At 64.1% G+C, this 57,248-nt stretch carries 48 protein-coding genes and 2 pseudogenes (2 of these 50 cut by a window edge); 23 read left to right on the forward strand and 27 right to left on the reverse strand.

The features are described 5' to 3' along the window. On the reverse strand, positions 1-3,525 hold the 5' portion of the coding sequence (locus AC1DPX_RS13820) for an autotransporter domain-containing protein (protein ID WP_477237326.1). Its footprint begins 1,872 nt before the window's first position; 3,525 of the gene's 5,397 nt are visible here — the first part of the coding sequence; it begins with the start codon at positions 3,523-3,525; its stop codon lies off the left edge, out of view. Positions 3,526-3,843: 318 nt separating this feature from the next. Between AC1DPX_RS13820 and AC1DPX_RS13825 the strand changes: the two genes are divergently transcribed. Together AC1DPX_RS13825 and AC1DPX_RS13830 are read left to right on the forward strand one after the other, a co-directional pair. Beyond that, positions 3,844-4,536, forward strand: a complete 693-nt coding sequence (locus tag AC1DPX_RS13825; protein WP_477237328.1) for a DUF2270 domain-containing protein — start codon at positions 3,844-3,846, stop codon at positions 4,534-4,536. A gap of 219 nt (positions 4,537-4,755) precedes the next feature. Next, positions 4,756-6,969, forward strand: coding sequence for a cation:proton antiporter domain-containing protein (locus AC1DPX_RS13830; RefSeq protein ID WP_477237519.1), 2,214 nt, complete (start codon positions 4,756-4,758; stop codon positions 6,967-6,969). A gap of 24 nt (positions 6,970-6,993) precedes the next feature. Here the strand turns inward: AC1DPX_RS13830 and AC1DPX_RS13835 are convergent, their stop codons facing one another. Continuing rightward, positions 6,994-7,137, reverse strand: coding sequence for a hypothetical protein (locus AC1DPX_RS13835; RefSeq protein WP_202358532.1), 144 nt, complete (start codon positions 7,135-7,137; stop codon positions 6,994-6,996). A 390-nt stretch (positions 7,138-7,527) separates the two neighbouring features. Between AC1DPX_RS13835 and AC1DPX_RS13840 the strand changes: the two genes are divergently transcribed. Continuing rightward, positions 7,528-9,795 carry a PAS domain S-box protein gene (locus AC1DPX_RS13840; RefSeq protein WP_477237330.1) on the forward strand — a complete coding sequence of 756 codons (2,268 nt, stop codon included), beginning with the start codon at positions 7,528-7,530 and terminating at the stop codon, positions 9,793-9,795. 15 nt (positions 9,796-9,810) lie between these two features. Beyond that, positions 9,811-10,179 (forward strand): response regulator, encoded by a 369-nt coding sequence (locus AC1DPX_RS13845; RefSeq protein WP_202358530.1) that lies wholly within the window; start codon positions 9,811-9,813, stop codon positions 10,177-10,179. 10 nt (positions 10,180-10,189) lie between these two features. Here AC1DPX_RS13845 and AC1DPX_RS13850 read toward each other — a convergent pair whose 3' ends face one another. Genes AC1DPX_RS13850 through AC1DPX_RS13870 form a run of 5 tightly spaced genes read right to left on the reverse strand, consistent with a single transcriptional unit; the run spans position 10,190 to position 15,872 of the window. Then, positions 10,190-11,071 (reverse strand): ABC transporter permease, encoded by an 882-nt coding sequence (locus AC1DPX_RS13850; RefSeq protein WP_202358529.1) that lies wholly within the window; start codon positions 11,069-11,071, stop codon positions 10,190-10,192. Further along, positions 11,068-12,027 carry an ABC transporter permease gene (locus AC1DPX_RS13855; protein WP_477237521.1) on the reverse strand — a complete coding sequence of 320 codons (960 nt, stop codon included), beginning with the start codon at positions 12,025-12,027 and terminating at the stop codon, positions 11,068-11,070. The genes AC1DPX_RS13850 and AC1DPX_RS13855 overlap by 4 nt, the downstream gene beginning before the upstream one ends. Before the next feature lie 8 nt (positions 12,028-12,035). After that, positions 12,036-13,688, reverse strand: a complete 1,653-nt coding sequence (locus tag AC1DPX_RS13860; RefSeq protein WP_477237332.1) for an ABC transporter substrate-binding protein — start codon at positions 13,686-13,688, stop codon at positions 12,036-12,038. Between the two features lie 45 nt (positions 13,689-13,733). Continuing rightward, a complete protein-coding gene (locus tag AC1DPX_RS13865; RefSeq protein WP_477237334.1) occupies positions 13,734-14,507 on the reverse strand; it encodes a DUF427 domain-containing protein in 774 nt (257 codons plus the stop codon). Between the two features lie 12 nt (positions 14,508-14,519). After that, a complete protein-coding gene (locus AC1DPX_RS13870; protein WP_477237336.1) occupies positions 14,520-15,872 on the reverse strand; it encodes an LLM class flavin-dependent oxidoreductase in 1,353 nt (450 codons plus the stop codon). A 194-nt stretch (positions 15,873-16,066) separates the two neighbouring features. Between AC1DPX_RS13870 and AC1DPX_RS13875 the strand changes: the two genes are divergently transcribed. Continuing rightward, positions 16,067-17,875 carry a dipeptide ABC transporter ATP-binding protein gene (locus AC1DPX_RS13875; protein ID WP_477237338.1) on the forward strand — a complete coding sequence of 603 codons (1,809 nt, stop codon included), beginning with the start codon at positions 16,067-16,069 and terminating at the stop codon, positions 17,873-17,875. Between the two features lie 5 nt (positions 17,876-17,880). Here AC1DPX_RS13875 and AC1DPX_RS13880 read toward each other — a convergent pair whose 3' ends face one another. The 6 genes and pseudogenes from AC1DPX_RS13880 to AC1DPX_RS13905 form a co-directional block, all read right to left on the reverse strand. Continuing rightward, on the reverse strand, positions 17,881-18,573 hold the full coding sequence (locus AC1DPX_RS13880) for an ABC transporter ATP-binding protein (protein ID WP_477237340.1): 693 nt from the start codon (positions 18,571-18,573) through the stop codon (positions 17,881-17,883). Next, a pseudogene (locus AC1DPX_RS13885) lies at positions 18,570-20,283 on the reverse strand (branched-chain amino acid ABC transporter ATP-binding protein/permease). Before AC1DPX_RS13885 ends, AC1DPX_RS13880 begins: the two are co-directional and overlap by 4 nt. After that, the gene (locus AC1DPX_RS13890) at positions 20,270-21,139 is read right to left on the reverse strand and encodes a branched-chain amino acid ABC transporter permease (protein WP_477237342.1); all 870 of its coding nucleotides are present in this window, start codon (positions 21,137-21,139) and stop codon (positions 20,270-20,272) included. Before AC1DPX_RS13890 ends, AC1DPX_RS13885 begins: the two are co-directional and overlap by 14 nt. Positions 21,140-21,301: 162 nt before the next feature. Next, complete coding sequence (locus tag AC1DPX_RS13895; protein WP_477237344.1) at positions 21,302-22,486, reverse strand: ABC transporter substrate-binding protein; 1,185 nt, start codon at positions 22,484-22,486, stop codon at positions 21,302-21,304. A 38-nt stretch (positions 22,487-22,524) separates the two neighbouring features. Further along, positions 22,525-23,607 carry a CobW family GTP-binding protein gene (locus AC1DPX_RS13900; RefSeq protein WP_477237346.1) on the reverse strand — a complete coding sequence of 361 codons (1,083 nt, stop codon included), beginning with the start codon at positions 23,605-23,607 and terminating at the stop codon, positions 22,525-22,527. Further along, positions 23,594-25,258 (reverse strand): amidohydrolase, encoded by a 1,665-nt coding sequence (locus tag AC1DPX_RS13905; protein ID WP_477237348.1) that lies wholly within the window; start codon positions 25,256-25,258, stop codon positions 23,594-23,596. The genes AC1DPX_RS13900 and AC1DPX_RS13905 overlap by 14 nt, the downstream gene beginning before the upstream one ends. A gap of 248 nt (positions 25,259-25,506) precedes the next feature. Here AC1DPX_RS13905 and AC1DPX_RS13910 point away from each other — a divergent pair, with 248 nt between their 5' ends. Beyond that, positions 25,507-26,283 carry an IclR family transcriptional regulator gene (locus AC1DPX_RS13910; RefSeq protein ID WP_477237350.1) on the forward strand — a complete coding sequence of 259 codons (777 nt, stop codon included), beginning with the start codon at positions 25,507-25,509 and terminating at the stop codon, positions 26,281-26,283. Between the two features lie 199 nt (positions 26,284-26,482). Here AC1DPX_RS13910 and AC1DPX_RS13915 read toward each other — a convergent pair whose 3' ends face one another. Continuing rightward, positions 26,483-26,896, reverse strand: coding sequence for a DOPA 4,5-dioxygenase family protein (locus AC1DPX_RS13915; RefSeq protein ID WP_202358517.1), 414 nt, complete (start codon positions 26,894-26,896; stop codon positions 26,483-26,485). A 250-nt stretch (positions 26,897-27,146) separates the two neighbouring features. On the opposite strand from AC1DPX_RS13915, the gene AC1DPX_RS13920 reads away from it, so the two are divergent. Further along, the gene (locus AC1DPX_RS13920; protein WP_477237352.1) at positions 27,147-28,103 is read left to right on the forward strand and encodes an ornithine cyclodeaminase family protein; all 957 of its coding nucleotides are present in this window, start codon (positions 27,147-27,149) and stop codon (positions 28,101-28,103) included. On the opposite strand, the gene greA is transcribed toward AC1DPX_RS13920, so the two are convergent. Further along, entirely contained in the window at positions 28,100-28,582 is a 483-nt protein-coding gene (greA, locus tag AC1DPX_RS13925) for a transcription elongation factor GreA (protein ID WP_477237354.1), read from the reverse strand. The two genes, AC1DPX_RS13920 and greA, sit on opposite strands and share 4 nt — an antisense overlap. A gap of 512 nt (positions 28,583-29,094) precedes the next feature. Between greA and AC1DPX_RS13930 the strand changes: the two genes are divergently transcribed. Genes AC1DPX_RS13930 through AC1DPX_RS13945 form a run of 4 tightly spaced genes read left to right on the forward strand, consistent with a single transcriptional unit; the run spans position 29,095 to position 32,836 of the window. Further along, positions 29,095-29,964 carry a hypothetical protein gene (locus tag AC1DPX_RS13930; protein ID WP_477237356.1) on the forward strand — a complete coding sequence of 290 codons (870 nt, stop codon included), beginning with the start codon at positions 29,095-29,097 and terminating at the stop codon, positions 29,962-29,964. Beyond that, a complete protein-coding gene (locus tag AC1DPX_RS13935; protein ID WP_477237358.1) occupies positions 29,912-31,123 on the forward strand; it encodes a hypothetical protein in 1,212 nt (403 codons plus the stop codon). Before AC1DPX_RS13930 ends, AC1DPX_RS13935 begins: the two co-directional genes overlap by 53 nt. Continuing rightward, on the forward strand, positions 31,120-31,761 hold the full coding sequence (locus tag AC1DPX_RS13940; RefSeq protein ID WP_477237360.1) for a hypothetical protein: 642 nt from the start codon (positions 31,120-31,122) through the stop codon (positions 31,759-31,761). Before AC1DPX_RS13935 ends, AC1DPX_RS13940 begins: the two co-directional genes overlap by 4 nt. Then, positions 31,751-32,836 (forward strand): hypothetical protein, encoded by a 1,086-nt coding sequence (locus tag AC1DPX_RS13945; protein WP_477237362.1) that lies wholly within the window; start codon positions 31,751-31,753, stop codon positions 32,834-32,836. Before AC1DPX_RS13940 ends, AC1DPX_RS13945 begins: the two co-directional genes overlap by 11 nt. On the opposite strand, the gene AC1DPX_RS13950 is transcribed toward AC1DPX_RS13945, so the two are convergent. The 5 genes from AC1DPX_RS13950 to AC1DPX_RS13970 all read right to left on the reverse strand — a co-directional run bounded on the left by AC1DPX_RS13950 (position 32,820) and on the right by AC1DPX_RS13970 (position 38,343). After that, positions 32,820-34,088 carry a hypothetical protein gene (locus tag AC1DPX_RS13950; protein ID WP_477237364.1) on the reverse strand — a complete coding sequence of 423 codons (1,269 nt, stop codon included), beginning with the start codon at positions 34,086-34,088 and terminating at the stop codon, positions 32,820-32,822. The two genes, AC1DPX_RS13945 and AC1DPX_RS13950, sit on opposite strands and share 17 nt — an antisense overlap. 382 nt (positions 34,089-34,470) lie before the next feature. Then, a complete protein-coding gene (locus tag AC1DPX_RS13955; protein ID WP_477237366.1) occupies positions 34,471-34,716 on the reverse strand; it encodes a MoaD/ThiS family protein in 246 nt (81 codons plus the stop codon). 23 nt (positions 34,717-34,739) lie between these two features. Beyond that, complete coding sequence (locus tag AC1DPX_RS13960) at positions 34,740-37,004, reverse strand: xanthine dehydrogenase family protein molybdopterin-binding subunit (RefSeq protein WP_477237368.1); 2,265 nt, start codon at positions 37,002-37,004, stop codon at positions 34,740-34,742. A 2-nt stretch (positions 37,005-37,006) separates the two neighbouring features. Next, the gene (locus AC1DPX_RS13965) at positions 37,007-37,483 is read right to left on the reverse strand and encodes a (2Fe-2S)-binding protein (protein ID WP_202358513.1); all 477 of its coding nucleotides are present in this window, start codon (positions 37,481-37,483) and stop codon (positions 37,007-37,009) included. After that, positions 37,483-38,343: an FAD binding domain-containing protein gene (locus AC1DPX_RS13970; protein WP_202358512.1), complete on the reverse strand. Its 861-nt coding sequence runs from the start codon at positions 38,341-38,343 to the stop codon at positions 37,483-37,485. Before AC1DPX_RS13970 ends, AC1DPX_RS13965 begins: the two co-directional genes overlap by 1 nt. A gap of 299 nt (positions 38,344-38,642) precedes the next feature. On the opposite strand from AC1DPX_RS13970, the gene AC1DPX_RS13975 reads away from it, so the two are divergent. The 3 genes from AC1DPX_RS13975 to AC1DPX_RS13985 all read left to right on the forward strand — a co-directional run bounded on the left by AC1DPX_RS13975 (position 38,643) and on the right by AC1DPX_RS13985 (position 40,864). After that, the gene (locus tag AC1DPX_RS13975) at positions 38,643-39,086 is read left to right on the forward strand and encodes an SRPBCC family protein (protein ID WP_202358511.1); all 444 of its coding nucleotides are present in this window, start codon (positions 38,643-38,645) and stop codon (positions 39,084-39,086) included. A 124-nt stretch (positions 39,087-39,210) separates the two neighbouring features. After that, complete coding sequence (locus tag AC1DPX_RS13980; RefSeq protein ID WP_477237370.1) at positions 39,211-39,666, forward strand: hypothetical protein; 456 nt, start codon at positions 39,211-39,213, stop codon at positions 39,664-39,666. 49 nt (positions 39,667-39,715) lie between these two features. Next, positions 39,716-40,864, forward strand: a complete 1,149-nt coding sequence (locus AC1DPX_RS13985; RefSeq protein ID WP_477237372.1) for an amidohydrolase — start codon at positions 39,716-39,718, stop codon at positions 40,862-40,864. A 15-nt stretch (positions 40,865-40,879) separates the two neighbouring features. On the opposite strand, the gene AC1DPX_RS13990 is transcribed toward AC1DPX_RS13985, so the two are convergent. Continuing rightward, on the reverse strand, positions 40,880-42,973 hold the full coding sequence (locus AC1DPX_RS13990) for a putative bifunctional diguanylate cyclase/phosphodiesterase (RefSeq protein WP_477237374.1): 2,094 nt from the start codon (positions 42,971-42,973) through the stop codon (positions 40,880-40,882). Between the two features lie 189 nt (positions 42,974-43,162). Between AC1DPX_RS13990 and AC1DPX_RS13995 the strand changes: the two genes are divergently transcribed. Further along, a complete protein-coding gene (locus AC1DPX_RS13995) occupies positions 43,163-44,197 on the forward strand; it encodes a class I SAM-dependent methyltransferase (RefSeq protein WP_477237375.1) in 1,035 nt (344 codons plus the stop codon). Between the two features lie 320 nt (positions 44,198-44,517). Here the strand turns inward: AC1DPX_RS13995 and AC1DPX_RS14000 are convergent, their stop codons facing one another. Then, positions 44,518-44,688 (reverse strand): hypothetical protein, encoded by a 171-nt coding sequence (locus AC1DPX_RS14000; RefSeq protein ID WP_477237377.1) that lies wholly within the window; start codon positions 44,686-44,688, stop codon positions 44,518-44,520. 88 nt (positions 44,689-44,776) lie between these two features. On the opposite strand from AC1DPX_RS14000, the pseudogene AC1DPX_RS14005 reads away from it, so the two are divergent. After that, a pseudogene (locus AC1DPX_RS14005) lies at positions 44,777-44,978 on the forward strand (hypothetical protein). A gap of 123 nt (positions 44,979-45,101) precedes the next feature. Here the strand turns inward: AC1DPX_RS14005 and AC1DPX_RS14010 are convergent. After that, positions 45,102-46,103, reverse strand: coding sequence for an NADP-dependent oxidoreductase (locus AC1DPX_RS14010; RefSeq protein ID WP_477237378.1), 1,002 nt, complete (start codon positions 46,101-46,103; stop codon positions 45,102-45,104). 57 nt (positions 46,104-46,160) lie between these two features. Beyond that, complete coding sequence (locus AC1DPX_RS14015) at positions 46,161-46,973, reverse strand: oxidoreductase (protein ID WP_202358505.1); 813 nt, start codon at positions 46,971-46,973, stop codon at positions 46,161-46,163. Positions 46,974-47,076: 103 nt separating this feature from the next. Between AC1DPX_RS14015 and AC1DPX_RS14020 the strand changes: the two genes are divergently transcribed. From AC1DPX_RS14020 to AC1DPX_RS14035, 4 genes are all read left to right on the forward strand, one after another. After that, positions 47,077-47,643, forward strand: a complete 567-nt coding sequence (locus tag AC1DPX_RS14020) for a TetR/AcrR family transcriptional regulator (protein ID WP_202358504.1) — start codon at positions 47,077-47,079, stop codon at positions 47,641-47,643. Positions 47,644-47,890: 247 nt separating this feature from the next. Further along, positions 47,891-48,703 (forward strand): PfkB family carbohydrate kinase, encoded by an 813-nt coding sequence (locus tag AC1DPX_RS14025; RefSeq protein WP_477237380.1) that lies wholly within the window; start codon positions 47,891-47,893, stop codon positions 48,701-48,703. Between the two features lie 98 nt (positions 48,704-48,801). Beyond that, positions 48,802-48,927, forward strand: coding sequence for a hypothetical protein (locus AC1DPX_RS14030; protein WP_274609327.1), 126 nt, complete (start codon positions 48,802-48,804; stop codon positions 48,925-48,927). Between the two features lies 1 nt (position 48,928). Beyond that, positions 48,929-50,155 (forward strand): alpha-D-ribose 1-methylphosphonate 5-triphosphate diphosphatase, encoded by a 1,227-nt coding sequence (locus AC1DPX_RS14035; RefSeq protein ID WP_477237382.1) that lies wholly within the window; start codon positions 48,929-48,931, stop codon positions 50,153-50,155. Positions 50,156-50,222: 67 nt separating this feature from the next. Here the strand turns inward: AC1DPX_RS14035 and AC1DPX_RS14040 are convergent, their stop codons facing one another. Next, positions 50,223-50,540, reverse strand: a complete 318-nt coding sequence (locus AC1DPX_RS14040; protein WP_477237384.1) for a hypothetical protein — start codon at positions 50,538-50,540, stop codon at positions 50,223-50,225. A 383-nt stretch (positions 50,541-50,923) separates the two neighbouring features. On the opposite strand from AC1DPX_RS14040, the gene AC1DPX_RS14045 reads away from it, so the two are divergent. Next, positions 50,924-52,948: an amidase gene (locus tag AC1DPX_RS14045; protein WP_477237386.1), complete on the forward strand. Its 2,025-nt coding sequence runs from the start codon at positions 50,924-50,926 to the stop codon at positions 52,946-52,948. 219 nt (positions 52,949-53,167) lie between these two features. On the opposite strand, the gene AC1DPX_RS14050 is transcribed toward AC1DPX_RS14045, so the two are convergent. Continuing rightward, entirely contained in the window at positions 53,168-53,815 is a 648-nt protein-coding gene (locus AC1DPX_RS14050; protein ID WP_477237388.1) for a ThuA domain-containing protein, read from the reverse strand. Positions 53,816-53,867: 52 nt separating this feature from the next. Then, positions 53,868-54,890, reverse strand: a complete 1,023-nt coding sequence (locus AC1DPX_RS14055) for an LLM class flavin-dependent oxidoreductase (protein ID WP_477237390.1) — start codon at positions 54,888-54,890, stop codon at positions 53,868-53,870. Positions 54,891-54,995: 105 nt separating this feature from the next. Between AC1DPX_RS14055 and AC1DPX_RS14060 the strand changes: the two genes are divergently transcribed. Continuing rightward, the gene (locus AC1DPX_RS14060; protein WP_477237392.1) at positions 54,996-56,090 is read left to right on the forward strand and encodes a CaiB/BaiF CoA transferase family protein; all 1,095 of its coding nucleotides are present in this window, start codon (positions 54,996-54,998) and stop codon (positions 56,088-56,090) included. 166 nt (positions 56,091-56,256) lie between these two features. Then, a protein-coding gene (locus AC1DPX_RS14065; protein WP_477237394.1) for an ROK family transcriptional regulator crosses the window boundary here: on the forward strand, positions 56,257-57,248 show its 5' portion. The gene runs 214 nt beyond the window's last position; the window shows 992 of its 1,206 coding nt (coding positions 1-992); the start codon lies at positions 56,257-56,259; its stop codon lies off the right edge, out of view.

Here is a 57,248-nt window from a genome sequence, read left to right on the forward strand (position 1 = left end):
GGCGCTGCTGCCGGCCAGGAACACCGTCATGCCGTTACCCTGGTTTGATATGGTCGAGGTGCCGGCGCTCGACTGGTTGTCGAAGACGACAGAACCGTTCTGCGTCGAGATCGACAGGCTGCCGGCGCTGACCGGACCGGCAAAGCGCAGCACCGGCTTCAGCGTTGCCGCCGGCGCGCCCGACACCGAAACCCCACCGGTGCCGAGCGCGCCATTGGCCGCCGCAACGAGTTCGCCCTCCTTGATGGTCGAACCGCCCTGGTATGAATTGGCCACGCCCAGCGTCAGTGAGCCGTCGCCGAGCTTGACGATGCTCCCCGTTCCGGAAATGCCGACAATCATGAAAGCTTTGTTGACCGCCGCACCTGGATCGGCGGCGACGATGATCTCGGTGGCGGCCGAATTGGTCACCAATGCGCCACCCGCACCAGCCGACAGCGTGTAGGTCCAGTCCGTCGGATGCGAGACGAAGCGAAGGCCGGTGAAGGTGTGCGAACCGACCACCGTCACCGTGCCCGGCGTGCCGGCGAACACCGCCTTCTGGCTCGCCCAGGCGGCGTTGATGTCGCCGGCGGCGTTGGTCCAGTTGCTGCTCGCGGCATCCCAGGTGCCGTTGCCGCCGCGCCCGTTGGCGATCACGCCGGGCGTCATGTTGGCGCCGTCCCAATATTGTTCGCCGCCACCGGTCGCGACCAGCAGATTGACCACGCCGCCGCCGCTCTGGATCGACCAGTCGCCCGGGTTGAAGCCCGGCGGCACGGTGCCGATGACGAGGCCGTTATTGGTGAACGTCCCGCCATAATTGGCAATGCGGTAGGTGCCGTTGCCAAAACCGCCGGCGTCACTCACCGACAGCTTGCCGTCCAGCGTCAGTGCGCCGGTGACGTCGAACAGCGGCATCGAGTTCGCCGCCCCCAGCGAGACGTTGAGATTAGAGGTGTCGTTAAGCGTCAATGACGCCATCGTCAGCGTCTGGCCGGCCAGCCCAAGTAGCGTGCCGCCATTGGCGATGGTCGTGGCGCCCAGCGAGCCGGTACCGCCGAGCGCGCCGCCGGAATTGACCTGAAAAGTGCTCGATGCCATCGAGCCGTCGCCCATCAGCGTGCCGGCGTTGACGTTGGTGGCGCCAGAGAAATTCTTGTTGCCGGCAATGATCAGCGTGCCGCTGCCTTGCTTGGTGAAGGCGCCAGTGCCGTTGATCTGGCCCTGGTAGAGCGTGTCGGCCGAACCGCCTGCGGTGAGAGTGCCTGTACGGATCTCGAGGCGGCCGTAACCGGAGAGATCGCCGACCGTCTGGTTGAAGCCGTTGAGGTCGAAGACGCCGCCGCTGCCGATCAGCGCGCCTGTCGTCACCAGCCTATCGCTGCCGCCGAGGATGAGGCTGCCGAAAGACAGCGTCGTACCGCCGGTATAGGTCTGAACGCCGGTCAGCGTCAGCGTGCCGTTGCCGCTCTTTTCGAAACTGCCTTCGCCCGAGATGACACCCGAATAGCTGGGCGTGCCGTTGAAGAACACCGAGAGTTTGCTGTGATTGACATAGTTGCCGGTCAGCGCGCCATCGGCCGAGAAGTTGCCGATGCGCAGCTCGCCGGTGTTGATCGTGGTGCCGCCGCTATAAGTGTTGGCGCCGATCAGCGTGATCAGCCCCGTGCCGTTCTTGACCAGCGAACCTGAGCCGGAAATGACGCCGGCGTAGCGGGGGAAGATATCGGCCGAACGGTCGATGATCAGCGTGCCGTCATTGTTGACGACGCCATCGCGGATGCTGCCGGTCGTGCCGCCATTGCCGAGCTGCAGGACAGCGCCGGGGCTGATATTGGTGACAGCTGAATAAGCGTTTTCGCTGGTGAAGATGGTGGTGCCGGCAAGAATGTTGACGGCGGCGGGGCCGGCCAGCGGGCCGAAGCCGCCAATGTTCGTCGCAAAGACATAGTTGCTGGAAGTGTGGTTGAAATTGATCGCCATCGGCCCGGTGGCGGAGCCTGAGAAGATCACCTGCGCCGCCTCGAGCGTGCCGGGCGCGGCCGCGGGGCTGGCGGCAGCGGCGCCGATGTTGAGCGTGCCCGAGGAGCCGGCCAGCGCGCCGATGCCGACCGTGCCGGCGCCGCCATTGACCCTGACGACGGCGCTGTCGGCGATGGTCAGCACGCCCTTGCCGGCGCCCCCGATGGTAAGCCCCTGCAGATCACTGGGGCCGGAACCAAGCGTGTCGCTGATCGTCCATAGCGAACCCGCGCCGATCACCGTGACGATGTCCGATGTCGCTGCCGTGGCGTCGCTGGCGCTTGATATGTTGGTGTAGCCGGTGTTGAGCTTGCCGCCGCCTGAAACCATCACGGAGGCGGTCGAATTGGTGGCGTTGCCAAGGTAGAGGCGATAGGGCGTGGTGAAACTCGATCCCGCGCCGTCGATCGCGATCGCCGCCTTCGAATTGGCGGTGTTGGCGATCCTGGCGTCGCCGTTGAGGAAGCCGCTGGCGGTGGAATCGATCAGCACCGTGCCGCCGGCGAGCACATTGAGTTCCGATGTCTGGCCGATTGACCCCATCGCCAGCGGCACATTGCTGTAGGCGCCCGTGATCTTCCATTGCGAACCGGCGCCGGTGACCGTCACCTTGCCGTTGACGATATTGGCCGCCGTGCTGGCCCCAACCGTATAGGTGGTGGTGAGCTTGCCGCCGCTGGAGAGGATCAGCGTCCCGGTCCCCGTCTGGCCGACGAACAGATTTCCGGTCGCCCATGACGCGCCGCCCGAAACCGTCGCGGTGCCGACGCCGCTGGTGCCGACATTGCCGCCGACATAGGTGCGTATGGTCGTCGCCGTAGCATTGTCGAGCAGTTGGAAATCGCCCTTGCCGGTCGCGCCGATGACGAACTGGGTGGCGATCGATCCGGTCATGGTGAAGTTGGAACCGCTGCCGGTGACGATCAGCTGGCCGTCGGCAAGCGCGGAACTTTCGCCGATCATGACATTGCCGCTGGACGACAGCCTGCCGCCGGTCTCGACCCTGACGCGGCCGACCGCGCCGGCATCAGCCGAGATCGACAGGAAGTTGTTCGTCCATTGCGATCCGGCACCGGTGATGGTCACCGTGCCGGAAGAGGACGGGTTGTTGGCGACGACACCGCCGGCGCTGGTGATCCTGCCGCCAGCCGATACGGTCAGCGCGCCGGTGCCGAAGTCACCGACGATGAGATAGTTGCTCGCCACCGACAGCGTGCCGGCGCCAGTGACCACGAGCGCCCCGTTCGAACCGGCCGAGCTGCCGATATTGATTGTCCTGGCCGAAGCACCTGCCAAGCTGACGGTCGCGGTATTGACGCCGGCGCTGTTGATGGTGAGGTCATCGCTGGCGGTCGGCGCCGAGGACGGCGTCCAGTTGCCCGATGTGAACCAGTTGCCCGAGCCAGACCCGTTCCAGGTCAGCGAGGCGCCCAGCGCCAATGTCGAGCTAGACAGCAGCAGCCCCGCCAGCCCCAGCGCGAGCGAGGCACGCCGGCTTGCCATCGGTCGCCGGCCTGCCATCGGTTGATTGTCCATTCCGTCCCTGCCCCAGCTTGCGGATCGGCGTTCGACCCGCGCAACATCCCCTCGGGCGCACCGGCCGGTGGCCCGAAGAAAAAGCTAGAGGCGTGCGCCGCTGGTCGATACCGGCAGTTAGGGACAGATGCGGACAATTCAGGACATCGCCGCGTCATCCGGCTCGCAATGGGGGTTCTGATGCTCCCATCGGGCAGGATTGCTCCCGCGTCGCGCCGACAGGCGAATCGCCGCGCATCGATACGGCGTCGACCAGGGAACAATGTTGCCGGCAAACTGTTTTAGTCCTTGCCGGAGGCTGCAATGAACGATGCGTCGGCGACGCCCGTGGGTCCCGTCCTTTCCTCGACGGAGCGCGTGAACACGCTGTCGCATTTTCACCGCGCCGAGATCGCGCGCATGGCGGGCTGGCGTGATCGGCTCGACAGGACCACGAACTGGTCGATCACCGTGGTGGCGGCAATGCTTTCAGTGTCGCTGTCGACGGCCAGCGCGCACCATGGCGTGCTGCTGTTCGCCATGCTGCTGATCCTGCTGCTTTTGTGGATCGAGGCGCGCCGCTACCGCTTCTTCGACTTCTATCGAGCCCGCGTGCGCCAGTTCGAGCGCCACTATTTCGCGCAGATCTTCTCGCCGCAGCCCGACTTCGCCTCGGACTGGCTGCTCATCGTCGGCGAAGGCCTGCGCGCGCCGAAATTCCTGCTGTCGCATCGTGCCGCCTTGGCGCGGCGCCTGCGCCGCAATTACATCTACCTCTTCCTCATCCTGCTGCTGGCATGGGTGCTGAAGATATCGACACCCAGCCTGCAAACCGCGGGGGTCAGAACCGGCTTTGTCGGCTCGCTGCGCGAGGCGATCGACAGCGCCGCGCTTGGTCCCATCCCAGGCGTCGCGATCGTGGTGATAGTGGCCGCGTTTTATGTCGGATTGCTCGCCATCGTCCTTTTCGCGGCGGGCGACGACGGCGAACTCGCCTTCGGCGACGTCCACGTCTGACCGCGATCGCTGACTACCAATTTCGGCAACCGGCGGCTGCAACGCAAATCCCGGCCATGCGTTGTCATGATCAGTCCGCCGCGACGTTTGAGGGAACCCATGAACCGGCAACCGGCAACGACGTCAGGCCGCTTCGCGGCCATTCTCGTGTTGGCTATCCTGGTTCTTGCAACGGCAAGCAATGCCTTCGCCGCGACCGCGCCCGGCCACGCCTCAGGCATGGGCGGCTCGGCCGAAGGCCTGTTCGTTGCCGAGATCGTGCTTCTCCTGCTGGTCGGCCGCGGCCTCGGCGAAATCTTCCAGCGCTACGGCCAGCCGGCGATCATGGGCCAGCTGATCGGCGGCATCCTGCTCGGCCCCTCGCTTCTCGGCTGGATATGGCCCGACGCGCAGCACCTGATCTTCTCCAGCGATCCGGCGCAGAAGAGCATGATCGATGCCGTCTCCCAACTTGGCATCCTGCTGCTCCTCCTGTTGACCGGCATGGAGACGGATCTGCGCCTGGTGCGCCGCGTGGGGGCTGCCTGCTTCTCGATCTCGATCACCGGCGTCGTCGTGCCTTTCGCCTGCGGCTTCGCGCTGGCGCAGTTCCTGCCGGACACCCTGCTGCCCGACCCGACACAGCGCGTCGTCGCCGGGCTGTTCCTCGGCACGGCGCTGTCGATCTCTTCCGTCAAGATCGTCGCGATGGTGGTGCGCGAGATGAACTTCATGCGCCGCAATCTCGGCCAGGTCATCATCTCCTCGGCCATCATCGAGGACACGATCGGCTGGCTGATTATCGCCGTCACCTTCGGCATCGCCACCAATGGCAGCCTGCAGTTTTTGCCACTCATCACCACCGTGGCCGAGGTGGCGCTGTTCATGGCGTTTTCCTTCACTATCGGCCGCCGCCTTGTCTTCACGCTGATCCGCTGGAGCAACGATTCCTTCCGCAGCGAATATGCCGTCATCACGGTGATCCTCATCATCATGGGCGTCATGGCCCTGATCACCAATCTGATCGGCGTCCACACCGTGCTCGGCGCCTTCGTCGCCGGCATACTTGTCGGCGAATCGCCGATCCTGTCCGATCACATCGAGAGCCAGTTGCGCGGCGTCATCACCGCCCTGTTCATGCCGGTGTTCTTCGGTATGGCGGGCCTGTCCGCCGACCTTACCGTGCTAGCCGATCCGACGCTGGCATCGCTGACGCTGGCACTGGTTGCCATCGCCAGCGTCGGCAAGTTCGGCGGCGCCTTTCTCGGCGGCAGGATCGCCGGCATGTCGTTCGAAGAGGCCACCGCCGTCGGCAGCGCCATGAACGCCCGCGGCTCGACCGAGGTCATCGTCGCCAGCATCGGCCTGTCGATGAACATCCTGTCCCACAATCTGTTCACGATGATCGTCACCATGGCCGTCATCACCACGCTCGCCATGCCGCCCATGCTGCGCTGGGCGCTCGGCCGCCTGCCGGTTGGACATGCCGAGAAGCAGCGCGTCGACCGCGAACTGCTCGACGAGCGCGGCTTCGTCTCCAGGCTGGAGCGCCTGCTGCTGCTGGTCGACGACAGCCCGGTCGGCAAATTCACTGCTTACCTTGCAGGCCTGGTCGGCGGCGGCAGCGGCATGCCCACCACGCTGCTTCATCTCCAGGACGGCAAGCTCGCCGGCCAGGTTAACGACAAAGGTCCGGAGCGCGCGTCCAGGGAGGTCAAGAAGGGGGCCGCCAGGAGCGCAAGAGCCGTCAGCAGGGCAGAGGACACGCTTGTCGACAAGGTTCATCTCACAGCCCGCACCGAGCTCGAAGCCAGCGCCGAGACGATCGCCGCGGAAGCCCGCAAGGGCTATGGGCTTCTGTTGGCCGGGCTGGAGAACACTCTGACCGACAAGGGCACCTTCAGCGGTGCGCTGAAGGACATCAGCAGCGGGTTCGACGGCCCGCTCTGCCTCGTGCTGAACGGAGCCAAGGCCAATGGAAAGATGCCCGTGCTGCGCGCCGGAACCACGATACTGGTCCCCGTCAACGGCACCGAGGTCGCGCGCCGCGCCGCTGATTTCGCGCTGGCGCTGGCGCGGCCGCACCGGGCCCGCGTCAAGGTGCTCTATGTCTCGCAAGCCAGGCAAGGCAGCCGGCCAGGCTCGGTCTCGCACCGCCGGGAGGAAGCCGTGCTCAAGGATGTCGCCGATCTCGCCGACCGCTATGGCGTCGCCGTCGACACCGCGATCCGCACCCGGGCCACGGCAGACAGGGCGATTGCCAGGGAGGTGGAAAAAGGGGCCGCGATGGTGGTGATGGGTGTCACCCAACGGCCGGGCGACGAGCTGTTCTTCGGCGACACGGCGACAGCCGTGCTCGCCGCGGTCGCCTGCCCGGTCGTGCTTCTGGCCAGCGAACGCGTCAAGCGAACCGATGCCAATGTCGAGGGGACGGCAGCCGAAATCGGCGCCTGATCCTTCCGGCTCGGCTGTCGCAACCTACAGGCCGAAGAACTGTCGCCCGATCACGTAACCCAGCGCCGCCGCGACGAGCGGAAACAGCGCCGGTGCTGCCTTGCTGAAGAAGGAAACCTTCGTGTCCTTGGGCGGCACATAGCGTGCGTTGCCGAGATTCTTGGTCATTGCGTACCCCGCGCCAAACCAATCATTTTGCGCATGTCGTTATCCCAAAACCGCAAAGCAGCTCCGGTCGACATGCATTAGAAGACGCTCATTAACAGCATTGCCGAATTAACGACTTGCAAAGAAATTCGCTCGAATAGCCGACCATTGGCTGGCGAAGCCCCGGTATCCAAAGGAAAATCCCCACGCATCGGGAACCGATCGGCCCGTCCGGGGTTGTGGACGTCGGGGCATGCATGATCGCAATCTCATTAAATACAGGAAATTTCGGCACCGCGCCGATGGCACGAAGCCATGGGGCGGTGATGGATGATCATCGACGGGCGCGCTTGAGATGTTAGCCCCGACAGGACGAAACTTGAATAAACGCCGACCGATCCACGAGACGCCATGCCAGCAACCAGCACAAACGTGATAGACGATCGTCGTCATGCCTTTCTCGCCGGCGGCGGCGAGCTCGGCCGCCTGATCGCGGCGTTCGACTGGGCCTCGACCTCGATAGGACCGATCGAGGTCTGGCCGCAGAGTCTGAAGACAGCGGTCTCGCTGATCCTGCGCTCGCGGGTGCCGATCGTCATGCTGTGGGGCGAGGACGGTGTCATGATCTACAATGACGGCTATTCGGAATTCGCCGGCGGCCGCCATCCGCAATTGCTCGGCTCGAAAGTGCGCGAAGGCTGGCCCGAGGTGGCCGACTTCAACGACAACATCATGAAGGTGTGCCTGGGCAGCGGCGGCACGCTCGCCTATCGCGAACAGGTGCTGACGCTGAACCGCACCGGCAGGCCCGAGCAGGTCTGGCTCGATCTCGACTATTCGCCTGTGCTCGACGAAAGCGGCGAGCCGGCCGGCGTCATCGCCATCGTCATCGAGACGACCGGCAAGGTTGCCGCCGAGCGCTGGCGCGCCGGCGAGCGCGACCGCCAGCGCCAGATGTTCGAACAGGCGCCGGGCTTCATGGCCATGCTCTCCGGTCCGCAGCATGTCGTCGAACTGACCAATGCCGCCTACATGCAGCTCGTCGGCCACCGCGATATTGTCGGCCTGCCAATCCGCCAAGCCTTGCCGGAGATCGAGGGCCAGGGCTTTTTCGAATTGCTCGACCGGGTGTTCACCTCCGGCGAGGCGTTCGTCGGCTACGCGCTGAAGGCCGAGTTGCAACGCACGCCGGGTGCGCCGATCGAAGACCGCTTCATCGACCTCGTCTATCAACCGGTGCGCAATCCGGCCGGCGAGGTTTTCGGCATCTTCGTGCAAGGGGTTGACGTCACCGACCGGCTGATCGCCGAGCAGGCGCTGCGCCGGAGCGAGACGCAATTCCGCACCTTCGCCGAGGCGATGCCGAACCACGTCTGGACGGCGACACCGGAAGGGCTCCTCGACTGGTTCAACCCGCGCGTCTACGATTATTCCGGTGCGAAGCCGGGCGAGCTTGACGGTCATGACTGGGCCGACATCGTGCATCCCGACGACATCGTTGCAGCCGCCGAAAAGTGGCAGCAGGTGTTGGCTGCCGGCACGTTCTACGAGACCGAGTTCCGGCTGCGCCGGCATGACGGCATCTATCGCTGGTTCATCGCCCGCGCCGTCCCGATCCGCGACGCCGACGGCGTCATCCTGCGCTGGATCGGCACCAACACCGATATCGACGATCAAAAGCAGGCGGCCCAGGCCCTGCTGCAGAGCGAACGCCGCTTGCAGCTGTCGCAGAATGCCGCCGGCATTGCGGCGCTCGAACTCGATATCGCCAGCGGGACCGTGGTCGGGTCCGAGGGCTTCTGGGGTCTCTGGGGGCTGTCGCCGCGCGAGAGCGTGCACATCTCCGTGCTGGAAGACATCGTCATTCCGGAGGACAAGGACGTCCGCTCCAACCGGCAGACGCGGGAAGAAGGCACCGCCGTGCCTGCCGTGGAATACCGCATCCGCCGCCCCGATACCGGCGAATTGCGCTGGCTGTCGCGTCACATCGACTTTGTCCACGACGAGACCGGCAAGCCGGTCAAGATGTTCGGCGTCATGCAGGACGTCACCGACCGGCGCGAGGCGCAGGCGCGGCAGGAACTGCTCACCCACGAACTTGAACATCGCATCAAGAACATACTGGCGATGGTCGCGGCCATCGCTTCGCAAACGCTGCGCAACACAGATATCGCCACCGCGAGCGCCACTTTCAACGAGCGTCTGCGCGCGCTGGCCAACGCCCACGACATATTGAACAAGACCCGCTGGACCAGCGCCTCGATCCGCGAGGTGGTCGACAACACCATCGCCACCTTCCCGCTCGAACAGATTTCGATTTCCGGCCCGGCGCTGCCGATCAATCCGAAGATGGCGCTGACGCTGGCGCTCGCCGTCAACGAACTGGCCACCAACGCGCTGAAATACGGCGCGCTGTCGGCACCCGAAGGCAAGGTGTCGATCGCATGGTCCTTGCAGCCATCGATCGAGGCATCAGGCGAAAAGCGGCTGGTCTGGCGCTGGCGCGAAAGCGGCGGGCCGCCGGTCACGCCGCCGAGCCGCCGCGGCTTCGGCCGATTCCTGATCGAGCGCGTCTTCGGCACAGACTTCGGCGGGTCGGTCCGGATCGACTACCATCCCGGCGGCGTCGAATGCGTGTTGAACGCACCGGCACCCCAATTGCCGACAGAACCGTACTGATCGCAGAGGCGCGCCATGACCACCCAGAGCCTCGTCACCGTCCTCGTCGTCGAAGACGAAGCCTTTCTGCTGTTTGCCATCGCCGATGAACTGCGCGAGGCGGGGTTCAACGTGCTGGAGGCGAGCAATGCCGACCAGGCGATCCATATACTGGAGAGCCGGCAAGACATCGCCATCCTGTTTACTGACATCGACATGCCCGGCTCCATGGACGGACTGCGCCTGTCCGCGGCCGTGCGCGACCGCTGGCCGCCGGTCAAGATCATCATCACGTCGGGCAAGCAACAGCCCGCCCGGGACGCGATGCCGAGCGGCGGCGTCTTCCTGCCAAAGCCCTATGCGCCGGAAGCCGTGGCGGCGACCATCCAGGGCCTGCTCGACTAAGCTCTAGGCCTCATCTATCGCCGTTCTCAAACGCGCCGATGCCTTGCGCGATGAGGTTGGTGGCCATCACTAGCGAGATGATCGCGGCTGAATTGAACACCACTACCCACCATTTGCCGCCGGTGAGAAAGCCGTAGCCATCGGCGATGGCCAGCCCCCAGTCGGCCGAAGGCGGCTGGATGCCGAGGCCGAGGAAGCTCAGCGTCGCGATCGAAAAGAAGGCATAGCCGAGCCGGGTGATGAGCTCGATCAGGATGGTTTCCCGGACATTGGGCAGGATCTCGAGAAACATGATCGCCAACCGTCCTTCGCCGGCAAGCCGGGCGGCGCTGACATAGTCGCGCTCGCGCTGTTCGCGCGCGGCGGTGCGCACGGTGCGCGCCACCAGCGGCGCATAGGCAAGGCCGATCACCAGGATGACGGTGAGGTTGGACGGGCCGATCGCCACCAGCGCCATCGTCACCAGAACGATGAAAGGCAGGGACATGACGGCATCGAGCAGCCGCGCGCCGACGGCGTCGACCATGCCGCCAAACGTGCCGAGCACCAGGCCGATGACGCTGCCGGCGGTGACGCCGGCCAGCGTCGCCACCGGCGCCACCAAAAGGATGTCGCGCGAGCCGACGATGATGCGCGAAAGCACGTCGCGGCCGAGCTGGTCGGTGCCGAACCAGTGCACCGCGTCGGGCGGCGTCATCATCGACAGGAAATCCTCGGCATAGGGATCGAACGGCACGAATTGCGCGCCGGCAATCGCACATACGACCCAGAACAGCAGCACCGCCGAGCCGATCACTGTCGAGGGCGCCACGTCTGGCACAAGGCCACGCAGCCGGCCGATCCAGGAGAGCCTGATATCACCGCGCATGGGAGACTGGGCGAGATCGGTCATGGCGCGCTTCGCCGGCGCTGGCGCGGGTCGAGCAGCGCTTGCAGGAGATCGCCGATCGCCGCCGTCGACACGAAGATGGCCGCCATCACCAGAACCCCGGCCTCCAGCATCGGAAAGTCGCGCGCCTTGGCGGCACTGAGCACCAGATTGCCGAGACCCTGTATGCCGAACAACGCCTCGATCACCACCAGCCCGCCGAGCAGGAAGCCGCTTTGCGTGGCGATGACAGCCACCGTCGGCACCAGCGCGTTGCGCAGCACATGCTTGAACAACACCTGCGAGGGGCTGAGCCCCTTGAGGATGGCGGTGCGCGTATAGTCCGCGCCGCGCGCCTCGATCACCCCTGCCCTGGTCATGCGCGCGACATAGCCGATCAGGTTCAGCACCAGCGGCAGCGCCGGCAGGATGAGGTGGTAGCTGGACGTCCAGAAGCCGGCCCCATCCGGCGCCGCCCCTGTGATCGGAAACCAGGCCAGCCACAGGCCGAAGACCATCAGCAAAAGCAGGCCGGAGACGAAGTCCGGCACGATAGAGAGCGAGACGCCGGTCAGCACGATCAGCCTGTCGGCAAGGCTCCCCGAGCGTAGGCCCGCGACGACGCCGGCGCCGATGCCGATCGGCACCAGGAACAGCAGAACGACGCCGGCCAGTGCCGCGGAATTCTTGATACCAGACAGGACGAACGGCGCCACCGGCGCGCGCATCGACAGCGAGTCGCCGAAATCACCCCTGATCGCCCGGCTGAACCAGTGCCAATACTGCGCAAGGATTGGCTGGTCGGTGCCGAGCTTGCGGTTCAGCTCGGCGACGGCCTGTGCGTCGGCGAACGGGCCGAGCATGACGCGGCCGACGTCGCCGGGCAGCACTTGCCCGGCGAGGAAGACCAGCGCGCTGACCAGCCACAGCGTCAGAAGCAGCGAGCCGGCGCGTGCCACCAGCGGCCGCACGATCGCCATCGAGGCGGTCACACGAACGACACCTTGTCGAGCAGCAGGTGCGAGATGGCGGTGAAGCGCACGCCCTCGACCTTCGAGGAGACGATGCGGCTGTATTGCGAGAAATAGCTGATGATCAGCGGCGTCTCGTCGAGCAGCAGCGTCTGGATCTTGCCGGCGGCCACGCGCTGCGCCTGCAGGTCGCGAGCCTTGCCGTAGTCGATGAGCAGCGCGTCATAATCCGGATTGTTGAAATGCGCCGCGTTCCAGGCGCCCGAGCTCTTCAGCGTCGCGTTGAGGAAGATGTCGGGCGTGCCGCGATGGCCGAAATCGGTGATGCCGAGATTGGAGTCCAGCCATGGCGAACTGCCGAACGTTGCCGAGCCGTAATAAGCATCCTGCGGCAGCACGTTGAGCTTGATGTCGATGCCGGCCTTCCTGGCGAAGTTCTGGATGATCACGGCATAGTCGGGAATGTCGTAGGCGCGCTCGGTGGTCAGCGTCACCTCGAAGCCGTTGGGCACGCCAGCCTCGCCAAGCAGCCGCTTGGCTTCGGTGATGTCCTGCTTGCGCTGCGGCACCGACGGATCGGCCGATGGGAAGATCGGCGCGAACGGCGTGTCGTTGCCGACGACGGCGCGGCCCTTCAGCAGACCCTTGACCACCGCCTCGCGGTCGATGGTCAGCGCCAGGGCGCGGCGCACGCGCTTGTCGGTGAACGGCGCCTGGTCGGTTCGCAGATGCGCCGGATCATGCGAGCTGGCCTGCACGCTGAGCAGCTTGAAGTTCGGATTGCCCTCGATCGCCAGCTCCAACCGCGTGGTGGAAGGGATCACGTCGAGCTGGCCGGCCTGCAAGGCCAGCACCTGCGCCTGCTCGTCGTCGAAGAACTTGATCTCGACCCGGTCGGGCAGCGCTTTGTCGCCCCAATAGTCCGGGTTGCGCACGAAGCTGGCGCCCTGCTTGGGACGGAAGGACTCCAGCTTGAAAGGTCCGGTGCCGTTGAAATTCTTCTCGAAATCGCCGGCATAGTCTGATGGCACGATGACGGCATTGTAGACGTCGGAGGAAACGTAGAACGGGAAATTGCTGTTCGACTGATCGAGATCGAAGGCGACGGTTTCGTCGTCGACGACCTTGGCGCCGCCCTTGGAGAGGATGCCCTTATAGGCCGACAGCGCCGACGAGCCGCTGGCCGGATCGACCAGCCGTTCGAAGCTCGCCACCACGTCCTTGGCCGTGACCGTGCGGCCATCGTGGAATTTCACGCCGGGCCTGAGCTTGAACGTCCAGCGCTTGGCCGTCTCGTCGGCTTCCCAGGACACGGCAAGCTTCGGCTGCAGCCCATCCTTGGGATCGTCGAGGATAAGGTACTCGCCGACCTGGCTGATCACGCCGATGCTGGCCGGATCGGTGATCGTGACGGGATCGATCGCCTTGGTCGGCTGGCCAAGCCCGACGCGGACCGTGCCCCCAGGTGTCGCCGCGCGTGCAGCACCTGGCGTGAACAGCCCCTGCGAAGCGGCAAGGCCGGTGAGGCCGAGGAGCGCGGCGTATTTCAGGAGGTCGCGGCGCTTGAGGAAGCCTTGCGCATATTCGTCCACCGCGACATTCCAGATGTCGCCTGTGTGGCCGCGCGTCGACTGGTTGCGCAGAAGATCGATGTCGGAACGTTTCGTCATTGTCAGTCTCTCATCAATGGGAGGATGGGGGAGAAAAAGCCGCCGTCAGGCCGGCTGGCCGTCGAGATGGATGCGGTCGACCGCTTGCGGATAGAACGCGATCAGCCCTTTGATTTTCGGCATTTCGTCGATCGGGTCGCGGTAGCTCCAGGCAATGTCGGGGCAAACCGAACCGTCCTTCAAAAGACCCGACCAGTAGGAGGCGATGCCCTTGTAGGGACATCGCGTCGTGGAACTGGACGCCGTCAGCCGCTCCAGCCGGACATCATCCGGCGGCAGATAGAACCGCGTCGGCAGATGGGTCTCGAACAGCAGCACCGGCCGGTGGCTGTCGGCGATGATCTCGCCGTCGAACCAGACCTGCACATGGCTGGAACTGTGCAGCACGTCGATGCGCACATAGGGATCACGGGCATGGACGAAGACCTCTTCTTCCTCCTCGAACCATTGGTCGACCGCCTTCCAGGTGAAGGCGATGCGGCCGGCGAGCGGCGAAAGATTTTCGTCCGGCGGTGCCGTGAACGACCACGCCGCATTGGCGGCGCGCCTGTCGCCGCTGTCTATGTCCCAATAGGCGGTCTCGCCGCCCACCGCGTGCGGCTCGCGATGCAGCGACGGCTTCAACACCGACGCATCGACCGAGGACGGCGGGAAGAAATAGATCGGCAGGAAATGGTTGGAACGCAGCACCAGCACATTGCGGCTGTCGGCGATGGTGCGGCCGCCGAATTTGACGCGCACGCGCTTGGGGCTGTGCAGCACATTGACGAGACGCGAAGCGGTGGCTTCGCGGGGCTGGAGGTTTGGTGCGGCGGTCATGGCTGTCCCCTCTCAGGATACGGCGCGCGCATTGGCGCGCTGCTCGGCGAAGCGGTTGGCGGGGCGGGCAAGCCCAAAACGGTCGCGCAAGGTGCCCGGCGCGTATTCGGTCGGGACGAGGCCGCGACGCTGCAATTCCGGCACCACCTGTTCGGCGAAATTCACCCAATCCTCCGGCAGCAGCGGGAACATCAAGTTGAAGCCGTCGGCCGCACCCGCGACGAACCAGTCCTCGAGCTGGTCGGCGATCTGCTTCGGCGTGCCGGCAACGGTCGGCACCGAGCCGCTGTTGGCGAGCTTGCGGGCGATGTCGCGCAGGCTGAGATTCTGCTTCGACCATTGCTTGACGCGGTTGAGCGAGGTGCGCCCGCCATTGAAGGTGCTCTCGTCCGGCAGCGGCGGCAACGGACCATCCGGCGGATAGGCCGAAAGGTCGACGCCGCTCCAGCTCGACAACAGGTCGATGCCTACCTGGTCGGGCAGCAGGCTCTGCAGATATTCCTGCTTGTCGCGGCCTTCGGCCTCCGAAGCGGCGACGATGGGCAGGATGCCGGGCAGGATCTTGAAGCTTTCCGGCCGCCGGCCATGGCGCGCCAGCCGCTCGTTGATGTCCTGCCGGTATTTGATGCCGTCTTCCCTGGTGCTGTAGATGGCGAAATGCGCATCGGCTTGCGCCGTGGCGAAATTCTTGCCGTCCTCGGACGAACCGGCCTGGACGATCAGCGGATGGCCCTGCGGCGGCCGCGGCACGTTGAGCGGGCCGCGCACCTTGAAGTGCTTGCCCTTGTGGTCGATCGGATGGACCTTGTCGGGATCGGCGAAATAGCCCGTCTCCTTGTCGACAAGGAGCGACTCGTCTTCCCAGCTGTCCCACAGCGCCTTGACGATATCGAGGAATTCGCCGGCCCGCTCATAGCGGAAGGCGTGTTCGATATTGCCGTCTCGGCCGAAATTGCGCGCCTCCTCGTCCATCGCCGAGGTGACGACGTTCCACGACGCCCTGCCCTTGCTGAGATGGTCGAGCGAGGCGAACAGCCGCGCAACATTGTAGGGCTCGCTGTAGGAGCTCGACGCCGTGGTGATCAGGCCGATATGTTTGGTCACCGCGGCCAGTGCCGACAAGAGCGTCAGCGGTTCGAGGCGGGCATTGGCGTAATGCGCGACGCCGCTCTTGACCGAATCCCAGATCGACACGTGGTCGGCGACGAAGATGGTGTCGATGCGTGCCCGTTCGGCCGCCTGCACCAGTTCGCGATAATAGTCGAAATCGAGCACTTCGCGGCCCGGCGCGCGGGGGTGGCGCCAGGCCATGCGGTGGTCGCCCTGCGGGTTGAAGAAGAACGCGCTGAGGATCATGTGCGACATCTCGATACCTTCCCTGCGGATGCGGAAAACCGCCGGCGCTGCGGCCTGTGGCCGTGCCCCGAAAATTGTCCAGTCAGCGAAAGTTAGATTGCGCTCGAGCTTAATTCGAGTAATTTTATAGAGATTGTTCCATATGAAAGCGGAAGCGATTGCCCTTGATCGCCGCGCGGACAGAAAGTGGTTTCCGGTCCTCCATGTCTTCAGTCTTGAATGTCGAGCGCCTCTCCGTTTCCTATGCCGGAGCCAGGCGCATCCATCGCGCGGTCGATGACATTTCGCTTTCCATCGGCCAGGGCGAAGCGCTCGGGCTGGTCGGCGAATCAGGTTCGGGCAAGAGCTCGGTGGCGCTGGCGGTGCTGCGCTATCTGCCCAGGCATGCCCGGGTCGAGGCCGCGCAGCTGGCCTTCGAAAACCGCGAGATCCGCAACCTCTCCGCCGACCAGCTGCGTCGGCTGCGCGGTGACCGCATCGCCGCCGTCTACCAGCATCCGGGCTCGGCGCTGAACCCCAGCATGACCATTGGCGGCCAGATCACCGAGACGATCCTGCGCCATCGCCCGATGCATCATGACGATGCTCTTGGCCGCGCGGCCCAGTTGCTCGGCCGCGTGCGCGTCGCCAATCCCGAACGCGTGCTGCGGCTCTATCCGCATGAACTGTCGGGCGGCATGCAGCAGCGCGCCAACATCGCCATTGCCATCGCGCTGGACCCCGCACTGCTGGTGATGGACGAGCCGACCACGGCGCTCGACGCCAGCGTCCAGTCCGAGATCATCGCAATCCTCGACGATCTGCGCCGCGAACACCGCACCTCGATCCTGTTGATCAGCCACGACATCAATTTGATCCGCCGCTCCTGCGACCGCGTCTCGGTGATGCAGGCCGGCTCGATCGTCGAAACCGGCGCCGCCGTGGACGTGTTCGACAATCCGCGCCACGCCTACACAAGGGCGCTGGTCGCCGCCATTCCCACGCTCAACCGCACCAAGCGCGACGGCAGGCTGGCCGAGGATGCCAGCCCTGTGGACCTGGCTTCGGACGTGCCGGCCCGCGAGCAAACGGAAAGCGCCCTGCCCGCATCGCAGCACGAAATCGCCGTCTCTTGCCGTGGGATAATGCAATCCTTCGGCGGCCAGCCGGTGCTGCACGGCATCGACCTCGACATCGCCAGTGGCGAGACTTTTGGGCTGATCGGCGAATCCGGTTCCGGCAAATCGACGCTGGCCCGCATCGTCACCGGCCTGCAGCCGCCGACGGCGGGCACGGTCGCGCTGTTCGGCAAGACCGTGGCGCCGCTGGTCGAGCGGCGGCTGGCGAGCGAGCGGCGCGATGTGCAGATGGTGTTCCAGTCGCCAGACCGCACGCTTAACCCGCGCCAGCGCATCGGCCGCATCCTCGGTCGCCCGTTGCGCCGCCTGGCCGGCCTGCCGCGCCGCGCCGTGCCGCAGCGCATCAGTGACCTCCTGGCCTCGGTCCGCCTCGCCCGCACGACATCGGAGCAGAAACCCGGCACACTCTCAGGCGGCCAGCGCCAGCGCACGGCCATTGCGCGCGCCTTCGCCGGCCTGCCGAAGCTGGTGGTCTTGGACGAGCCGACCTCGGCGCTCGACGTCTCGGTGCAGGCGACCGTGCTCAACCTGCTCAACGACCTGCAGAAGAAAGAGGATACCGCCTACCTCTTCATCAGCCACGATCTGAGGGTCGTGCGCTACATGGCCGACCGCATCGGCGTGCTCTATCGCGGCCGCCTGGTCGAGACCGGTTCCTCCGACCAGATTTTTGCTGGCCCCAACCATCCCTACACGCAGATGCTGCTGGCGGCGTCTTCCAACGACGCACAAGCCACCACCATGGCCGAAACGCAAGCCATCGAAGCCGGCCCCGGCGGCTGCGCCTTTGCCAGCCGCTGCCCGCTGGCCGACGCCGGCTGCCATGCCGCCCAACCGGTGGCCAAGGAGATTGCATCAGGCCATTTCATCGCCTGCTGGAAGCGCGCCGGCTAACCGCCTTATCCGCCGAGATAAAGCCGGTGCAGTTCATCCGGCGACTTGAGCAATTTTAGGCAGTCGCCGTCATGGACGACGCGGCCGCGCCGCATGACATAGGCGCGGTTGCCGATCGACAAGGCGAGGGCCGCGAACTGCTCGACCAGCAGCACCGCCAGCCCATTGTCGGCGAGCTTGCGCACCGCGCTCATCAGCCGTGTGACGATGACCGGCGCCAGCCCCGCCGACATCTCGTCGATCAGCAGCACCTTGGGCCGTGTCAAGAGCGCGCGGGCGATGACCAGCATCTGCTGTTCGCCGCCCGAAAGCAGGCTGGCCTTCACCGTGCGGCGCTGCACCAGTTCGGGAAACAGCGCATAGGCTTCCGCGACATCGGACCCCGGATGCAGGCTCACCCGAAGGTTCTCCTCGGTGGTAAGCTGGCGGAACACGGTACGGCCCTGCTCGACATGGGCGAGGCCCTCGCGTGAGCGCACGCCCGGCCGTGCCTTCTGGATCTCGTGGCCATCGATGGCGATGGTGCCCCCGGCGACCGGGATGATGCCTGACAGACCTTCGAGCAGCGTCGTCTTGCCGGCGCCGTTGGCGCCGAGCACGACGCTGATGGCGCCGCTTTCGACCGCTATGTCGAGTGACGACACGACCGGCAATTCGGCGCGGTTGATCGACAGGTTGGAAACGACGAGCTTGCTCATGCCGCCACGCTCTCTTCCTCGATTCCGAGATAGGCCTTCTTCACCGACCCTTGGTCGAGCACCTTGGCCGGCGGGCCGGAGGCGATGACGCGGCCGAAATCGAGCACCGTCACCTGCGAGCAGACCGCCCGCACCAGGTCCATGTCGTGCTCGACCAACAGCACCGCCGAGCCGAACAGCTTTGGGATCTCGGCGATGCGTTGCCCCAGCCGCACGCTCTCCTCGTGCGACTGGCCGGCGGCTGGCTCGTCTAGCAGCACCACGGCCGGGCGCGCCGCGACCACGCCGGCGACGTCGAGCAGGCGCCTGGTGCCGGCATCCACCGACACCACCAGCGTGTCGGGATCGGGACAATCCAGCCAGCCAAGGATCGCTTTGGTCTCGCTCGCCGACAGGCCCTTGGCCGCCAGCGCCAGATAGCCGCCCACGGTGAGTTCAGGCGCGATCCGGTTGGTCTGCCAGGTCCGGCGCACCCCGGCGCGGGCGCGCAGATGCGCCGGCATGCCTTCCAGCGGCTTGTCGCCAAGTTTTATGCTGCCTTCATAGCCCGCAAGGAAGCCGGCAACGGCGTCGATGAAGGTCGACTTGCCGGCGCCATTGGGACCGATCAGCCCGGCGACGGTGCCGGCGGCGACCGTCAGGCTGACGCCGTCGAGCGCCACCACGCTGCCATAGCGCACGGTGAGTTTGTCCATGCTGAGCGCCGGGCCGGCGGCGCGGCTGACCGAGCTCGGCAGGTCGCTTGCCGGCGCCGATACAGCTGCCTTGACGCGCGCCGGCAGCATCTTGCGCAACTGCCGCCGGAAGGTCTCGCTCATCGTCTCGCCTGTCGACAGCGCCTGCGTGGCGCCGATGGCGAACAGCACATTGCCGATGTCCTGCGGCAGGTCGAGCCGGCGCAGGATTTCCGGGAACATCACCACCAGCAGCCCGCCGATGATCGCTCCCTCGGCGAAATGCGCGCCGGTCATGACCGCCACGGCGTAGAGCGACAGCGACTGCATCATGCCAAAATTCTCGGAGACCAGCGTGCCGAGATAGCCGGCCAGCAGCCCGCCGGAAATGCCCGCGATGAAAGCCGAAATGGCGAAGGCCGACAGCTTGGCGGTGGCGATGCTGACGCCATGCGCGGCGGCCGCGCGTTCGGAATGCCGCACCGCCAGCCAGGAGGCGCCGAGCCGCGAACGGCTGAGCACTTCCAGCGCCACCGCGATCACCACGTAGAACAGCAGCACAAAGACGAAATAGCCTTCGTCGCTGTCGAACAATTCCGGTCGCGGCACCTGCAGGAAGTCGGTCTGTCCCGGATAGGTCATGGTCGCCAGTATGGTGTCGAAAGCGGTGGCGAAGGACAGCGTGACGATGGCAAGGTTGATGCCGCGCAGCCTGAGCGCAGGCAGGCCGATGGCGACGCCGAGCGGCACCGCCGCCAAGCCGCCGATGAGGATCCAGACGGGCAGTCCGCCCGGCGCCTCGGCAAGGTTGAGGTAGCCGACGGTCCAGGCGCCGACGCCGGCGAACGACATCTGGCAAAGCGCGATCATGCCGGTGCGGCCGGCGACGAAGGCTCTGCAAGGCGACGCCGGTGATCAGCACCGAAGTGGCCAGAAACACCCAGTAGGACGGCAGCAGGCCGAGCAAGGCGACACTGCCGGCGACAAGTGCTGCGGCAATGACGATCAGCGAGGCCTTCAGACTAGCGCGCTTCATCCCAACGGGCCTCCCGTTGCGTCCACAAGAGAACGGCAAGCACGACCAGGAACGGAATGGCGCTGCGATACTGGCTGATGCTGTCGACCGAGCTTGCCATGCCCTCGACAAGGCCAAGCCCGATGCCGCCGGCGAGCGTGCGCCAGAAACTGCGGAACAGGCCGACAAGGGCGGCCGCGAGTGCGGGCACAACCAGCAGGCTGAGCGTCATGAAGTTCGGCGAGCGCTGCGGCGCGATGATCATCAGCGCGAAGGTGGTGAAAGCGCCGGTCATGCCCCAGACCAGCAGCGACAGCAGTTGCACGCGGATGCCGAGCAGTTCGGCCGCCATCGGCCGGTCGGCCAGCGCGCGCAGATTGAGCCCGACCTTGGTGTTGTTGAGGAACAGGTCGGCAAGCACGGTGAACAGCGCGGCCAGCCCGATGGTCAGCACCGAGGCGATCGTCACCTCGACGCCGGCCATGCGGAAGGCGGAGCCGGGAAACAGTTCCGGCATGTTGTGCGGATGCTGGCCGCCGGTCAGCCGCAGGCCGATGGCGATGATGCCGACCAGCAAGGCCACGGTGACCGCCGCCTTGGTCGAGGCGCTGGCCTCGCCGAACCACCGCGTCATGATATAGCCGATGGCCACGCCCACCACCGTTCCGACGGCGATGCCGGCCAGCACCGACGGCCAGATCGGGAAACCGGCTTCATAGAGCGCGATCAGCACGAAGGTGCCGGCCGTGCCGATGGCCGCGCCGGTGAAGTTGACCACGGCGACCAGCCGGTAGGTGAAGACGGCGCAGACGCCGAGCAAGGCATAGGTGCCTCCGGCTGTCAGCCCCGCCACGGCGGATGTAAGCAATGCGTTCATCGGATTCCCAGTCTGGAGATGTGACAGGCCTCGTGCCGAACTCCTCGGCGAGGTAGGCGCCGCCCCTCATTGTCCTGCCGGACATTTCTCCTCGCGAACGGGGAGAAAGGGCCTGAATGCCGGCAGGCAGGTGAGGAGCGGCGCCAACGCCCCGGGAGGACGCTACTTCGGCTGCGGCAGCACGACCCAGTCCGGCGTCTCGACCGTCCAGGCGCCCTTTTCCAGCTTCATCACCTTGGTCGCCTGCATCGGCGAATGCGTCTTCGCCGTGCCGAAGACGTAAGGGCTGCCGGCGAGCGGATTGGTGATCGGCTGCATCTCGTGCAGCGCCTTGCTCACGCTCTCGCGCGTCACCTCGCCGTCAATCGACGCCACCACTTTCACAAACAGCTGCGCGGCGAGATAGCCGCCCTGCGAGAAGGCGGTCAGCGGCCGGCCGGCCTTCTGCATGTCGGCCACCCATTGCGCATTGGCGGCCGAGCTCTTCTCGGTGAAGGGCTCCCATTCGGTGCCGACATAGATCGGCTGTCTGGTGTCGGCCAGCGCCGAGGCGACCTGCTCGGTGTAGCCGGGCGCCAGGAACAGCCAGTTGATGCCTGATATCTTCTGCGCGTCGACGGTCTTGATCAGCTGCACCACTTGCGGTTCGACCTGGTTGGTCAGCACCGCGTCGCAGCCGGCGTCGCGCGCCTTGATGACATAGGGTGTGAGATCACCCTGGAAGGGCAGCGTCAGGTCGATGAGATGGATCTTCTTGCCGGAGATCTTTTCCCAGTTCTCGATCGCCTTCTTGTAGGCCTCCTGCGTGCCGCCGATGATGATGAAGAAGGCGCAGAGCTTCTCGCTCTTCAGCTGGTTGGTGGCGTACCAGGCCATCGCGGTGGAGAGCGTATAGGGCCCGACATTGACCGGCGCCACGTTGGGCGAGGAAAAGCATGCGGCGTCGACGCCGAGGCCTTGCACCGACAGGATCTTCTTGCGGCTGTAGGTGGCGGAATTGACGGCGCAGTCGAGCAGGCTGCCCGAGCCGACCAGCGCCACCGCTTCCTTGTTGTCGATCAGGTCGCGCGCGGCTTGTGCCGCGACCGCCGGATCGGCCTTGTCGTCGGCGATCGTGTAGTCGATCTTGCAGCCATTGATTCCGCCGGCGGCATTGACCGCATCGARGGCCGCCTGGGTCGCCTTCGGCACCTCGCTGAAATCGGCCGGGCCGGTGATGGTCGACACCGCGCCGACCTTGATCGTCCCGTCCTTGCAGGTCGGGCCGGCGGCCGACGCCGTGCCGGCTGTTGCCGCAAGGCCGATGCCGGCGAAGGCCGCCGCGAGCAGGCTGGATTTCCATTGCATGTCAGTCACTCCCCTGGTTTTCCTGAATCAATTTTTGATCATGCGGCGGCGCGATCCGGCGCCCTGATGCTGGCGGCATCGATGGCCGCGAATTTGGTCAGCGTGCGTGCGATGGTCTCTCGCGCAATGTCGCGCACGATGAACACCAGCCGCGTGCGCCGGTCGGCCGACGGCCAGGCATCGAGCCGCACCGGCGGATGGAAGACATGCTGCACGCCGTGCAGCACCAGCGGCCGCTCCGGCTGCTCGGTGACATGCACCAGCCCCTTGAACCGCAGCAGGTCCTCGCCCTTCAGCGCCGCGACATAATCGAGCCAGCACGCGAAGGCCGCCCACTCGACAGGCTCGTCGATGACGAAGCTGTAGGACTGGATGCCATGGTGCGCGTGAGCATGGTGATGGCCGTGATGATGCGCGTGATCACGCGCGCAATCAGGATCGCATTCCTGCCCAGCCATCTCCAGCCAGGCCGCGATCTTGTCCGGCTCGGCCGCCGCGCCAACATGCCTGACATCGAGGATGTCGAAATCGGCCTCGCCATTATGCGCCAGGCTTTGCCTCGCCGCCGGCGCGAGGACTGCCAGCCGACGCTGCAACTCGCTCAGCGCTTCGGCCAAAACCAGGTCGGTCTTGGTCACCAGCAGCCGGTCGGCGACCGCCACTTGCTTGGCCGCCTCGGCATGGCGGTCGAGCGTCGACCAGCCATTCACCGCATCGACCGTGGCGACGACGCCGGCGACGTAGTAGCGGCCGGCGAGTTCCGGCTCGGCCATCAGCGTGTGCAGGATGGGGGCGGGATCGGCGAGCCCCGTCGTCTCGATGACGACGTGGGTCAGGTGAGGCGCCTCGCCGGCACGGCTGCGCCGGTCGAGCGCCATCAGCGTGGCCACCAGATCGCCGCGCACCGTGCAGCAGACGCAGCCATTGTCGAGCAGCGTGAACTGCTCTTCGCTGGCCTCGATCAGCAGATGGTCGAGCCCGATGGCGCCGAACTCATTGATGATGACGGCGGCCCCGGCCAGCGACGGCCGGCGCAGCAGCCGGTTGAGCACCGTGGTCTTGCCCGAACCAAGGAAGCCGGTCAGCACGGTCACCGGGATGGCGCGGTCAGCTCCGCTCATACACCACCCTCCCTTCGAACCAGGTGGTCAGCACCTTGGTGTCGGCGATCTCGTCGGCGGGCGTTTCCAGCACGTTGCGGTCGAGCTTGATGAAGTCGGCCGACTTGCCGATCTCGATCGAGCCGACCGTGTCGGCGAGCCCAATGGCGCGGGCCGAGTTGATGGTGAAGATTTCAAGCGCGGTGGCGACATCGAGCGCCTGTTCCGGCCACAGGGCGGCGCCCTTGAACGCGCCGCTCGGGTTGCGCCGCGTCACCAGCCCTTCGATGCCGTCCCACGGATCGGGATTGGGCATCACCGGCCAGTCGGAGCCGCCGGCAAGCAGCGCGCCGGCCTCGAGCAGATCCTTGTTCGGCCAGAAGCGTTGGGCCCGCGCGTCGCCCATCGTCTGCTTGTGGCCTTCGAGGAAGCTGGTCGGATACCACAGGAAAGGCGAGAGGTCGGCGGCAACGCCCAACTCGGCGAAGCGGGCAATGTCGTCGGGCGCGATATAGCTGGCGTGCGCGATGTGGTGGATCAGCTTCGTCGGCCCGTTGAAGGAGCGCACGACATCGATGGCGTCGAGCGCCTGGCTGACGGCTGCGTCGCCCGCGCAGTGGATCTTCACGCCGAGCCCGAGCTTCTCGCATTTGCCGACCCAGCGGATCAGCTCCGGCACGGTGACGATGGTCGAGCCGCGAAAGCAGCAGCCGAGGATCGGGTCGTCCGTATAGGGCTCGTGGAAGGCGGCGGTGCGCGCGCCCGGCACGCCGTCGAGGAATATCTTCACGAAATCCGGCTTCGCATGAACGCCGCGATAATTCTCGCGCAGCGCGATCAGCTCGTCGCCGGCAATGCCGAACATGAAGGACGGTTCGACCGCCGGCATGGCCGACACCGACCAGGCGCTCAGCTCGCCGCGATCATCAAGGCCTTTGAGCGCGGCCAGGATCGGCTGCATGGCGGCGGCGTCGAGGAAGGCAGTGACGCCATAGGAGTTGAGCGTGGCGATCGACCGCGCCATCGCCGCCCGGTCCATTTCCTCGGTGTAATGACCCGATCTGGCGATGGTGCTTTCGACGATGCCGGCGGCGGATTCGATCATCATGCCGGTTGGCGCGCCGGAAGCCGGGTCGCGGCCGATCGAGCCTTTTTCCGGATCGGGCGTAGTTGACGAAACACCGGCGAGGCGCAGAGCCTGCGAGTTGATCCACCTGTTGTGATAGGTGTCGTCGCGCAGCATCACCGGCCTGCCCTGGCTGGCACTGTCGAGCGCGGCCAGAGCCTCCAGCGTGTTCAGCTTCGGCAGGAGATCGCTGCCCCACTGGCCGCCGATGATCCATGCGCCCTCCGGCGCCTTGGCCGCCGCCTCGCCGACGCGCGCGATCAACGTCTCGAAGCTTGCGGTTGGCGCAAAGCGCAGTTCGAACAGCTCCGCCTGGCCGCCCATCATCAGATGCGCGTGCACGTCGACAATGCCGGGCATCAGCATGGCGCCGTCGAGATCGACGACGCGCGTCTGCGGCCCCGTCAGGCCGGCGACGGCATCCGTCTCGCCCACCGCCACGATGCGCCCGCCCTTGACGGCCACCGACGAGGCCCATGGCCGCTTGCGATCCAGCGTGTAGATGCGGCCATTGCTGAGAACCAGGTCGGCACTTCTGTCTGGCATGTCGTTTCTCTCCTCACCGCCGGTTGCGTGCGCGGACCGCTCCGGCATTTGGCATTGCGGGCGGCGCCACCTCAGGTGTTGCCGCTAAACCGCTTCCTGCCGTTGTTTTTGTTCCCGTGTCGGTTCACCATGTGAACCGATGTTTTGTATGTTATAGCCAGACTGCAAGGCGCTGAGACCGCTGTCAAGTTAATTCACACGCTAACTATCTACTAGTTAACACGATAAGTAAAATGGAGAACCCTGCAATGAGCACGGTCGGCAAGGCGATTTCGCTGCTGGAGCTTTTCACGCCGAAGGAGCCGGAGATCGGCCTCTCCGACATTGCCCGCAAGTCGGGCCTCGACAAGGCGACGGCGCGGCGCCTGCTGGTGGCGCTGGCCGAACACCGGCTGATCGAGCAGGAACCGCTGAGCCGCCGCTACCGCCTCGGCGCCGGCCTCTCCCGTTTGGCCCGCAGGCGCGACGCGCATCTGCCCTTCGTGCGCGTCGCCGCTCCCATCGTGCGCGAGCTGGCGCTGGAGACCGGCGAGACCGTGCACCTCTCCGAATTCAGCGCCGGCGCGCTGCTCACCGTGCATGTCGAGCTGTCGGCAAAGGCCAACCGCGTCAGCGTTGATGTCGGCCAGATCCTGCCGCTGCACGGCACCGCGTCCGGCATCGCCTTCCTCGCCTTTTCGCGCCCGCAAACCATCGAGGCGCATTTCGGCAGGCCGCTGACCGCCTTCACCCAGCACACCATGACCAGCCGCGACGCGGTGATGCAGGCCGTGCGGCTGGCGGCGACGCGCGGCTATTCGCGCAGCGCCGAGGGCTATGAGGAAGGCGTGCACAGTGTCGCCGCCCCCATCCTCGGCTCGGACGGTTTTCCGGTGGGGACGCTGGCGGTGGCCTCGCCGGTGTCGCGCATCGACGACGCGCTGGCCGACAGGCAAGGACAAGCCGCCCGCGAGGCCGGCGCCAGGATTTCCGCCCACCTCACCGGCGAACAATGGCATGCGTCCCTGCCGTTGCGGCAGAGATAATCATCCTGTCAAGTTCCGGCCAGCCGCAAGTCCGCGACAAGGTGGGAGGCTTCTTTGGAAGAGGAAACCGGAATGCACGCTGCGCGCAAATCGATCGCGTCAGATTTGTGCCGAAACTTGGATGGGGCGTGCAGTTTTGCGATTGCCCCGCGGAAGATATCTCCGGCGACCATCGGAGATTTCGGCCGCGCCGGAACCCCTACGCCGGCAGGGTCGGCTCGGTGTTTGGCTCCAGCGCCTCTTCCGCCTCATGCTCATCCGGCAGCACGTCGCCATGCACGCCCAGCGGCCGGCCGATCCAGACCGGATCGACCAGATGGTCGCGCTTGGGGTTCTCCGTGTTCGGGTGGATGAGGATGCTCAGGCCGCCATGGTTCAGCATCAGCCACGGAACCAGCGTGCCGAAAACCGCGTTGGCGAAGGAGACCTGGTACATGGCCTGGTCATGCGGGCCGACCTGTTTGTCATGCCAATTGCCCAGGCGCACGCGGAACCGCTCGCCGATGCGCAAACGCAGCCATTCGGCACGCTGCCGCTCGGCCGGCCCGTCGAAATAGATATGGGCGTGATAGCTGGCGATCTCGGCGAGCGACCTTGGACTGTCTTTGCTCATCTCAATGCTCTCCTCGCAGCGTGGCCAAGTGTCCAGCCATTCAGCCCAAGAACGAGGCTTTAGGCAAGGCCACCCGACTGCCCTGCCCCACCCGGCCGGGACGATCGGCCCCGGACAATCGGCCCAGGACAATCGGCAACGCCTGGACGCGGTTCTCATCGGGCAGGCATGCTCACGGGCTCGCGCCGCGAGGCTTTCCGGCCAGCGCGCACATCGTGTAACCTGATGATCCCCAGGGGAACATGACAAGATGAACATCGCCGAAACGCTGCCCTATCTGTCGTCGGCCGTTCTCGACCGCCTGGCGATCTCCACGCCTGAAATCGTCGACGAGATCGAACGCCAGATATCAGGCCAGAGGCGGGGCGAAGTCTGGTGCGCGCCGAAGGCAGCCGTGTGGCCGGGCGACGACCGCTACTTCATGGCCACGCTGGGCGTCGCCACCGTGCCGCCGGTGCTGGCCACCAAGTCGCTGGTGGTCAACCCGCGCAACGCCGCGCGCGGGCTGGCCACGCTGAATTCGCTGATCACGCTGCTCGACGCCGAGACGGGCCTGCCGCTGGCGCTGGTCGACGGCAATTGGGTGACGGCCAAACGCACGGCGGGCCTCAGCGCCGTCGCCGCCAGGCGCCTGGCAAGGCACGATACATCGTCCGTCGCCTTCATCGGCTGCGGGGTGCAGGCGCGTGGCCATTTGGAGGCATTCGCCGACCTCTTTCCCTTGCGCGAAATCCGCGCCTTCGGCCGGGGCAAAAGCAATCGCGACGCGCTGTGCGACATGGCGCGGTCGCGCGGCCTGGAAGCAATCCCCTGCGACACGGCAAGGGCTGCGGTGGAGGGGGCCGACATGGTGGTGTCGACGGTGACCCTGGTGCCCGAACCCGAACCGTTCCTCGACGCGAACTGGCTGAAACCGGGAAGCTTCGCCGCCATCACCGACCTGGCACTGCCCTGGCTGCCCGCAACGATGCGCCGCTTCGACCGCATCGTCATCGACGATCTGGAGCAGGAGAAGCAGATGCCCAAACCCTTGGTCGACGCAGCACTGGTCGCCGGCGACCTGACCGGCCTGGTCTGCGGCGACTTTGCGGGGCGGCAGAGCCCGGGGGAGACCACGGCGTTCGTGTTCCGGGGCATGGCCGTGGGCGATCTGGCGGTGGCGGGGTTGGTGTACATGCGGGCAAAGGCGGCGGGGGTGGTCTACTAGGAAATGGACAGGATCTCGAGTTCGCGCGACCCCAGCTGGACAACATCGCCCACGCTCTTGCCGATCAGCGCGATGGCGACCGGCGAACCATGCGAAATGGATGCTTGCGACGGGTTGGCCTCATCCTCGCCGACGATGCGGAAGGTCTGGGTGCGGCCATCATCACGCGCGAAGGTAACGGTGTGACCGAAGGCGATCACGTCATTGGACGTCGGCACCGGCATGAGCTGAGCCGTACGGACGCGCTCGGCATAATAGGTGACATCACGAACCGGAACCGCCGACTGCCGCCGCCTCTCGTTGACATCTTCCAGCACGCTGGCGGCCTCGAGCGCCTGCCGGGCACGAGCCAATTCGTCCCTCAGCATCTCGAGCCCCGCCTCGGTGACGAGGTTGATCCGATCGGAGATGGGGCGAGCCGGCAGGATGGTTTCCGATGCCGCCTCCGCACTTTCCTCCTTGGCAAAGGCTACGCTCAATGGGTCGCGACTCCGTGTCGAATGGTGTTGGTTAGGGGATAACCCATGGGGGGCGATAAAGCTGCAACAATTCGAGGGGTGGCTTTGGTGGAATGTCCAAAAAGGGTCGACGGCAGGTCTGCTCCCTTGCCCTCAATGGCCGGGACCGGACGGTCCTCTTGCGGCCAAAAGTTGCTGGACGGCAATGCGCCTCAAATCGGTCGTTCAGACCGGGGTGAAGTTCTTGAAAGCTGCCATTTGTATTGCTAGGAAGTAGAGCCGTAGTCGAGCCCATTGACCGGCCAACTTTGCATCAACAGAGAATGCTCAGAGATGTTCAGGATGGCCGAGATGGCGCGCCAGCTAGGGCTCGAGCCAGCCCGGGTCTTCTCCTATGTTCAGGCCAACACGGGTAGCTTGAGCTGGTTGGCGACCGCAATTGAATAGCCAAATTGTGCAAGCCGACGACAACGCTTTGACGAAAGCACATCGGGCGTGCTCAAGTATTCCGCTGCCACGGGAGGCGCGCGAAATTGATCTCATTTCCAATTTTTCAGTCACTTGAGGTGACGGGTTTTGGCCTTTATCCGGGCGTCACTGGGAATGGTCTTAGCATCTCCTTTACACCCGGTTTGAAGCTCGTCCTAGGTGCCAATGGGCTAGGGAAGACCACCCTAGTCACCATTCTCTATCGGCTGATGACGGGGCCATTCGATATTCCTGGGCTTACGACGCAGGGCGAGCTGGGAAACGTAAATCTGCAGCCGACAGCGCTTGCCGGATCTGCACGGTCTGTGTTCGCACAGCGGGTGAATGATGGCGCCAAAGACGGACGCGCTGCCCTAGTGATGTCCGTAGGCACAACGCTCATCAAAATCGAAAGACGGTTGAAGGATATGTCACTGGTGCTGTTCAGCATCGACGGCATTGCAAAAAAGCCTGACGAACCGACATTTCAATCGGAGATCTCCAAACTTATTGGAGTATGGTCGTTTGGGGATTGGATCCTACTGCTCCGCCACATGATCTTCTACTTTGAAGATCGCAGAGCCCTCGTTTGGGACCCTTCAGCTCAACGTCAGTTGCTTCGCTTCTTGCTCCTTCCACCTGAAGCCGCTCAGATATGGACCCAGAGTGAGCGAGAGATTCTCGAACTCGACAGCCGTATGCGCAATTTGCGATTTGCCGCATTTCGGGAGGAGCAGGCACTTGCCCAAGTGGAGACTAAGGCAAGAACCAGCGCCAGTGTGCGTGTCGAACTGAACACCTTAGAAGACCTGCAAAAATCCGACCTGAGCGCCCGTCAAAAGCTTGATGATGCTTTTGTGGAAATGGATCGGACACGGCGCAATGCCGTTCCTCAAGTCTCAGCAGGAGCGGGAGAGCCTGTATCGAGCTTATGAAAGAGCAAAACTTAGGGCCGTGGAAGCCCGATTTCCTAGTAAATCTGAGAGTGCACGCTATATCCTTGAGCAGCTTTTCACTGAGGCGGAATGCCTGGTGTGTGGTCATCATACGCCGGAGGCTCAGGCGACACTCGAGCAGCGTATTGCCGACAGTCGTTGCGTCGTATGCGGGTCCGATCTCGCGGATCACGACCATCAGAGCCCAGGTCATCGTCTTGCAGATCGCCGCGTGAAGAAGGCGGAGGTCGACCTTCATTCCTTCGAGCCCGAGCTGGCTGAAGCGACACTCCAGCGCGACGTCACGGAGAAAGCGTTTCGTGCGGCCACCGTTGAATTAGCAGAACTAGACCTGCAGATTGCCGACCGTACCGCAAGAATAGACGCCTTGGTTAAGCGGCTTCCGCCCGCTGAAGCAGAAATCCATAAGCAGCGGTCTGAGCTCGCATCCATGCGGTCCCGAGTGGAAGGGTTAATACTCGAACTCAGTTCTAAGCGTGATACGTTTCGAACATTCGTAGCTCGTCAAAGCAGAGACTTGGTCAAGCGGTCTGACGAAATACAAACAGCATTCATGAAGTACGCTGGTGGTTTTTTACTTGAATCCGTGCAACTAATTTGGTCGCCACAGAAAGCCAGACTCGGACAGACAGGCGAGGCTATTGAATTCCCAGCGTTTGAGCTGGAGATGACTGGTGCAAACTTCGCATCGCCTGTTCGTAGGACCGGGCCAGAGCAAGTGTCCGAAAGCCAGCGGGAATTTATCGATCTGGCGTTCCGCATGGCGCTGATGTCGGTAGCGAGCAACAGCGGGCACGGCAGTTTGGTAATCGACGCTCCAGAAGCTTCTCTTGACGCGATTTTCGTTACGCGTGCCGCAGATGTTCTGGCGAAGTTCGCCAGCGCCGACGGCGGCAACCAACTGACGATCACATCGAATTTGGTCGAGGGACAGCTCATCCCCGAATTGCTAATTCGGTCTGCCCCGAGCGGAGACCGGCTTTCACGCGTCGTAAACCTCTTTGATATCGCGGAACCAACGGCCGCCGTTCGAGAGCGCCGGGCAGACTATGACGCGGTGATGCACGGGCTAATGGCTAAGGTGGAGCCCAAAACTAAAGCAAAACCCAGGGTAGCCAAAGCTGGGAGGAGAAAATGAGCGAGCACGTAGATTCGCTCAGGAGGCGGGTCAGACTAGTTTTGCTGCTTGACGCTGCAGAGGCGGCTGGCATTAGTCCAATGAAGATACTGCGACTTCATGCCTTTGCTTACCTGTCTAATGTTCTAGCGCCGGTCTGGGACATGCCGATCCTCGATGAAGAAGTGTTAAAGCGACGCGGTGGACCATTTTATCCAGAGATGCAACACGATCTTGATCGGCTGGTGGGGCTGGGTGTGGCAGTCGTCTCTGGCGTTGGACATGTCCAGGATGAGAATAAGCGGTGGCGCCTTGAGGGGTCATACCGGCTGAACCGCAAGTTCGCCGATGCAATTCTGCGAAGTTTGACAGCTTTTCCTGAGGAATCCCGACTGGGAGAATTCATCAGGGAATTGGGCTTTGCGCTCTCCGCCTTGAGTGATGGTGAATTGGATGTGGCGTTCAGTCAGGACGCCACCTACTCGGACCCCATGGTCGCGACAGATAATGTCGTGAACTTCGCCAAGTACCGCGACAACTACAGCGCCAATGCCGCTGAACGGTTCGAAGACGTGCTCACGTCCGGCTACGCCTCGCCTGGCGAAAAACTGCACATGTACGTTAGGCACCTCCACCGGAGAATTAACGGTGGTCGATGAGAACATGAACGTCGGCCCTTGGTCGGACGCCGATTTTAAGGGTACAGCACTTGCGGAGCGAGGCGTCGGCGTCGAAGTTGGGTTGCCTTCGGCTCTGCGCTTTCGATCCAATGTTGCAAAACTAGTGCGACGAAGGCTTGCGGTGGGTGGCATGGAAGCAGATCCGACGGCGCCGGCGATCTTTCTTATGTTGCCGACGCCACCCTCTTCCGCGGGCGATACCAAACGAGTTCCAATGCTCGACAACGGACAGTCCGAACTTTCGGGCAGGCTCTGGTTTGTTGGCCCGAGCCCATCTTCTGGTCGCTATGTTCACTGTTCGGCCGAAGACGACGACGCCCTGTTTACTTTGGTCGAAACCATGAGCTTGGGCGACGTCGAGGCGATTGTCTTTGACCCACGTGTTCCTTCGGAGCTCCGCCACTATTCAAAGGGACTCAATCTTGCCGACGAATGCAGCTTGATTCAGATCAGTTCAGTCGAGGTTACGCTCGAAAGTGTAGTTGAGGCAGTCGAAAAAACCTATCGACAGAAGATGATCACGCCCGATGCTCAACCTAAGGAGGCCCCCCTTTGGGCCAATGAAGGCAAGGCGTGGCCCAAGCACAATGCCGAAGGCCTGGTGCAGATGTACTTGGAAATTGCGCTAGTTACGGCTTTCCCTACCTGCATTATTCGACCTGAACAGGGGATGCCTGAGGGGCGACTGGATATCGAAATTGTGGAACAGGACCCCTTAGATCGGAGTATCGAGCAGCAGCACGGACTTCTGGAATTGAAGGTCCTGCGAAGCCGCGGAGCCACTGGCAGACCCTATACAGACAAATTCAGTAAGGATTGGATCAAGTCAGGTGTCGAGCAGGCTTCTGAATATCGTGATCGCAAAGGTGCAAAATGGAGCGCGCTTTTCTGTTTCGATATGCGTGCCGACGATGTGGGAGAAGCAAAGTGCTTTCTTCACGTCAAAAAAATGGCTGCCGAATTGGGCGTTCATCTGAGGCGCTGGTACATGTACTCGTCGTCGGCGAAACTCAGGAGCGCGTCAGTAGCCAAGAAGCTCACCCGCGCTTCCTAAGCTTCAGTAGCGTTTCTGAGAGCTCAGCGTTGCCTCCCTGCTGTGGGGAGAGTCGCATTGATCGAAAAGGCTCATTGCCAACGACTTCCCAGCCCAAATCTGCAGCGAACTGGGCTAAGATCGTAGCCGAGCCGATGTGCACGCCAGCGTATCGGCTGTCGCCGATCACAATCCAACAGCTCCCACCGGGTGAAAGCGATGTGCCCGTGACGTCGAGTATTTTCAGCATATCGGCGAAATAGCCGCCGACCATTTCCGGAATGCGCCGATCCCAAAGCTCAGAGCGTTTGTCGACCAGTTGGACCATAGCAATCTCCAGATCGGGCGATCCGCTGGGGTGCTTTTCAAAGGCGCGCGAGATCTGAACATGGGAGGTAAGAGTGGACTCTCTTAGCACCCGATTAGCTGTTGTGCCGGCGAGGTAGCCCAGCATCCACAGTTCCACATTATAGACGTCGGTATAGTCGAACGAGTTGGGATATGGCGGTGAGAACACAGCCAAGTCCCAGGGCCCATGACCGGACAAGGCTATGCGGCTGTCACCGCGGACCAGTGTGTAGTCGCTAACCTTGCGGCGGGCATAACGGTGGATATCGCTGATCGCCGTCTGGCACGCGGCGAAAAACAATTCGTCGACTTCACGCGGATCACGGCGCTTGGATTCCCAACCGCGGCGGTAGCGCCGACCCTTGCCAGAAATGACAACATTGCTGAGTTCAATTAGTCGCCCCCCAAGAAGCACCTTGAACAGCGTCCGGTGCTTGATGGTTTCGAGCGATAGAATTGCCGAAAAAATCGCAGCGATGCGTGCTGCGATTTCAGCATCGAAAATCCAGCGTCCATTAATACCAGGCTCAACAAAGGTAGGGGGCAAGTGACCGAGCACTTGCAGGTCGCCCTGATCGACCGATACGGCGCTGGCAATTCGACCAAGATCATTGGCCAGCACATCGGCGTCATAGGTCTCAAGCTTGGCCTGGATAAGATCGCCAAGAAACGGATTTACTTCAGCAGTTGTGGGCCTCACGCCCAGAAATTGGCACGCCAGTGCTGTCGTCCCGGAACCGCCAAATGGGTCAAGGCACGATGCAACAGGAATTTCGCTGTCAACTAGAGCCTGAGCGATCAACTCGGGAGCGAACGCTTCCTTGAAATGGCGCCACGTTTGAAACGGCAGCTCATCGGCTCCAGCATTCGTGCCGAAGGAGGCGATTGATCGTCCTTTTGTCCAGTCTTCGAACGAAACGAACATGCTTGCCCCGACCATTCCGCCAGTCAGATGAAGATCTGTCTCGGCTGTCGCGCTATTGGCCACTCACAGGCGTTTCATCTAGCTTAAGCATTCAGTCTGCGTAGAAAATATTCGGTTTTCGTCGCCGACACGCGATCTTAGCGCAGGTATGCGCTTTTCGCGTCACACTGTTGTGATCTGGTTCCTATTTGCAACGCCCAATCAGATGCTCGACAGCGTCCCGGCCATCGCGGTCACCTCGCACTAACCCAACAAAAGCTAAACCACCATGCTCTTCGGGAACGATGCGCAAGTTAGATGTCTGCTAACAAGTGCCGTCCGCCAAAAGCTGCCAGTCCACACCCTGCCCCTACCAAGACGCTAAACGGTGGCGGCGAAACGCCTACCCCCCCGCCAATCGCGGCAGCAGAAAAATCTCCGCGCCCTCCGGCAGCCTCTTCGACCAGGTATCCCGATAAATCACCCCGTCGATCGCAACCGCAATCCCGCGATCGATCCACGGCTCGAAGCCGGGATACTGTTCAGCCAGTTTCCTGAACAGTTCCCTGATATCCTTGGCCTCGACCTCGACCTTGCTCTTGCCGCCGGCGAGCTGGCCGAGCGCGCCCCAGAGGGTGACTTCGACCATTACGGCAAGAACCTCATCGTGCCCTACTCTCCCCGTTCCGCCTCGATCGCCGCCAGGATGCGCGGCGGCGACATCGGGATGTGGGTCATGCGCACGCCGGCCGCGTTCGACACCGCGTTGGCGATCGCCGCCAGCGGCGGCACGATCGAGGTTTCGCCGACACCGCGCACGCCATAGGGGTGGTTGGGGTTGGGGATTTCCAGGATCTGCGTGTCGATCATCGGCAGGTCGGAGCAGACCGGGATGCGGTAGTCGAGGAAGCCGGCGTTCTGCAGCCTGCCGTCCTTGCCGTAAATATACTCCTCATTGAGCGCCCAGCCGATGCCTTGCGCGGCACCGCCCTGGTACTGGCCCTCGACATAGGTCGGGTGCACCGCCTTGCCGGCATCCTGCACCACCGTGTAGCGGATCACCCTGGTCGCGCCCGTCTCGGGGTCGACCTCGATGTCGCATATATGGGTGGCGAAGGAGACGCCGGCGCCGTCGGCGACGAGTTCGCTGTGGCCGGCGATCGGCCCGCCGGTCTTGCCGGATTCGGCCGCGATTTCCTTCAGCGACAGTTTTCCGAGATTGCCGTGCTTCTCGCCCTTGGCCACCGCATGGCCCTGTTCCCAGATCACGTCGTCGACGGAAATGTCCCACATCTGTGCTGCGCGCTCACGCAGGATCTTGATCGCGTTGCGGGCGGCCGAGATGGTCGCCATGGAGGAGGAGAAGGTGCCGCGGCTGCCGTCGGTCATGTCGTTGTAACCGAGGGAGGAGGTGTCGGCGACGATCGCCTTGAGCTGGCTGTAATCGATGCCGAGTTCCTCCGCCGCCACCAGCGACAGCGAGGCGCGGGAGCCACCGACATCGACCGTGCCGACGGCCAGCGACACCGAGCCGTCCATGCCGATGTTGAGGTCCACGCAAGTCTGGCCGCCGAAGTTGAACCAGAAGCCGCAGGCCATGCCCCTGCCCTGGTTTTTCTTGAGCGGCGCCTTCATGTGCGCATGGTTCTTCACCGCTTCCAGCGTCGGGCCGATGCCGATCGGCCCATAGACCGGGCCGTAGGACGAGCGCGTGCCTTCCTGCGCGGCGTTCTTGATGCGGAAGTCGACCGGGTCCATGCCGAGCTCCTTGGCGAGCTCGTCGACCGCACTTTCCACCGCGAAGGCCGCCATCGGCGCCGAGGGCGCGCGATAGGCCGCGGTCTTCGGCCGGTTGACCAGCACTTCGTAGCCGACGGTCTTGACGTTATCGAGCTTGTAGCAGGCGAACGCCGTCATGGCGCCGATCTCGGCCCAGGAGCCGGCATAGGGGCCGCAGGAATAGCGCAGCGTCGCTTCGGCGGCGGTGATGGTGCCGTCCTTGCGGGCGCCGATCTTGACGTCGATCGAGGTGGCGCTGGTCGGCCCCGAGGCGCGAAAGACCTCGTCGCGGGTCATCACCAGCTTCACCGGGCGGCCTGCTTTCCGCGACAGCGCAAGCGCCACCGGCTCGGCCCAGACATGGGTCTTGCCGCCGAAACCGCCGCCGATTTCGGACGAAGTGACACGCAGCTTCGAGGCTTCCATGCCGAGCAGCTGGGCGCAGTGCTGGCGGTAGACGAAATGGCCCTGGGTGCAGACCCAGAGATCAGCGGTGCCGTCGGACGAGACGCTCGCCACGCAGGCATGCGGCTCGATATAGCCCTGGTGCGTCTGCTCGGTCTTGAAGGAGCGTTCGACGATGAAATCGGCGTGGCCAAAGCCCTGGTGGACGTCGCCATGGCCGAACTGGCTGCGCTTGGTGACGTTGGAGGGTTTTACCGGCTTTTCCTCCAGGCCCTCGGTGAAGATCGTGTCGTTGATCAGCGGCGCGTGGTGCTGCATCGCCTCGTCGACATCGGTGACATGCGGCAGGATCTCGTACTCGACCTCGATCAGCTTCAGCGCCTGCCTTGCCGTGCGGGCATCTATCGCCGCGACAGCCGCTACCGCATGGCCGTCATAGAGCGCCTTGGTGCGCGCCATGCAATTGTCGAGAATGTCGTACATGGCGGCATCGCCATTGGTGAGGTCGGGCAGGTCTTTCGCCGTGATCACCGCCTTCACGCCATTCAGCTTCTCCGCCTTCGACGTGTCGATCTTCCTGATGACCGCATGCGCGTGCGGGCTGCGCAGCACGCGGCCGACCAGCTGGCCGGCCATGTTGAAGTCGGCGCCGTAGCGGGCGCGGCCCGTCACCTTGTCGACGCCGTCGGGGCGGATGGGGCGCGTGCCGACGGAGGCGAATTTACGTCCGGAAAAACGGGGATCGAAATTCATCTTCAGGCTCCCTTCATCACGATGGCCGCGTCCTGGACGGCGCGCACGATCTTGTCATAGCCGGTGCAGCGGCAGAGGTTTCCGGCCAGGCCGAAGCGGATCTCCTCTTCGGTCGGGTCGGGGTTTTTCGCCAAAAGGTCCTTGGCCGCGATCAGGAAGCCCGGCGTGCAGATGCCGCATTGCAGGGCGGCATGCTCGAGGAATTTCTGCTGCAGCGTGTGCAGCTGGTCGCCATGCGCCATGCCTTCGACGGTCTCGATGCGCCGGCCTTCGGCCTCGGCGCCAAGCACCAGGCACGAGCAGACCAGCCGGTCGTCGAGGATGATCGAGCAGGCGCCGCAGTCGCCGGTGCCGCAGCCTTCCTTGGCGCCGGTCAGGCCGAGCCGGTCGCGCAGCACGTCGAGCAGCGTCTCGTCGGGCTGGCAGAGATATTCAAGCGTGTCGCCGTTGATTGTCGTCGAAACTGCAATGCCAGCCATCATTTGCCTCCTGCACGTGCGTAGGCGGTCGTGGCGGCACGCCTGGCCAGCACACCCGCGACTTTCCGTCTGAATTCGATGGTACCGCGCTTGTCGTCGATGGGGCGGCAAGCGCCGGCGCAGACTTTTGCCAGCCGCTCGAGTGCTGCCTCGTCCAGCTTCCTGCCGATAAGCGCCTCGGCGGCCTCCTCGACCAAAAGCACCGTCGGTGCGGCGGCGCCCAGCGCCACGCGGGCTGCCGTGACGACGCCATGCTCGTCGATCGTCAGGTTCACCCCGGCGCTGACCACGGCGATGTCCATCTCGGTGCGCGGAATGAAGCGCAGGTAGGCATCGCCCGAACGCGGCGCTTTGCTGTCGAGCAGGATCGCCTCGATGATCTCGCCCTTCGCGAGCGAGGTCTTGCCCGGCCCGACCGGCACGGCCTCGACGGGGATGGTGCGCTTGCCCGAAGGCCCGGCGATCACCGCCTTGGCACCCGCGGCCACCAGCGCCGGAACGCTGTCCGCGGCCGGCGAGGCGTTGCACAGATTGCCCGTGATGGTGCAGCGACCCTGCACCTGCTTCGAGCCGATCAGCTTGGCCGCCTCGACCACGCCGGGCCATGCCTTCTTCAGGGCGGCGTTCTCGCCCAGCACGGCGCAGGGAACGGCGGCCCCGATGCTGAACCCCTCGGCCGTTTCGCGGATTTCACTGAGACCGGCGATCGACTTGATGTCGATGATCAGGTCGGGCTCGACAAAGCCCCCCTTCATCCTGACCAGCAGGTCGCTGCCTCCGGCCAGAATGGCTGCCGTTCCAGCCGATCCGGCCAACTGGCCGACGGCATCTTCGATTGAAAGCGGACGTATGTAGCGCATCGTCTCCCCTTGGATATCGCGATTTCAGCGACCGTTATAAACACTCTCCTCATAATGGCTATCCGGTTCGTCATTTGCGACGATTGGTCCAGCCGCCGCGAAATCCAGTCCCAAATCGACCGGAATTGCCCTACCAGTGCATGTCGCCCAGAACTGTGCAGCGGCTTTGCGACAACGACATGCGCAGGGATCAAGACAGGCCCGCGGCCGGGTTCTCGAAAAATTTGAGAGCCCGTGTCGGACTGGTCAAGCCCCATTCGTCCTTGGGACATCGAACAGGCATCATGAAAGGACAAGATATGCCCGGCACCGTACGTTTGCACCGCGTTCTCACCACCAGCCCGGAAAAGGTCTATCGCGCCTTCGTCGAAGCCGACGCGCTGGCGAAATGGCTTCCGCCGAATGGCTTCACCTGCACTGTCGATCATCTCGAGGCCAAGGTCGGCGGGACGTTCAAAATGTCCTTCCGCAACTTCACCACGGGCGGCAGCCATGCCTTCGGCGGCGAATATCTAGAACTCGTGCCGGCCGAGCGCCTGCGCTACACCGACAGGTTCGACGATCCCAATTTGCCCGGCGAGATCCAGGTGACGGTGACCTTGAAAAAAGTCTCGGTCGGCACCGAAATCGACATCATCCAGGCCGGCATCCCCGACGTCATCCCGGTCGAGGCCTGCTATCTCGGCTGGCAGGAATCGCTTCGCAACCTGGCAAAGCTGGTCGAGCCGGAGATCAACCAGTAAGGCCAGTCCAGAAACCGCGCAGCGCCGCCGTCGATGACATGCCCATCGGCGGCGGTCGTGCATTGCGGGCCTTGACCATGCAATCGCGTGCATGAAATCCTCCCGGCCCAAAGGGAGGGTTTTCATGCGACATCTGCTGGTCGTGCTGTCCGCCTTGATGCTGGCGACCTCTGCCGAAGCCAGGACCATCTACTACGGCAACAAGGTGGGAATGGAACTTACCATCGTCAAAAAGTCAGGCATCGGGTCAGAGCACGCCAGCATCCTGGCCAGACACGACAGGCGCAAGGCCGGCGTCTACTGCCGCGAATATGGCCACGATTTCTACAAGGCGTGCATTGACGCGGAAATGAAGTCGCCCCTGCACTTCGAGATCACCGCCAACTGCAAGACCGGCAAATTTACCACCTTCTATGGCGCCAACATGCTGTTCCAGGGCCGCAACAAGGGCACGCAGGTGACGACGGACTATCTGATCACATCGATCGACGACAATGTGGTGCTCGATGGCTCGGGCGCCTCGTCATACGATGTCACGCTGGACCAGTTCAAAGCGCTCTGCCCCAATCGCGTCCGCTAGCGGCGTTTGCGACACTGCGCCGATCGCAACAAACGGAGGGTGGAACCGCGTGACCCTGACCAACCGGGACATCGTCGAACTGACCGAATGGCGGCGCAAGCTGCACCGGCAGCCGGAAATCTCCAACGAGGAGGAGAAGACGGCGAAAGAAGTCGTCTCCTTCCTCGCCGACACCGGGCCGGACAAGGTCCTGACGGGCCTCGGCGGGCATGGTGTCGCGGCCGTCTATGACAGCGGCAAGGCCGGTCCGACCGTGCTGTTCCGCTCCGAACTCGACGCGCTGCCCATCGAGGAACTCTCGGGCGTGCCGCATGCCTCGCAAGTGCCGGGAAAATCGCATATGTGCGGCCATGACGGTCACACCGCGATCCTGGCGGCCCTTGGCCGGCAGTTCGGACGCGAGCGCCCGGCCAGCGGCCGCGTCGTGCTGGTGTTCCAGCCGGCGGAAGAGACCGGCAATGGCGCCGCCGGCGTCGTCGCCGACCCACGCTATGGCGAGATCGCGCCGGACTTCGCCTTCTCGCTGCACAATCTGCCCGGCGTGCCGTTCGGCGAGGTCAGGCTGAAACCCGGCGTGGTCAACTGCGCCTCGCGCGGCATGCGCATCGTGCTGGAGGGCAAGACCGCGCATTCCTCCATGCCCGAGACCGGCATCTCGCCGATGCCGGCGATCAGCGAGCTGATGCCGGCGCTTCCCGCGCTCGGCCGCGCCACTTTCGCCGACGACGATTTTTCCATGGTCACCGTCACCCATGCCGCGATGGGCGAAGCCGTGTTCGGCATAGCGCCCGCTCATGCCGAGGTATGGGCGACCTTGCGCACCCGCCGCGACGAGCGCATGGCGGATCTCTGCGCCGCCGCCGAATCCCTGGTCAAGGACATCGCCGGCCTGCACCGCCTCGCCGCGCGCTTTGATTATCACGAGATCTTCGTCGCCAGCGTCAACGCCCCGGACGCGGTGGAGCATCTGCAGCGCGCGCTCGACGAAGAAGGCGTCGTGCACGGGCAGGAAGCCCTGCCGATGCGCGCCTCGGAGGATTTCGGCCTGTTCGGCCACAGCGCCTCATCGGCGATGTTCTTCCTCGGCGCCGGCGAACGGCACCCTTCCCTGCACAATCCGGATTATGATTTTCCCGACGACCTGATCCCGATCGGCTCGAGGATCTTCATGCGCACGGCGCGCAATCTGCTGGGGTGAATTCGCCCGCCTTTGTCACGCGGATCTGAGGAAGGGGCGTTTGTGGACGCCCCGCTTTGCCTGGAAATTCGCGGCGGGAACCGGACGGCCGACGCGAAAGCCCTGAATCTTGTCGATGCCGAACTCGCGCATCAGCGCGATCTGCTCGTCGGTTTCCACGCCTTCGACCAGGATCTGGTGGCCGCGATTGCGCACCAGCGCGATGATGTCCTGCAGCATGGCCATGCCCTTCGGCGTGCCGCAATCGTGCAGGAACGAGCGGTCGATCTTGACCGTATCGAAATCGATCAGACGCAGCCACGACAGGCCGGCGAAGCCGGTGCCGAAATCATCAAGCCAGATCTTGATGCCGAGCAGCTTCAGGTCGCTGATGCAGCGCAGGATGTCCGAATGCATCTCCATCTCGAGCCCTTCGGTGATTTCGAAGGCCAGCCTGTTGCCGGTCACGCCCGTCTCGCCCAGTATGGTCGCGACGGACGCGGCGAAACCAGGCGTCTTGAGCTGGATCGGCGAGACATTGACGCTGACGAGAGGAACATGATCGTCCGCCAGCAGCTCGGCGCACACCGTCCGTATCGCCCAGCGGCCGAGTTCCAGGATCGCGCCGGTGCGTTCCGCCACGGGAATGAACAGGCTCGGCGGCACCAGGGTTCCGTCCAGCATTTTCAGGCGCATCAGCGCCTCCACCGCCTCGACACGGCCTGACACGACATCCTGGATGGGCTGATAGACGAGTGAAACGAGGCCCTGGCCGATCGCGATCTTCAGCAGCGCCGCGAGGTTCTCGCTCTCGTCGCTGCTCTGCGGATCGGTCGGGTCGAACAGCCGGGCGCAATTGCGCCCGCCAGCCTTGGCCAGATAGAGCGCGCGATCGGCCTCGTGGATGATCTTTTCCAGCTTGGCGCCGGCCTGCGTCCTGGTGAATGCAGCGCCCACGCTCGCTGTCACGATCGAGACCCCATCGCGCCTGAGCTCGTGGGTGATCGCCAGGTTCTCCACCGTGCGGCAAATGGCTTCCGCCAGCTCCGTGACCTGATCCTTCTTGTCCATGCGGGCGAGCACGATGAACTCTTCGCCGCCATAGCGCCCGATCGAGCCATTGTAGTTCTTGATCAGGTCGCTCAGCGCATTGGCGACATGGATCAGGCAGCGGTCGCCTTCCTGGTGGCCGTAGCAGTCGTTGAACTTCTTGAAGAAGTCGACGTCGATGAGGATGGCCGCGAACTTGCTGCCAAGCCTTTGCCAGTCGCTCCAATAATCGCGCAGCTTCTCGTCGATCGCGCGCCGGTTCTCCAGCCCCGTGAGCGGATCCGTCCGTGACAGTCTGAGCAGGGCCTTGCCGCGTTCGGTGGCTTCCTTGTGCTGGATCTTGGCTTCCAGCGCGTTCAGGAAGACGTTGTAGCGCTCCTCATTCAGCTTCCAGTTCACGTAGGAGGTGAAGGTGAAGCACGAAACATAGAAGGTGCCGAACACCATCTTGTATGTCAGCGACGCCGGCAGGAAATAGTTCACCAGGTACAGGATGCACAGGATGATCGTCGACGTTATGATCGACACTTTGAAACTGAACGTGAAAAATAGATTGGCACTCATCATGAAAATGGTGCCGAACACCATGTAGTAGGCGACGCTTTCCTTGTTGGCGCCGAGGGATGCCGGGAACAACCAGCCTATATAGCCGAAGATGATCGCCGCGGCGCAGGTCACGTCGAGCCACTCCGTCGCCGCGCCGCGGCGAAGCTGTGCCTCCAGGGTCAGCAGGGCGGTCAGTCCGACCGCGAAGCGCGCTGTGATCGTATAGGCAGCCACGTCAGGTATCAGCAGCAGGTCCGATACCGAAAACAGCACATAGATGACGACGGCGATCCAGAGCCCGGGCCTGGCGTCTTTCCTTCGCTTCGCCAGGGCTTCGGCGCGGTAAAGGATGCGCAGTTCAGCCGCGCCCAGTTCCTGGCGCGGATCATACGGTTCCACATCCGCCGTATCGGCCAATCTGGATGACGCGCGTTCGTTCACAAGCCCCTGCGAAAGGGGGTTTTGCGCTCCGAATTCTTTTCCAACTTCTGCCCCCACGCAGGACGACTCCTTGGGACGCGACACGATTGCCATGCGGTAAAATGCAGTGGCGCGAGACAAGTTTGCGTTAACTCGACCCCAGATTCTTATCTGCAAGATCGCTAATAAATTGAGATGGTTAGCGGGAAATTAATCATAACAATAAAATGCGTCCCAAGCGCCGTTGGCAAATGGAGCATTCTACGCAATAAGTTAACTGACTGTTAACCAAGGAGTCCTGGTGTGCAAACCGTGTTTGATGGCCAAAGCCTGATCACCGCCGAGATCATCGCCGGTAGTCTGCCCCGGGGTAAGCTCGATCATCACGGCGAAGAGTTCGAAACCGCCCGCGCGGAACTGGCGCTCATCCTGCACGCGACACAGCAGCAGATCGAGCAGCAAAAATTTCCCGCGGAGATCGTTCGCCGGCTGTTGTCGCTGCTCAGCGGGTTGCGGGCCAAGGTGCATCCCGACGTCTGGCAGGCCTTGATACCGGTGGCGCAGAACCACCCGATCCTGAAGTATTTTCTCGAGGATCCGCTGACGCACTGGTCCTTCACCAAGCCCAGGGGCTATTCCGGCGACGCGCAACTGCTCGACTACATCTATTGCGACCCGCACGTGGCCGAGAGCGTGGCCAGCGCCTCGGAGATCGGCAAGGCGCTTTACAGCCATACCCAGAACGTCCCGTCATGCGTGGCGGCACGCGAACGGCGCGATCTTCTGACCCGCTATGTCGATGAGGCGGCGGCCAAAAACGGACCCGAAACCGAGGTGCTGGCGATCGCTGCCGGCCATCTGCGCGAAGCCAACCGTTCCGTCGCCTTGGCCGAGGGCCGCCTCAAGCGCTGGGTCGCGCTCGACCAGGATCCGCAGAGCGTCGGGCTGATCGCACGCGACTTCCAGGGCACCGCGGTCGAGGCCGTCGACGGCTCGGTGCGGACCGTGCTGACGCGGAGCCACAAGCTCGGCAAGTTCGATCTCATCTACGCCTCGGGCCTCTACGACTACCTCCAGCACAACGTCGCGGTGAAACTCACCAAGACCTGCCTGCAGATGCTGAAGCCGAACGGCACATTCCTGTTCGCCAACTACGCCGAGGGCACTCCCGACGCCGGCTACCGGGAAACCTTCATGGACTGGGTGCTGCTACTGCGCTCGGAGGTCGACATGTGGAACATCGTCAACGCCAGCGTCGACCGCAACGCCGTCGAGGCCAAGGTGTATTTTGGCGAGAACCGCAATGTGCTGTACGCGGTGATCGAAAAGCGCGGGTAAGGCGGGCGAGCATCCGGCGAGCGGCCTGCGTCAAGTGTTGCAGCCGATCGCAGCGGGCGGACAACGATTGGATAGCCGGTTCAGGAACCGGCCATCCCCCTGATGTTCCTTGCCAGCGCCAGCCCGGCATCGTCGGCGACATGGCCGATCGTCACGGATGAAGCTGATCCGCCCGTCCCGCCATTCCAGCCACATTGCCATGCTTCTGCTTGCCATGCGCAGCTCAAACCGCGCGTATCCTTTCAGGCGATACATCCGCGGTTTCAGCAACCTTGAAAGCCTCCTTGTCGAAAAGGCGCTGGGCCTTCTTTAGGGTGGGATCAGAACCCTGAACAATGCAGGGGAATTGAGCGGCCATTCGCCCCGCCATTGGCGATGCCGTTGGGCGACGCCGCCATCTCGTCGTCGCGCACGGCAATCAGCGCCGGTCCGTAGCGTGAGCGCATCAAGACACGGATGCCACCCGGATGGATTGCCGCGCCAAAACCCATGCTCAGCACACTGCCGCCCCATCGGTATCGCGCAGCCGCGAATCTGTGCTAAGCCGCCGCCCGATCAACCAACCAAAGGACGACACCCGTGAGCGAACTGACCGTGGCCGAGGCGACCGAGAACATCTATGCCTCGCTCCGCGCGGACAATGCCGAGATCGCTGGCACGAGAGGGGCTGAAACAGGCGGTGTTCGATCCAACCAAGTTGGCGCAGAGCAACCGCTCGGGCCGTAAGTTGATGCAGGCCTATTTTCGTCAGCGCGGCGTGAGTGTGAGCTTTTCGGAGTAGTGTCGAGGCTGCCGGTGATGCCGGCTCCCTTGCGCCTGAGCGTGTCGAGACCGTTGGCCGATGCCGCCATGCAGAGCCACGAGCGGGCGTCAAGCGAGATGGTCTTGCGTCCGACAAGACAGCCTACCTGACCTTGATGACGACCTTGCCCTTGGCGCGTCCTGTTTCGACATAGGCCAGAGCCTCGTTGGTCGCTTCGAACGGAAATATCCGGTCGACAACCGGGCGGATCGCTCCGGATTCGACGAGCGCGCTGATCTTGCCCAGCTGGTTACCTTGCGCCCACATGAACAGGAACGAGAAGCTCACGCCATGGCGCCTGGCTCTGGACCGGATAGCCCGGCTCAACAGGCGCAGCACCAGCCTCAGCACCGGGTTCAGTCGCTTCTCCCTGGCGAATTCGGGATCCGGCGGGCCGGAGATGGAGATGAGCTTGCCGCCCGGCTTGAGCACGTTGAGCGATTTCTCAAGCGTCTTGGCATCCTGGCTGTTCAGGACGACGTCATAGCCAGACAGGACTTTCTCGAAATCGTCTTTCCTGTAGTCGACCACGACATCGGCGCCGAGACTTTTAACTAGATCGGCACTCCCGGCGCTCGCCGTTGTCGCCACAAGCGCGCCGAGCTGCTTTGCCAGTTGGATGGCGAATGTGCCGACGCCGCCGGAGCCGGCCTGGATGAAGACCTTCTGCCCCTTCTTCAGGCCCGCCCTTTCGATGAGCGCCTGCCAGGCGGTCAAGCCGACAAGCGGGATCGAGGCCGCCTCCTCCATGCTGAGATTTTTGGGCTTCAGCGCGACGTCGGCTTCGTCCATGGCGATGAATTCGGCGAACGCCCCGATGCGTCCATCGCGCGGCCGCGCATAAACTTCGTCGCCGGGTTTGAACCTGCGGACTTTCGAGCCCACGCGGATGACCTTGCCGGCCACGTCGTGGCCGAGGATGAAAGGCCGGCGATAGGGCAGGATGAGCTTGAACTCTCCGGTTTTGACCTTGGAATCGATCAGGTTCACCCCAGCGGCATGAATCTCGACCAGGACGTCGCTGTCCCCGACTTCCGGTTCCGGCATCTCGGCCAACCGCAGAACGCCCTTCTTGCTGTATTTGTCGACGACGAATGCCTTCATGGCAGTGACTTTCTGAAACTGATTATGGGGTGTCGCACGGGCACGCCTCGCCGTCGTTCAAACCGGCAGGCGGAACTGCTTGCGCAAGGTCTTGTCGAACATCTCGGCGGGCGCGAAGCGGCGCAAGAGACTGACCTGCCGCGCCGCCTTGCCGGCGGTGTAGCGCCGTCGCGGACGGACATCTGTCGCGGCCCTGACGACCACCTCCGCCACCACTTCCGGCAGATCGGCTTTGGGCATCACATCGGCAAGCAGCGCCTTGAACCCGGCTCGCGCCCGGTCGTATTCCCTCAAGAGAGAATCCGGCTCGATGCCGTTCTGGTCAAAGACGGTACGCACGAATGCCGGCTCGATGACCGAGACGCGAACATTGAAGGCACGCACCTCGTGATCAAGCGATTCCGAATAGCCCTCGAGCGCGTGCTTGACGGCCGAGTAGTGCGCTGAGTATGGCGCGGGTACCAATCCCAGAATCGAGCCGATGTTGATGATGCGCCCTTCGCCGCGCTGCCGCATCGACGGCAACACCGCATTGGTCATGCGGATGACGCCGAACAGATTGACGTCGAACAGGGCCTGCACCTGTTCGATCGAGAACTCCTCGGCGCCGCCAAGCATGCCGATGCCAGCATTGTTGACAAGCACGTCGATCCGGCCGGTCTTCGAGAGCACTGTCGTGACCAATGCAGCGACGGCCTCACCGTCGGTCACGTCGCAAGCCAGCATGGTCACCCCGTCCGGCCCGTTGCTGGCCTTACGGCTCGTACCGAAGACAGTAAACCCTGCCCGCACCAGCGCCTCGGCACTGGCGCGGCCGATGCCCCCGGAGGCTCCGGTTACAATCGCTGTCTTTGCGGAATTCATTGCCATGTCACGCTCCAAAGCCGCGAGGGCTAGCTTTTTCTCATTGATTGAATTACACTCATAATATCAAATTACGAACATAATGCAATAGCTAAAGGGAATAGCAGCCATGCGCTACGAAAAGGGCCGGAAGGACGCCTCGCGCGGACGGATCATGGAAGTCGCGGCCGACCGCTTCCGGGGTGACGGCATCGCCGCCTCCGGACTGGCGACCATCATGAGCGACGCCGGGCTGACCAACGGCGCCTTCTACCCGCATTTCCAGTCCAAGGCGGAGCTGGTGCGTGAAAGCGTGGCGGCGGCCATGGAGCTTCAGGCGCGGCAATTGGCGGACGCACTGGCCTCGGGTGGCCCCGAGGTGGCCATGGAAGCGTATCTGTCGGCTGAGCACCGGGACAATCCGGGGCAAGGCTGCGCGTCCGCCGCGCTGTTGCCGGAGTTGGCGCGTCAGCCGCCGGAAACACGCGCGGTCTACACCGAGCGCTTGCTGACCCTGGCGCGGCAGCTGGCCGCAGCAGTTCCACAGGTCAAGGATCCGGAAGGCACGGCGCTGGCTGTCTTTGCGACGCTCATCGGCACGCTGCAACTGGCCCGCGCCGTCCAAGGGACGGACCTGTCGGACCGCATCCTCGCGGCGGGGAAAGATGCCGCGCGGACGCTGATGCGGCAACGCTAACGCGGCGCGCCATCAGCCAAGTTGGTTACGCGAAGGGCGTGTTCAGGCGGATTGAGCACGCAACGCCCCGGTGATCATGATCGCCGACCGCTGCGCCGATTTCATTCTGGACGGATAATTCGACGTTCAATCCTTCCCACTCGCCACCCTCCATGGCGATTAGCCTGCTGTCCGTGGTGCCGGTCCTGGTGCTATGCCAGCTCGCGCAGCGCCTCATCGTCGGCGCGCTGGCGCGAAAGCAGAGGTCATGAGCACAGTCATCGTTGTCGGCCATGTCAATCACGACCAGGTCTGGTCGCTGTCATCGCCCCTCGCCTCGGGCTCGCGCATCACCTACTCCGATCGTGTTGTCAGGCTTGGCGGCGGCGGCTTCCACACCGGCACCCAGCTGGCGAAGCTCGGCAACGACGTCCGGCTGATCAGCAACCTGATGGACGACGGCCACGGCCGGGCAGCACTCGCCACATTGCAGGCGGCGGGCATCGATACCGGCTACGTCACCCTGTGGCCGGGTGAAACCCGGTTCACCGAAATCCTGCTCGAGCCGAACGGCGAGCGCACGATTTTGAACACCGGCGGCCAGCTGCGCCCTCCCTTCGCCGCACCGGAGCCTGTCAGCGGCGACGCCGCCTATCTCAACGCCCTGATGCTCGACGCCGGCCTGGTCGCCTCGCTGCGGACGATCCCGCTTGTCCTCTCGCAGTTTCCGCTGCGCGACGCCTCGCCGCGCCCGGCCGACATCGTCATCGGATCGCGCGCCGATTTTCCCGGCGAGGAGACGCACCACGTCTGGGAGCGGGCATCACGGATTGCCGGGCCGCGCCTGAGGACACTGGTGCTGACCGATGGAATGCGCCCGATCTCGCTCTATGACGGCAAGGCGCTCAAGCACGTCACGCCGCTGAAGCAGGTTCGCGTGCCCGACACGATCGGCGCCGGCGACTGTTTTACGGGAATCTTCCTGCACGGCCTGCTGCAGGGGTTGATCCCTGAGCTTGCCGCCGAACAGGCCAGCCAGCAAACCGCCGAATGGCTGCTGGAACGATCCCGTACCAGCTGAGGCAGATGCTCCGGCAAGGTCGGCTTTCATGAAAATGTCATAAAAATCAAATGGAAACCGGCATTCGGGTGAACTAGAAAACATGTCCTGGAGAGATCGTGATCGAGACGCCGGCAAGCCGGCGCATCATCGCCATGATCGGCGTCTTCCATCGCCCCAACGATGTCGCCGACCTTGTCGCCCGCGAAATCCACCTTGAAATCGCTGCCTTGCGAGAGACATGACATGTGGCTGAGTGAATTCGAAATCGTCCTGCGCGACCGCATCATCCCGAACGGCGCCGTCAGGATCGAGGACGGCCGGATCGCCGAAATCCGCGACAGGCCTGTCGAGCATGCCGACATCAAGGGTGGCGGCCGCCTGCTGCTGCCCGGCTTCATCGACATGCATGGCGACATGGTGGAGAGGGAAGTCGAGCCGCGCATCGGCGTCCACGTGCCGATGCGGATCGGCATTGCCGAGCTCGACAAGAAGCTCGCTTCCTGCGGCATCACCACGGCCTATGCCGCGCTTTCCTTCATCGGCACCAGCGTCACCAGCGGCGTGCTGCGCTCCGAAGGCCACACGACAGAGATCATAGACACCATTGCCGGGATGAAGGACCATTTGCTGGTCGACCACCGCATCCATGCGCGCTTCGAGGTGACCTTCGCCCCGGCTATTCCCGCGCTGCAGACGCTGATGGACGCCGGCAGGCTGCATTTGATCTCGCTGATGGACCACACGCCCGGACAGGGACAGTACCGCGATGTCGAGCTCTACATCGCCCGCATCGCCAAGGAGCGCGGCATGTCGGTTGCCGAGGCGTCCGAGGTCGTCGGCAAGCGCATGGCGGGCCGCAACGGCCAGGGCGATGTGCTGAACGCGCTGCAGGACCTGTCGGCGCGTGCCGAGGCCGCCGGCATCGTGCTCGCCTCACATGACGACGACACGCTGGAAAAGGTGGAGCTGGTCCACGGCCTGGGTGCAGCGCTCTCGGAATTCCCGGTGACGCTGGAAGCGGCGCGGGAAGCCCGCAGGCTCGGCATGCACACCGCCATGGGCGCGCCCAATGCGCTGCGCGGCGAGTCCTATTCCGGCAATCTCTCCGCCCGGCAGGCTTATCAGGCCGGGCTGCTCGACATGCTGGCCAGCGACTATCACCCGGCCTCCATCCTGCCGGCCGTGCTTGGCCTTTCGGAACTGCGTGGCGATGGCCTCGCCGCCGCGGCCGCGCTGACGAGCGCCAACCCGGCCAACGCCCTGGGGCTCGCCGATCGCGGCGCCATCGAACCCGGGCTTCTGGCTGATCTCGTGGTGGCCGACCGCCATCCCGTGCCACGCGTGCGCGCCACCTTCCGCGCCGGCCGCATGATTTACGGCGACGGCACGCTTGACCTGGCGGGCAAGGCGGAACGCCTTGTCCCCGCCATGGCAGCACGGCTACCGGCCGCCTCCCGGGAAACCGCGTAGCGCTTTCCCTGGGGAATTGCGTCTGGACCAAGCGTTGGGGCAGTTCGCCGTGAAACGGTGAATTGCTCTAAACGTCGAGCACGACCATCATGCCGCGCACCTCGGCCATTTCCAGCAGCATGTCCTGCAGGGTTTCGATGGTCAGCGCCGCGCCGGTTATGTCCGGCAGTTCCGCAATACTCTCTTTCATGGAAATGACCGCGACACCGGTTTTCTCGGAAAGCAGCCGTCCGATGGCCGCGCGGATCAAGGCGTTCTGGTCAGGCATGATTCCCCTTTCATGCTGGATGACGTTATAAGTTTTCTCCAAAGGTATGCTTTTTTGCACAACCTCTGCGAGCTTTAGCTTGCGCTTGCAAGCCGTTTTGGTGTGTCTGATCTCCATTATTTGTCAGACCGTTGCTCAGCGACGACAGCCGACGGCAACGCCCATAGGTTGCCGTCAGCTTCCAGGGCGGCAAGCAGGGCCAACGGCACTTCGTGCCGGCTGAGCCCGATCAATGCCCTGCCGCCAACCGTTGCCAGCAACTCCGTGGATCTGTCGAAATGGAATACGTGCCTGTCGGCTCGTTCAGGATCTCAAAACGGTCCAATGCAAACCCTCACCGTCCCCCAGGAGCCTTGTAACGCACGCGCCCATCGGAGGTTGCATGAAGATTGAAGTTTTTTGCCGCCGGCTCGTGACGAAAAGCTTCGCGCCGATTGGCTCTTGCCGAAGCCAGCGGCCTCGCTCATCCATGGTGCGCAGACAACAGCCTGGAACCAGTGATGACCGATGCCAGCCTTCATCTCGTCGAAGCGACGATCGACCAACTGCGCCGCGCGCTCGATGAAGGCACCCTCACCAGCGTCGACCTGGTCGCGGCGTATCTCAGGCGCATCGCGCATTTCGACCGGCACGGCATCAGCCTCAACGCCGTCCCGGTGCTCAATCCTGATATGTTCGAGGAGGCCGCGGCTTCCGACCGGCGCCGCCGCGATGGTGCTGTGCTCGGGCCGCTCGACGGCATCCCCTACACCGCCAAGGACAGCTACAAGGTCAAAGGCCTGACGGTCGCCGCCGGCTCGCCGGCTTTCGAGCATCTCGTCGCCAATGAGGACGCCTTCACCATCGCCCGGCTGCGCGCCGGCGGCGCGGTGCTGATCGGTCTCACCAACATGCCGCCCATGGCCAATGGCGGCATGCAGCGCGGCGTCTATGGCCGCGCCGAAAGCCCCTACAATGCCGACTACCTGACCGCCGCCTTCGCCTCGGGCTCGTCCAATGGCTCGGGCACAGCAACGGCCGCCAGCTTCTGCGCCTTCGGGCTCGGCGAGGAGACATGGTCATCCGGCCGCGCGCCGGCTACCAACAACGCGCTGGTCGCCTATACGCCGTCGCGCGGCGTCATCTCGGTGCGTGGCAACTGGCCGCTGGTGCCGACCATGGATGTCGTGGTGCCGCACACGCGGACCATGCCCGACATGCTGGAGCTGCTTGACATCATTGTTGCCGACGATCCCGAGACGCGCGGCGATTTCTGGCGCGCGCAGCCCTGGGTCGAACTGCCGAAAAGTTCTCGGACGAGGCCGCAACGCTATACGGATCTCGCGCTTGCAGGATCGCTGAAAGGCAAACGTCTCGGCGTGCCCCGCATGTATATCGGCAGCGACAGCGAGGCGGATAGACCGATCGAGACCCGGGCCTCGGTGCTGGCGCTGTGGGAACAGGCGGCGGCTGATCTCAAGCGGCTTGGCGCCGAAGTGGTGGAGGTGGATTTTCCCGTCGTCTCCAATTACGAGCGCGACCGCCCCGGCGCCCGCAGCATGGTCGAGCGCGGGCTGGTGCCGCCGGACTTCGCCGACCGTGAAATCTGGGACCTCTGCATCTGGGGCTGGGACGATTTCCTGCGCGCCAATGCTGATCCTGCCCTGCCCGATCTCGCTTCGGTCGATGGCCCGAAAATCTTCCCGCAGCCGCCGGGCACACTGCCCGACCGCTACGAAGGCGGCTTCGACCTTGCGGACTATGTCGAGCGGGCCAAATCCGGCGTCATGCCCTTCAGGGATATCCCGACGCTTGAAGAGGGCCTGAAGGGGCTGGAGGCAACAAGGCGCATCGATTTCGAGGATTGGTTGGACGCGCACGGCATCGACGCCGTGGTGCTGCCCGCCGCCGCCGATGTCGGCCCGGCCGACGCCGACATCAACCAGGCTTCGGCTGATCTCGCCTGGCGCAACGGCACTTGGGTTGCCAACGGCAATCTGGTCTGGCGCCACTTCGGCATCCCGACCGTAACCGTGCCGATGGGCACGATGGCCGATATCGGCATGCCGGTCGGCCTGACCTTCGCCGGCAAGGCCTATGACGACGAAAGCCTGCTGCGCATGGCCGGCGATTTCGAGCGCGCCACCCAGCGCCGCACCAGCCCGCCACGGACGCCAGAGCTGGCCGATGATGTGTTTTCGGGCCGACCCACCCAACCCGCCAAAGCACCTCCGCTAGCAATCGCGCTTGCCGCCGAGACGCGGGCTTCCGACGATCAGGACGAGATCACCATCACCATCACGCTCGATCTGCCCGGCGACGCAGAGGCGGAGAACGCCAGCATCAAAGTCCACGTCAATGGAGAGCCCGTCGCGCTGCAACGCAGCGGCGCGCGTTTCAGCGGCCGTGCGCTGGTTCCGGCCGCCGAGCATCAGCGCTTCCACAGCGTCTGGCGCGGCTCGTATGGCTCGATCGTGACGGCGGTGGCGCGGTTGCAGGATGGGCGCACGGCTGGCGGCTATGTGGTTACGGGCGGGATTGGGTGAACGAAGCGGAAAAGCCAACACCCACCGTCGAGTTCCGCCAAGCCCCCCTCTGTCCTGCCGGACATCTCCCCCACAAGGGGGGAGATTGGAGCTTCGGCGCCGGCTCTCTTCCTGCCACGTCAAAGGTTGGCGAAGGCCGTGATGACAGCCGATCTCCCTCCTCGTGGGGGAGATGTCCGGCAGGACAGAGGGGGGCGCCGTAGAGCGCCAACATTGCCGCTACCCCCGCGCAGCCCACACCAACCCGCGCTCCACAATCAGCGCCATCTCAGGCACCGCGAACTCGTCCGCCGTGTGCCCAAGCGAGCTGTAAAACACCTTCCCCGCGCCATATCTCCGCTTCCACACCACCGGCATTACAACCCCATCAATGCCCGGAAAATGCGCGTCGCTGAACGTCGTCGTCGCCAGCACTTCGTTGCTCGGATCGACATGCATGTAATACTGCTCCGACCGGTAGGCGAAATCGCTGATGCCTCTAGTGATCGGGTCGTCCGGTTGTGTGATCACCACGCGATAGTCGATGATGTTGCCGGGATGCGCGACCCACTGGCCGCCGGTCATGAATTGATAGTCCGGCTCGTTGCGGAAACTGTCACCCATCGTGCCGTGAAAGCCGCCCAGCCCGCTTCCCGCGCGCACCGCGGCAGTCAGGTTCTGCAGCTCGGCCTTCTCGATCGTCGACATGGTGATGACAGGCACGATGAGATCGAAGGACGACAATTCCGGATCGGCGAACAGCGCCGTGCCCTGGCCCAGCGTGACATCGAACCCGTTGCGCTCAAGCAGAGCGCGGATGACGTCGGCGCTGCGCTCGGGCGTGTGGCCTTCCCAACCACCCCAGGCAATCAAAGCCTTCTTCGCCATGCCGTGAACCTCCTTAATCGCCGCCGCGATCGATGGTTACATGGCAGGGCCGTCAGCGCCAGCCCAGGGCCGGCGCGACATGGGTCAGGATCGCCTCGATGACATGGGCGTTGTAGTCGACGCCGAGCTGGTTGGGCACGGTGAGCAGCAACGTGTCGGCCTCGGCGATCGCCTCGTCCTGCGCCAATTCCTTGATCAGCACATCCGGCTCGGCGGCGTAGCTGCGGCCGAAGATCGCCCGCGTATTCTCCTCGATAAAGCCGATCTGGTCGCGGCTTTCATTGCCACGGCCGAAATAGGCGCGGTCGCGCTCATCGACCAGCGCGAAGATGCTGCGGCTGACCGAGACGCGCGGCTCGCGCTCGTGCCCGGCCGCTTTCCACGCCTCGCGGTAGATCCGGATCTGTTCGGCCTGCTGGATGTGGAACGGCTTGCCGCTCTCGTCGAACTTCAGCGTCGAGCTCTGCAAATTCATGCCAAGTTTCGCCGCCCATTCCGAAGTGGCGTTGGTCGCGGCACCCCACCAGATGCGCTCGTGCAGGCCTTCCGAATGCGGCTCGAGCCGGAGCAGGCCGGGCGGGTTGGGGAACATCGGCCGTGGATTGGGCTGGGCGAACCCCTCGCCGCGCAGCGTATCGAGAAAAACCTCGGCATGGTGCCGCGCCATGTCGGCGTCGCTTTTGCCTTCCTGCGGCTGGTAGCCGAAATAGCGCCAGCCATCGATCACCTGCTCGGGCGAACCGCGGCTGATGCCGAGCTGCAGCCGCCCGCCGGCGATGATGTCGGCGGCCCCGGCATCCTCGGCCATGTAGAGCGGATTCTCGTAGCGCATGTCGATGACCGCCGTGCCGATCTCGATGCGGCTGGTCTTGGCGCCGACCGCCGCCAGCAGCGGGAACGGCGAAGCGAGCTGGCGGGCGAAATGGTGCACGCGGAAATAGGCGCCGTCGGCGCCGAGCTGCTCAGCCGCGACGGCGAGATCGATGGATTGCAGCAGCGCGTCGGATGCCGAGCGCACTTGCGATTGCGACGAGGGGGTCCAATGCCCGAATGACAGGAAACCGATTTTTTTCATGGCCCTGAAGTATATGCGAGCGGCACTTGCTTCAATGCCAAAACGGCGGGGTTACACACCGTCACCTCAGGCCATACTCTGGGGTTGAACGCCGTGGAGGGTGGAATGCTGAAGGGGACGCGAATCGTCGAGATCGAGGCGCTCGGGCCGGCGCCCTTCGCCGGCATGCTGCTCGCCGATCTCGGCGCCAATGTCATCGTCGTCCACCGCAAGCAGGCGCCCGTGCCGGGCCTGCCCGAACACTCGCTGCTCGATCGCGGCAAGCGCTCCATCGCGCTCGACCTCGGGGATGCCGGGGACGTCGCCCTGCTGATGCGCCTCGTCGCCACCGCCGACGGCCTGATCGAGGGATTCCGGCCCGGCGTCATGGAGCGTCTCGGCCTCGGCCCGGAGGCCTGCCTGGCGGTCAATCCAAGGCTGGTCTATGGCCGCATGACCGGCTGGGGCCAGGACGGCCCCCTCGCCCGCACCGCTGGCCATGATTTGAACTATACCGGCGTATCCGGCGCGCTCTGGTACGCCTCCCTGCCGGGCGAGCCGCCCATGGCGCCGCCGACGCTCACCGGCGACATAGGCGGCGGCGCGCTCTATCTGGTGATCGGTATGCTCGCCAGCATCATGAGCGCGCGTGCCGGCGGCCAAGGCACCGTGGTCGACGCGGCCATCGTCGACGGCTCGGCCCACATGATGAACCTGCTGATGGCGGTCGGCCAGTCCGGCGCGCTCGTCGCCGAACGCGGCAGAAGCCTTCTCGACGGACCGCATTGGTGCCGCGTCTACCGCACAGCCGATGGCGGTTTCATCAGCGTCCAGTGCCTCGAGCCGAAATTCTACGCGCTGTTCCTCGACAGGCTCGGCCTCGCCGCCGATCCGCAATTCGCCAGGCAGTTCGACCGCGATCTCTGGCCGGAGCTCGGCAGCCGGCTGGCGGCGATCTTTGCCGCAAGACCGCGCGATCAATGGACCGGCCTGTTCGAAGGCTCCGACGCCTGCGTCTCCCCGGTGCTCAGCCCGTGGGAGGCGGCACGGCACCCGCACATGGCCGCGCGCGGTTCCTGGCTGACGGTGGACGGCGTCCTGCAGGCCGCCGCTGCTCCACGCTTTTCCGGATGGGCGCAAAAGACGCCGGGCAGAAGTCCAGCGCGCGGCGAACACGACGCCGAGATTCTTGCCGCGCTCGCGAACCCCTGGGCGTTCTGATCCGCTGGCCGGCCAAGCCACCAGGCCGGCCCCATCAAATATTGCTGAACTAGACCTGCTCCGATGGCGCTCTGGCTGCGAAACCGGCTAGAAGTGGTAGCTACCATTGCATATAATTAAATCAACTTGATTTGTTTTTATCGTAAAGTTCGTTGGTAACGTTCCCATGATCTCCAGGAAAGCCGTCTCCGGCACCAATCTCGAACAGGCCAAGTCGCACAACCGCCGGGTGGTGATCGAGGCGATCCGTACCAACGGCGCCTTGTCACGCGCGGCGATCGCGCGGCTGACCGCGCTCAGCACCCAGACCATTTCCAACATCGTCGAGGAACTCGAGACGGCTGAGCTGCTGCGCGCCGAGGCGACGCTCAAAGGCGCGCGCGGCCAGCCGGCAGTGCCCTATTCGATCAACCCCGATGGCGGTTACTCGATCGGCCTGCAGCTCGACCATCAGCTGGCGGTTGGCGTCATCACCGATCTCTCAGGCACGGTGCGGGCGCGTATCGAGCACCCCGTCGACCGCCCGACCCCGGCGCAGGCGATGCCGCTGCTTGCCGCGATTGCCGGCGACCTGATGCGCAAGTTTCGCTTCGACCGCCAGCGCCTGTTCGGCATCGGCGTGGCGATGCCGGGCCCCTTCGACGTCGAAGGCATGACCTCGGTCGGGCCAACCGCCCTGCCCGGCTGGCAGGATTTTCCGGTCGCCGACGAGCTCCAGCGGCTGACCGGCATTGCGGTGACGGTCGAGAACGACGCCACCGCCGCCGCCATCGGCGAGCGGCTCTATGGCGTTGCCCGCAACCTCGGCAGCTTCGTCTATCTGTTCATCGGCACCGGCCTGGGCGCTGGCCTGTTCCTTGACGGCCATCTCTACAAAGGCAGCCGCCACAATGCCGGCGAGATCGGCCACATGATCGTCAGGCCTGGCGGCCTGTCCTGCGGCTGCGGCAAGCGCGGCTGCCTGGAACGCTACGTATCGCTGCGGGCCGCCTATGATCGGCTCGACCTGCCTGACCCCGACCATGCCTCGCCCGATGTGCTGGAGGAACTGTTGGCGCAAGGAGACGATCGCCTCGAAGCCTGGATTGCAGATGCCGTCGATCCGCTGCGCCAGGCGATCGACGTGCTGGAACTGGCGCTCGATCCCGAAACCGTTGT

This window comes from Mesorhizobium sp. 01N446 (assembly GCF_056399285.1).

Coding starts and splice junctions, on each gene's coding strand:
- AC1DPX_RS13825 (WP_477237328.1), top strand. CDS start 3,844: ATGAACGATGCGTCGGCGACGCCCGTGGGTCCCGTCCTTTCCTCGACG.
- AC1DPX_RS13830 (WP_477237519.1), top strand. CDS start 4,756: ATGGGCGGCTCGGCCGAAGGCCTGTTCGTTGCCGAGATCGTGCTTCTC.
- AC1DPX_RS13835 (WP_202358532.1), bottom strand. CDS start 7,137: ATGACCAAGAATCTCGGCAACGCACGCTATGTGCCGCCCAAGGACACG.
- AC1DPX_RS13840 (WP_477237330.1), top strand. CDS start 7,528: ATGCCAGCAACCAGCACAAACGTGATAGACGATCGTCGTCATGCCTTT.
- AC1DPX_RS13845 (WP_202358530.1), top strand. CDS start 9,811: ATGACCACCCAGAGCCTCGTCACCGTCCTCGTCGTCGAAGACGAAGCC.
- AC1DPX_RS13850 (WP_202358529.1), bottom strand. CDS start 11,071: ATGACCGATCTCGCCCAGTCTCCCATGCGCGGTGATATCAGGCTCTCC.
- AC1DPX_RS13855 (WP_477237521.1), bottom strand. CDS start 12,027: ATGGCGATCGTGCGGCCGCTGGTGGCACGCGCCGGCTCGCTGCTTCTG.
- AC1DPX_RS13860 (WP_477237332.1), bottom strand. CDS start 13,688: ATGACGAAACGTTCCGACATCGATCTTCTGCGCAACCAGTCGACGCGC.
- AC1DPX_RS13865 (WP_477237334.1), bottom strand. CDS start 14,507: ATGACCGCCGCACCAAACCTCCAGCCCCGCGAAGCCACCGCTTCGCGT.
- AC1DPX_RS13870 (WP_477237336.1), bottom strand. CDS start 15,872: ATGTCGCACATGATCCTCAGCGCGTTCTTCTTCAACCCGCAGGGCGAC.
- AC1DPX_RS13875 (WP_477237338.1), top strand. CDS start 16,067: ATGTCTTCAGTCTTGAATGTCGAGCGCCTCTCCGTTTCCTATGCCGGA.
- AC1DPX_RS13880 (WP_477237340.1), bottom strand. CDS start 18,573: ATGAGCAAGCTCGTCGTTTCCAACCTGTCGATCAACCGCGCCGAATTG.
- AC1DPX_RS13890 (WP_477237342.1), bottom strand. CDS start 21,139: ATGAACGCATTGCTTACATCCGCCGTGGCGGGGCTGACAGCCGGAGGC.
- AC1DPX_RS13900 (WP_477237346.1), bottom strand. CDS start 23,607: ATGAGCGGAGCTGACCGCGCCATCCCGGTGACCGTGCTGACCGGCTTC.
- AC1DPX_RS13905 (WP_477237348.1), bottom strand. CDS start 25,258: ATGCCAGACAGAAGTGCCGACCTGGTTCTCAGCAATGGCCGCATCTAC.
- AC1DPX_RS13910 (WP_477237350.1), top strand. CDS start 25,507: ATGAGCACGGTCGGCAAGGCGATTTCGCTGCTGGAGCTTTTCACGCCG.
- AC1DPX_RS13915 (WP_202358517.1), bottom strand. CDS start 26,896: ATGAGCAAAGACAGTCCAAGGTCGCTCGCCGAGATCGCCAGCTATCAC.
- AC1DPX_RS13920 (WP_477237352.1), top strand. CDS start 27,147: ATGAACATCGCCGAAACGCTGCCCTATCTGTCGTCGGCCGTTCTCGAC.
- AC1DPX_RS13935 (WP_477237358.1), top strand. CDS start 29,912: ATGCCGTTCCTCAAGTCTCAGCAGGAGCGGGAGAGCCTGTATCGAGCT.
- AC1DPX_RS13940 (WP_477237360.1), top strand. CDS start 31,120: ATGAGCGAGCACGTAGATTCGCTCAGGAGGCGGGTCAGACTAGTTTTG.
- AC1DPX_RS13950 (WP_477237364.1), bottom strand. CDS start 34,088: ATGTTCGTTTCGTTCGAAGACTGGACAAAAGGACGATCAATCGCCTCC.
- AC1DPX_RS13955 (WP_477237366.1), bottom strand. CDS start 34,716: ATGGTCGAAGTCACCCTCTGGGGCGCGCTCGGCCAGCTCGCCGGCGGC.
- AC1DPX_RS13960 (WP_477237368.1), bottom strand. CDS start 37,004: ATGAATTTCGATCCCCGTTTTTCCGGACGTAAATTCGCCTCCGTCGGC.
- AC1DPX_RS13965 (WP_202358513.1), bottom strand. CDS start 37,483: ATGGCTGGCATTGCAGTTTCGACGACAATCAACGGCGACACGCTTGAA.
- AC1DPX_RS13970 (WP_202358512.1), bottom strand. CDS start 38,343: ATGCGCTACATACGTCCGCTTTCAATCGAAGATGCCGTCGGCCAGTTG.
- AC1DPX_RS13975 (WP_202358511.1), top strand. CDS start 38,643: ATGCCCGGCACCGTACGTTTGCACCGCGTTCTCACCACCAGCCCGGAA.
- AC1DPX_RS13980 (WP_477237370.1), top strand. CDS start 39,211: ATGCGACATCTGCTGGTCGTGCTGTCCGCCTTGATGCTGGCGACCTCT.
- AC1DPX_RS13990 (WP_477237374.1), bottom strand. CDS start 42,973: ATGGCAATCGTGTCGCGTCCCAAGGAGTCGTCCTGCGTGGGGGCAGAA.
- AC1DPX_RS14000 (WP_477237377.1), bottom strand. CDS start 44,688: ATGGGTTTTGGCGCGGCAATCCATCCGGGTGGCATCCGTGTCTTGATG.
- AC1DPX_RS14010 (WP_477237378.1), bottom strand. CDS start 46,103: ATGAAGGCATTCGTCGTCGACAAATACAGCAAGAAGGGCGTTCTGCGG.
- AC1DPX_RS14015 (WP_202358505.1), bottom strand. CDS start 46,973: ATGGCAATGAATTCCGCAAAGACAGCGATTGTAACCGGAGCCTCCGGG.
- AC1DPX_RS14020 (WP_202358504.1), top strand. CDS start 47,077: ATGCGCTACGAAAAGGGCCGGAAGGACGCCTCGCGCGGACGGATCATG.
- AC1DPX_RS14025 (WP_477237380.1), top strand. CDS start 47,891: ATGAGCACAGTCATCGTTGTCGGCCATGTCAATCACGACCAGGTCTGG.
- AC1DPX_RS14035 (WP_477237382.1), top strand. CDS start 48,929: ATGTGGCTGAGTGAATTCGAAATCGTCCTGCGCGACCGCATCATCCCG.
- AC1DPX_RS14040 (WP_477237384.1), bottom strand. CDS start 50,540: ATGGAGATCAGACACACCAAAACGGCTTGCAAGCGCAAGCTAAAGCTC.
- AC1DPX_RS14045 (WP_477237386.1), top strand. CDS start 50,924: ATGACCGATGCCAGCCTTCATCTCGTCGAAGCGACGATCGACCAACTG.
- AC1DPX_RS14050 (WP_477237388.1), bottom strand. CDS start 53,815: ATGGCGAAGAAGGCTTTGATTGCCTGGGGTGGTTGGGAAGGCCACACG.
- AC1DPX_RS14055 (WP_477237390.1), bottom strand. CDS start 54,890: ATGAAAAAAATCGGTTTCCTGTCATTCGGGCATTGGACCCCCTCGTCG.
- AC1DPX_RS14060 (WP_477237392.1), top strand. CDS start 54,996: ATGCTGAAGGGGACGCGAATCGTCGAGATCGAGGCGCTCGGGCCGGCG.